Below are 57671 nucleotides of genomic sequence, written 5' to 3'. Positions count from 1 at the left end.
GGATGTTGTCGGGAAACGCGCCATGTATATTCATTTAAGCGGGAAAGGGGTGATTATTCAAAGGTTCACGAAGGAAAACCAGTTTGTAAAATATGTGGCCGGAGGCACGATCACTTTTAAAAAGAGCGTTTGGAAAAAAGTGAAGTTCGCGGACGTTACCTTGGGAGAGGATGTCCGATTTTTACAAAGATGTCGAAGATTTGGGTTCAAGCTATATGCGGGCGACAAATACAATTTCTGTGCGCTCCGGCGCAAAAATTATAACAGCCATACGTGGAAAGTAAGCGACCAAAAATTTCTCGCTCATCCGAACACGAAAGTTGTTGCGTATACGAACGATTACAAATCGATCGTCGATCGTTGATCGCCCCGTAGCAAAACAAGTAAGTGAAAAGCGGTCCGGAACGCGGAAAATGTTCTAGACTGCTTATACATATACGGAAGTATGCACGAGCAACGCATGTTTTCCAAAATCGGGATCCGTGAGAGCTCGCAAGCCAACCTGCGGATGGCGGTTCAAGCCACGTAGGCTGAAGAGCGGCAAAATTCGGGGAACGAAGAAGAACAGGTTGTCGATGTTCTTCTTCGCACGAGGAGCCAACCAGTATTCTGGTTGGCCTTTTATTGCTGCAGCTGTCTTATGAAAATACTACTTCCAGCCCCATTTTTTAAAGATTTGATGAGATTCTTCCGTTCTTAGATAATCAATAAATTGCTGTGCCTCTTTTTTCTGATCGGTGATTTTCGTCAGGGCGATCGGCGTTCCGCGATAGAGCTTTTCTTCTTCGGGCAGTTCGACCAGGTCGGTCACATCCTGGAGCCGGTAATGCCATGATTCGTAGGTAATCCAGGCATCCAGGCTGGAATTCGATTTCCATCGTTCAATGGCTTCGGCACTCGACTGTACAGAAAGGTTAATATTTTGGGAAATGCCGTCGATCAGCCCTTTTCTGCCTGCCAGGTCTTCCCATAGGCCAAGCTGGCCCGCCCCGTTCACGTCGATGATTTTTACTCCCTTTTTCGTTAAATCCTCCAGGCTTTCAATCTTCTTAGGATTTCCTTTCCTCACCAGTATCCCTGCAGCACGCGGGTAAAGCTCCGTACGTGTTTTCGTTTCGATCATTTCAGGGTGGTTAAGGATGAAGTCCTGCAGCATATACTCGGAACCGCCGAAAATAAGATCTGCATCTTGTTTCGCCTGGCCGATCCATTTGCCCTCCGGTCCGGCTGTTACTTCCACCTTGATTCCGGTTTCAGCTGAAAAATGTTCAGCAGCTTCCTTGAACGGTCCAAGTGGTCCGCCCGGTCCGTACGCCCGGATGACATGATCGCTTTGGCTGGAATTTGGTGTCGCCTGGGACGCCGGCTTACTGTCCATTTTGGCATAGACTGACAATCCTGCTGCTGTAATGACAAAGAGCAGTAAAAATAATAGGAACACGGTCTTCTTCATGATTCTTCCTCCATTTCAATACATGATTTTTGCCGGAACTATTAAAGGAAACGAAGGGAGACTGTAAACGGTTTGATGAAAGGCCGGCTCAGTCTACTTTAGATTCTTGGATGATCCTTGACCGGGACGAAAATATCGGCGTTATATTTGCTTTCTTCCTCTCCGAAAGCAAACACTTCAAAGGAAACGAGATTCGGATTCGCCTCCAATCCGTTGTCGCTTATGTACGTGTGGATCAGAGCATAAGGATCGGCATCCTTCGAGTGTGCACGCACGTAACGGCCTGCCGGGACGGTAAAGGCGATCATGCCTTCCGGGATCACGTCCAGTTCCGAAACTTCCATGCAGTAGATATAAGTGAACAAGACATCGTTTGCGAAATGCGGGCAAACATAATGCGTCGAATCGACGATGTTCGAAATCTCGTTTTTCCGTTCCATAAACAAGCGGTTAGCCCCGCCAATGCCCCTCACGTCTTGAAAAGATGACGTCGCCGCGACGCCTACGAACTTTTTCTCATCCAATCGAACGAGTTGAACGGGAGAATTGCTTGTTCTCGCACCCATCTTCATTCGAGCCTCCTTATCGTCTCTTAATATTTTCAAAGATAACGGGATCGCACCGGGCTTATAGCTGCCGGGAATAGGATAGCTTGTGGCGTTAGCGTCCATAGGAATGCCTCCTCGCTCTAGGCTTCTTCTTTCCTCATTGTAGCATGCCGCGACGGCGGCCTTATGTCATTTTTTCTCATCCTACTTGGAATAAAAAATAAAAATAGGCTAGAAGATGTTGACAGTCTGGTTCATGTGTTGTATGGTTAATTACATGAGTAACTAACCGATGTGGTGGTGGGAAAGATGGTGCTTATGATGGACGACAGCCGCCCGATCTTCGTGCAGATTGCCGAGCGTATCGAAGACGATATCATTGAAGGCCGATTGCCGGAGGAGACTCAAGTTCCGTCGACGAATCAATTCGCTTCTTTTTTTCAGATCAATCCGGCGACGGCGGCTAAAGGCGTGAATTTGTTGGTGGACGAAAACATTTTGTACAAAAAGCGGGGGATCGGCATGTTTGTGGCGACAGGAGCGCGCGCCAAGCTGATGGAAAAGCGCAAGGAGCATTTTTACGAGCAGTACGTCGTGGCAATGATCCGCGAAGCCGAGAAGCTCGGCATTACGAAAGAACAACTGACGGACATGATCCGGAGAGGAGACGGGGCGCAATGAAAAACGTCGTCGAAGTGAAAGGGTTGACCAGAGCATACGGCAGCGTCAGAGCGGTGGACAATGTCACCTTCACGCTGCAAGCAGATAAAATCTACGGGTTGCTTGGCCGGAACGGGGCCGGAAAAACGACGATCATGCATATGCTGACGGCGCAGCTGTTTCCAACCAGCGGTGAAATGACCGTATTCGGAGAAGCGCCCTATGAGAACAATCGCGTACTAAGTCAGGTTTGTTTCATTAAGGAAAGCCAGAAATACCCCGACCACTTCCGCGTGGCCGATGTGCTGGCGCTATGCCCGGACATTTTCCCGAATTGGGACCAGGAGTTTGCCGACCTTCTGCTGAACGATTTCCATCTGCCGCTGAAGCGGCGGATGAAGAAGCTGTCGCGCGGCATGCTCTCCTCCGTGGGGGTCATCATCGGTTTGGCCAGCCGAGCGCCTTTGACGATATTCGACGAGCCTTACTTGGGGCTCGATGCGGTTGCCCGAGGCTTGTTTTATGACCGGTTGATCGAGGATTATGCGGAGCATCCGCGGACGGTCGTTCTGTCGACGCACTTGATCGATGAAGTGAGCCGGATTCTGGAGCACGTAATCGTCATCGACAACGGCAAAATCATTCTCGACGAAGAAACCGACGTACTTCGCGGCCGGGCTTATACCGTCGTAGGCCAGGCGGCCAAGGTCGAAGGGTTCGTCGCAGGACTTACGATGATCGACCGCCAGCCTCTCGGCGGGCTGCTTTCGGCTACGGTGATAGGCAACCTGGATGGCAGAACCCGCCAGCAAGCCGAAGAGCTCGGACTGGAGCTCGCCCCGGTGTCGCTGCAGCAGCTGATCGTCCATCTCACGAAACAAAATCAAGATCATAAGGCGGTGGAACATCGATGAATCGAATCGCAACGGTCATGAAAATGCACGCAAGGGATAAATTGACGTGGGTACTCGTTCCTTGGTGCTTCGTATTGTTTGCCAGTTTTTTTGTGAATCTGTTGATAGGTATTCTCGTCAAGACGGAACAAGGCATATACAGCGGGGGACTATCGTCGATATTCGTCTATTTGTTCGTGCTCGGTGTCATGACACTGGCCCAGACGTTCCCGTTTTGCCTCGGCCTCAGCATGCGGAGAACGGATTATTATTTCGGGACTTCGATCATGTTCGTGTTATCCGGCGTGGCGATCGCTACAGTTCTGCTGCTGCTTTCCGTTGTCGAAGGCGATATCCTGAAAGGTTGGGGGGTGAATGTCCATTTCTTCAACTTGCCGTATTTAAGCGCCGGCACCTTGGCGGACCGGTGGTGGGCGTTGTTCGGTACCGCGATGCACCTCGTTTTCTTAGGTTTCTTGATCAGTTCGATTTACCGGCGTTTCGGCCGAATGGGTATGTTCATGCTGTTCCCGCCGGTGATTCTGCTGACGTCCATACTTGGTTTCCTATGCACGTATTTCGGCTGGTGGACGGACATTTTCGCCTGGTTCGCCCGGCATACCGCCGCTCAGCTGGCATCATGGGAGTTCGTAGTCGCTGTCATTTACGCCATACTGTCCTTCCTGATGATTCGCAAAGCAACCTTCTCGTGACCGTGGGTTCAAAGCTTGCCGTCCGACATCAAGTCGGGCGGTTTTTTTCTGATCGGAAAGACATTGATCGAAGCGTTGAAAGGAACAGGCATAAGGAAGCCTGCGCAGTCCCGTGTGGTAACTGCATCCCGGACTAAGGTCCGCGATGCTTGAGCCGATATTGGTGCGGCGTGGAGCCGGTTTTGCGCTTGAAGATGCTGTGGAAAAACTTAGGGTCCTGGTACCCGGACAGCTCGGCGATATAGGGGACTTTAAACGACGTTTCCCGCAGCAGACGACATCCCCGTTCGATCCGGATATTTTGCACATAAGTTAGGAACGTCACGCCGCAATACCGCTGGAACATGCGCTGCACGTGCCCGGTAGTTACGTTCAGCTGTTCTGCGAGCTGTCCGATCGTAAATTGGGATTCGCCGCAGCGCCTATGGACGATGTTCAGCATCTCTTCGAATAGCGGATCCTGCCGCCGCGTGTCCTCGGCACCGAACAGATGGCGGTCGAGCAGGCCGAGCAGCTCCATCAGCTTGCCGCACAGGAGCGTCGAATAGCTGTCCGCCTTGCGGATATATTCCGAGTACAGGCCGGTAAAGAGCAAGTGGAAATCACCGCTTCGGTCGGTAGTTTTCAGCCAAGGAGCGGGAGCGTCGGCCTCCTGTGGCGCCAGGCAATCCAGCAGTCTGCGTGGCATCGGAACCGTCTCGGCCCATTTCATTATCGTATGCGGTTGAAAAATGCAGTTGTAAATGACGATCGGTTCCTTCGATGAAACCGCGGTCGGCCGAAACACGTGCGTCGTCCCGACGGGCAGGACGAAAATATCGCCTTTTTCGGCGGCAATCCGTTCTTCGCCGATATAATGGAACCCGCGGCCCTCCGCGACATAGTTGATTTCCACAAAATCGTGCGAATGCTGCGGCGTATCGAACGACTCCACGATGCGGTTGACGAATATATTCTCGTTATCGTCCAGAAACGATTCGACCTGGAGCATCACGAACGAACCTTTTTTCAATGGAAGCCCTCCTTAACGGACATCAATCCCCTCCTAAAAATACACCGAATGCCCTACTTTTTGCAATCCTTCGTTCGTTATACTCGAAGCATGAATGCTATACAGCGTATAAGGAGGAAGGATGAAGTGAACTTACGCGTTATCGATTTACGCAGTGAATATGTCCGGAACCCGCTTGGCATCGGCCCGATTCGGCCGAGATTGAGCTGGAAGCTGGAAACAGCCGAAGACGAGCGGCACGTGATGCAGGCGGCCTACCAGGTTCAGGTTGCCAAGGAAGATCCTGATTTTAACCGGCTGGTCTGGGATAGCGGGAAGGTCGAGTCCGATCGGTCCGTTCATGTCGAATATGCAGGCGAGCCGCTTGAGGAACGTACCCGGTATTACATCCGTGCACGGATTTGGGATCGCCGGGGAACAGCCTCCGATTGGAGCGTGCCGGCCTTCTGGGAGACCGGCATATTCGCGGAGGACAGCTGGCAGGCGTCCTGGGTGACCTGCGATGCCGAACGGCAAGGCTGGGATCCGGATGCGGGCTATTTGCTGCGCCGTGAATTCCGGATCGATGGCGCCGTGAAGCGAGCCAGAGCGTATGCTACCGCGCTCGGCACATACCGTCTTGAAGTCAATGGCCGCAAAGCGGACGACAACCTGTTCGCTCCGGGCTGGACAAGTTACAACAATCGGTTGCAAGTGCAGACGTACGACATTACCGGGCTGGTCGGCGAAGGCGGCAATACGATCGGCGTCATGCTGGCGAAGGGCTGGCATAATAGCGTGCTCGGCTGGGAGAACAACAACGGCTATTACGGCTCGCCAAGGGCGGCGCTTGTTCAGCTGCACGTGCAGTACGAGGACGGCCGCGAGACGGTGATCGGCTCGGACGGCAGCTGGCAGGCAACGACCGGACCGGTGCGGATGTCGGAAATTTACGACGGGGAAACGTACGACGCGCGACTTGAGATTGCGGACTGGAGTACGCCGGGTTCGAGTAGCGTGGACAGCCGCAAGGCGGAAGCGGGAACCGGGAATGGAGTTGGCCGCGAGGCGGGAGCGGGGAGTGGGAGCGGGGCTGAACGCAAGGCGGAAGCGAGAGCGGAGGCCGAAGGCATCGGCAGCAGCGCGGTAGAGGTTGTCGATGCAGCCGTAGGTTGGGTGCAGGCGTCGGTATATGAGTATCCGAAGTCGATGCTCGTCTGCCAGGAGAACGAGCTGCCGAAGGTGATGCACGAGCTGAAGCCGATCGCCCTGATCGTTACGCCGGCGGGAGAGACGGTGCTCGACTTCGGCCAGAACATGGTCGGCACCGTTCGTTTCACGGTACGCGGCGCGGCCAAGGGCGAAGAGGTCGAGCTGCGCCATTTCGAGGTGCTGGACCGCGACGGCAACGTTTACACCGACAATCTGCGGAAAGCGAAGCAATCGGCACGGTACATATGCCGCGGAGCTGCCGAGGAGACGTATGAGCCGCAATTTACGTTCATGGGCTTCCGTTATGTGCACATCGTCCGCTATCCCGGCGAGCTTAGCCTCGACGACTTCACGGGCAGCGTCATCTACAGCGGTATGGAACCGACCGGCACGTTCGCTTGCTCCGACGAGCTGGTGACGCAGCTGCAGCGCAATATCGTATGGGGCCAGCGCGGCAACTTCCTCGACGTGCCGACCGATTGCCCGCAGCGCGACGAGCGGCTCGGCTGGACCGGCGACGCGCAGGTGTTCATCCGAACCGCCTGCTTCAACATGGGCGTGGCGCCGTTCTTCACGAAATGGCTGCGCGACTTGAAGGCGGACCAATTGCCGAACGGAGGCGTTCCGCCGGTCATTCCGAACATATTCCCGGACGGAGGAGGCGCACATTCCTCTTCGGCTTGGGGCGACGCGGCGGTCATCTGTCCGTGGACGCTGTACCTCTGTTACGGCGACACGCGCATCCTGGAGGAGCAGTTCGACAGCATGAAGGCGTGGATCGACTATATTCGCAGCCAAGGCGAGCAGGAGACGCTGTGGAACACCGGCCATCACTACGGCGATTGGCTTGGCCTTGACGCCAAGGAAGGCAGTTATGTCGGGGCGACGCCGACCGATCTGATCGCCACCGCGTATTTCGCGTATTCGACGGACTTGTTCGCGAAGTCGGCCGAATTGATCGGCAGGGCCGAGGTGGCCGCCGAATACCGCGCCCTGCACGGGCGTATCGTCGAAGCGTTCCGGCGCGAGTTCGTAACGCCGGGCGGCCGTCTCTGTTCGCCGACGCAAACGGCCCACGTGCTGGCGCTCATGTTCGGCCTCGTCGAAGGCGAGACGAAGAAGCGTGTCGCCCGCACGCTCGCGAGGCTGGTCGAGGACAACGGTGTAGCGCTGACGACGGGCTTCGTCGGGACGCCGTATCTGTGTCTCGTGCTGACGGAGAACGGCTACAACGACTTGGCGTACCGGCTTGTGCTGCGCAAGGAATATCCGTCGTGGCTATATTCGATCGGCAAAGGGGCAACGACGATCTGGGAGCATTGGGACGGCATCAAAGAGGACGGAACGTTCTGGAGCCGGGATATGAACTCGTTCAACCATTATGCGTACGGCTCGGTTGGCGAATGGCTGTACCGTGTCGTGGCAGGCATCGATACGAGCGAGGCGGAGCCGGGCTACAAAGGGATCGTCATCCGGCCGCTGCCCGGCCTGAGCGTAGGCATCACCTCCGCCGAGGCGACCTACGCGTCCATGTACGGCACGATCGCTTCGTCCTGGAGTATCGCGGATGGCCGGATGCGGCTCGACGTCACGATTCCGGCGAACACGACGGCAACGATCGTGCTGCCGGCGGCAGACCCGGACAGCGTGACGGAGTCCGGTGCCGCCGCCGCTGCTGCCGCGGGTATTCTCTCCGCGGAAACGGTCGCGGATGGCCTGAGGCTCTATGCGGGATCGGGGCAATACCGGTTCGAGTTCGCCGTATAGCAATGAAACGATCAAAATTAAACCCCTCGGACGAGCAGCCGAGGGGTTTTGCCTTACTTTTATTGCATGCAGTACAGCAAGATTGCCTCCATCCTGCCGATTTATCGCAAATTGTTGCATGGCGTGCAGGAATAGCGGTGAGAACGGGCAGTACATATCGAAATTGTTGTATTGCATACAGGATAACGTAAAGCAGTAGTCGATTCTCTTTTGGGGTCTCGAAGCTGGCAACCCGTATTTCCGTCTGCGCAGCGCCACATCGGATTAATGCAGCGAAAGCATGGCCGCCATGTCTTCTTGCGCGTCGCCGATCAGCTTCAGGCCGAATTTTTCGACGAGGACGTTCAAGACGCCTTCGTTAATGAATTCCGGCGCCTTCGGACCGATCCGGATATCCTGGATGCCTAGGCTGAACAAGCCTAATAGAATAGCGACGGCCTTCTGCTCGAACCATGAGAGCACGATGCTCACCGGCAATTCGCCCACGCTGCAGCCAAAAGCGTCGGCAAGCGCCAGTGCGATTTTGACCGTAGAGCCGGAGTTGTTGCATTGGCCCAAATCGATGTACCGCGGAATGCCGGTGCCGGGGACCGTGCCGTAATCCACTTCGTTAAAGCGGAACTTGCCGCAGGACGTCGTCAGGATGACCGTGTCGCTCGGCAGCGATGTCGCCAACTCGCGGTAATATTCGCCGCCCGAACCCGGGGCGTCGCAGCCGGCGATGACGAAGAAACGTTTGATCAAGCCGTCTTTAACCGCCTGGATAATTTCCGGCGCGAGTCCGATGACCGTTTCGTGGTGATAGCCGGTCGTCAGCACCAGCTCGGAGTCGATATTCGCTTCCGGCAGATCAAGCGCCCGCTTGATCAGCGGGGAGAAGTCGTCGCCGACGATTTTCGTCACGTTCTCAAGGCCGGCTACCTCATAGGAGAAGAAGCGATCCGCATACGTACCCTTGATCGGCATGACGCAATTCGTCGTCGCCAAAATCGCTCCCGGGAACTGCTCGAACAGCCGGCGCTGGTCGTACCAGGCTTTCCCGATGTTTCCTTTGAGATGCGGATATTGCTTCAGCTTCGGATACCCGTGGGCCGGCAGCATTTCGGAGTGGGTATAGATGTTGATGCCTTTGCCTTCCGTCTGCTTCAGCAGTTCTTCCAGTGCATACAGGTTGTGCCCCGTCACGACGATGCATTTGCCTTCGATTTTGTTTTGCGGCACCGTGACCGGCTGCGGAATGCCGAAGTGCGTCGTATGCGCGCGGTCGAGCACGTCCATGATCCGCACCGCGGCATTGCCGACTTTCATGGCCATATACAGGTGTTCTTGCAAGTTGAAATTGGAGTTGGTCAATGTCAGATACAGTGCTTCGTGCGTAATTTTATCTACTTCCGGGTCGGAGTAACCTAGCTGTCTGGCGTGCGTCGCATAAGCGGCAATTCCCTTCAGCGCAAAAATGATCGTATCCTGCAGACTTGCGATCGTTTCGTCTTTTCCGCATACTCCGATCACCTTGCAGCCGCCCTTCGGCGTTTGTTCGCATTGGTAACAAAACATGAGGCATCCTCCATTCGGCGATTCGCTAAGTTCTCTTACAAACCTAGCTTATCAGAAGCGGGAGGAGATGAATGTGACGATACTCACATCGTTTCCGGCAAAATGGTGACAGCCATGGCTCGATATGGGTTCGATATGGGTGGATACTGCGCAGGTGAGTGCCGCAGTGCCAATTTTGCTTGCCGATAGGCCGTTTAGCCGAGCTAGAAATGAGCTGGTTTAACCGACATCCTGCTTGCTTCGGCTGTCCGGAATGGCAAAAGATACGGTTGTCCCTTCACCCGGTTTGCTGCGAATAGACAAGCCTTGGCCGTACATTTGGGTGAGCCGCCGGTTCGTGTTGGCAAGTCCGATTCCGCCCTTTCCGTGCATGGATGGGCTCAACAGTTGAATCATTTGATCTTGGTCCATGCCCTTGCCGTTATCTGCAACTTCAAACAGCGTAAAGCCGTCCTGGCGGGTAATCCGAATGAGAACCGTACCGCCTTCGGGTCGGCAAAGGAGGCCGTGCCTGACCGCATTTTCGACCAGCGGCTGTATCGTAAGCGGAGGGAGAAGCAAGCCGATGTCCGCTTCAACCTCCCACTCGATCGACAACCTGTCCTCGAACCGTTCATGTTCGATATATAAATAGGCTTCGGCGAGCTCCAGCTCGCGGGAAAGCTCGACCAGCTCCCCGGTATTCAAGAAATTGAAGCTGATCCGCAAAAAGGATGCGAACGCATCGCCCAGCTTGCGCATTTTGTCGGTATCGATATCGCTGAGGGCCATAATGGAATTCAGCGTGTTGAACAGAAAATGCGGATGAATTTGCGCCTGAAGGTAGGCGGCCTCCATACGCAAACGTTCGTTAATGGATTGCTTCAGCATGGTTAATGCCTTGATGCGGTACTTTAGCTCCAAGGCGTCAACGGGCTTCGTTACGTAGTCGTTCGCTCCCGACGCGAATCCGGTGTAGATATCGGCAGGTTGGCTGCGCGCGGTCAGCAGCAGAACCGGGAGCTCCGACACGGAATAATGCTCCCTCACTCTTTGCGTCAGCTCGTAGCCGGACATCTGCGGCATCATAACATCGGCAATGATCAGGTCCCATGACTGCGTACCAAGCAACTCCAGCGCTTCGCGGGCTGAACTCGCCGTCGTGATGCGATACGGCTCCGTCGAGAGAATGCCGACGAGTACGTTCAGGTTGACAGGGTCGTCATCCACAGCCAAAATATTCGCCTTTCGGTCATGCCATAGCGGCGGGATCGACGCGGAGGCGGCCGCTTCACGGATCGCCGGGTTCGGAATCATAAGCCCTGCGGCCCAGTCTTCCGTGTCGTCCTTCACCGGGTGAAGTTGAAGCGGGCTTTGCACAGGCGAAGGGCTCGACGATTGCGCTATCGGCAGACTAAAGCTGAATACCGAACCTTTGCCCTCCTCGGACCGAACCGTTATAGCGCCTCCGTGCAGCTCCACAAGCTGCTTGCAAATGCTCAATCCAAGTCCGATTCCTCTTCCGTCGCTTATGCCGTAAGCCCCTTGTTCATAAGGGAGGAACACCGTCGCCTGCGTATCCTCATTCATGCCGACGCCGGTGTCGGCAACATGGATCACGGCCTGCCCGTTCCGCGTTTCGGCAGAAACGGAGATCGTCCCTTCCTCCGTATATTTGAGTGCATTGTGCAGCAAGTTGTACAACACTTGCACGAGTCTTTTCTCATCGGCCATGACGGGCGGCATCGATTCCGCGATACTGCAATACAGCCGGACAGGTTTGCCCTCGGTCATAAATTCGAGCATGCCGATGACGCCGGGAACGACCGCTTGAATCCGCAAAGGCTCCTGCCGAATCACAATCCGATGCTCCTGAAGACGCGCGACGTCGAGAAGATCGCCAAGCATATGCGACATGCGGCGGCTGATCGTGAGCAGCAGCTCCATATCTTTTAGGCTGCTTTTGTTCAGCTTCGTTTTCTCTTTGGTGACAACGGTCTGGGCGATATTCATAATGCCGTGCAGCGGCGTCCGCAGCTCATGCGAAGTATTGGCGAGAAACTGGTCCTTCAGTTTGTCGGCTCTTCGCAGCTGCTCGTTCAGCTTGGCGTTTTCCCTGGAATTACGGATGAACTTCTTAAACCAATAGGCAGAAAAGCCGGTCAGGGCCACGATGATATCGACCGGATAATAAACGGTGGTCACTTCTTTCGCGTACTCCGCGATGCTCCATAACAAGTTGGATATGATACCCGCCGCGGTCACCAGCAAGAAGACGACGTCTTTGTCTGCTTGTTTTTTGAAAATTAACGTTCCGACGATATACACAAACCAGGCAAATGGGATCATATACAAAGCGAGAAAGAACTTCAAATCGATGAATCCGTTTGCCCATGATGCGGGTGCGGCCAGCAGAAATCCCGAAACGGAAACGAGCGCCGCGATGTAGGCAAGCAGCCATGCACGCCGTGGCGGAGCCGAAGATAACTTTTGGAATAGCAGCAGGATAAATAAATTTTGCCACAAGAGGGAAATCAGCCTGATCTTGATCGCCCATGTATAATTGATCGGCAGCCATAACAAGAGGACGTTGTCATGACCGATCAAAACCGCAATGCCAACCGACAGCGTCAACAAGCCCATAATGAATAAAGATCGCTCTTTAGGATTGAAGACGTAAAGGATAATTGCATACAAACCGTGAAGCAGCAAAATAAGAAACGTAACGAGTTGAAAACCGATCGAGTACCAACGTACGTTGTGGATCGCAGCCTGGGAGCCGAAGCGAAGGGAACGCAAAATCCCTCCGTTATACGGTTCGTCGAAGTTGGCGGCACGAATGAGCAGCTCAATCTCCCTCCCTTCCGCAGTGTAGGAAGCTGTGTAAGAAACATTGCTTGGGGTATATTCGGTCGCGTTCGTGGCTAGCTTGCCGATTCCGCTTGACTTCATCCCGTTTATTTCAACTTCCGATGAAGCTTGTATTCCATTGAGCCAAAATTCGACAGGCTGCTTCGGCGGATCGATCAGAATGCGCAGCCGATACGTTCCGTACCCGTATGAGGAGGCGGAGTCGTCATTCAGCGCGCTTCCCCAATCTCCCGGAACTTGAATGCTCCGGATTTGGTTCTCCTTCAATCGTACATCTTGGCTCGAGAGGAATTGATTGGGGTAAAATTGCCATTCCCCGTCCAAAAAGAAAGAGGGGGATTTGTCCAAATCGTATCCGCGCAAGTCGAGAACGCCGCCGGCGGCACGCGGGTGATCCAATGAATAAAACAGATTGGACCACGCCCACCGTAGGCCAAGGAGCAGGCTGAACAATAAAATGAGGATCGTTATATATTTGAGTATGGTCATATTTTTCGTTGGCATCATAAACCATGGAGTTCGACGTCTATAACGTATTTCCTTTAAACATGCTCCATTCGTTTTTTTATTGGTTCCCCTCCGGCCGGGCCCGATTGTTACGGTTTTGTGCCTGGCGTTGACTTGCGCAACTGGATTCGGGTAGCCTAAAAACAATGCATGCTGCCGAGGTGCAGCAGGTTTGAACCGCAACGGAGGCATCACCGATGAAAAATCCATTGAAGCAAGAAGCGGAGTCTTTTATCCGCGCATGTTATGAAGAGCTTGGCAAATCGGCGGAGGAAGCGGAACGCCGTATTCAAGATATAGATGAAGCGATACGCCGGCACGGGACTTACGATCATACGTACGAAGAGCTGGCGCACGGCGCCAAGATGGCTTGGCGCAATTCGAACCGGTGCATCGGCCGGTTGTTCTGGAACCGGCTGCACGTGTTCGACGCGCGTGAAGCGGCAAGCGCCGAGACGGCCGCCGCGGCACTGCTGCGCCATATCGAATTTGCCGTGAACGGCGGCGAAATCCGCCCGGCGATTACGATTTTCAAACCGGCGAATCCTGGGGAGCTGTTCGGGCCGATCCGGATCTGGAACCACCAGCTCATCCGGTACGCCGGTTATGAGCAAGCGGACGGCCGCATCATCGGTGATTCGACGTCCGTCCGGTTCACGCAGGTTTGCGAGGAATTGGGCTGGCGCGGCGCAGGCACGCCGTTTGACGTGCTGCCGCTTGTCGTGCAGGAGGACGAAGGCAAGCCGCAATGGTTCGAGTTGCCGCGCGAAGCCGTCATGGAAGTGCCGATCCGCCATCCGGAGCTGGATTTGTTCGGCGCGGACGAGGTGAAGTGGTACGCCGTTCCGATCATCTCGGACATGAAGCTTGAGATCGGCGGCATCCAATATACGGCGGCGCCGTTTAACGGCTGGTACATGGGAACGGAAATCGGCGCCCGCAACTTGTCCGACGAGGCCCGGTACAACCTGCTGCCTCGGGTCGCCGTAGCGATGGGGCTGGACACAAGCTCGAGCGCTTCCTTATGGAAGGACCGCGCGCTGGTGGAGCTTAATGTGGCCGTGCTTCATTCGTTTCGCGAAGACGGCGTGAGCATCGTCGACCACCATACGGCGGCGCAGCAGTTCGGAGCGTTCCAGAAAAACGAGGAGAAGGAAGGCCGCGGCGTCACGGGGCGTTGGTCCTGGCTCATCCCGCCTCTCTCGCCGGCGACGACCGACATTTTTCATCGTTCCTATGAGGATACGGTCGTGACGCCGAATTATTTGTATCAGGACAAGCCTTATACGTAAATGGCGCGAAGCGTTGGACCGAATCGCCGTCCCTAACGTTCCTACGTCAGGAAGTTATTTCTTTCCATCGGGACGCGAGGTTAGAGAGGTCATTCACAAAAAACTTCATCAGATTAGGACGTCTTCGTACGGCGAGCGGATGGTAGGTGAACCCGATAGGGATCCCTTGATATTCATTCCAGCTCCCTCGTAATGCCTTAACGCTTGCTTCCTCCATCCAAGGAAACAATGCTTCCGCAACGACATTCCCGAATCCAAACAGGAGAAGCGGCTGCTTCTCCTGGAATTGCAGCTGCAGATGCGAAGCGCATGCCTCTCTCGCAACCGGCTTATTATACGCGCGGATAGGTCTGCATTTCAGTAAATAGGTGACGTAGACGGAGCCGATATCTAGGCCTGCTTCCCACATGCCGCGCTGAAGCGTCTCGCGGGTCCCGCACAGGAATGATTGTCCTTGCCGATCTTCTCGAGCTCCAGGGTTATCCAGGAGCAGCATGATCGGGGCGTTCGGATTCCCTTCGCCCCATATTACGCGGGTTCGTTGAAGGGAGAGCTCGCAGCGTTCGCATTGTTGCGCATGCGGCGGCGCAGCTTCCTCGGGCAAGATTAAGAATGGTTCATCAGTACGGTCATCAGTACGGTCATCAGCACGGTCATCAGTATGTGTCATGGGATGCTGCCCCTCCTTCCTATACTTCTCAGCATGCCCGGGAACTCACGAAATATCGCAATAAAAAAGAAAGACAAAAGCCAAGGGAACGAATTCGCCTTGTCTCTTGTCTTAGTTGCATATAACGTTACGCCGGAACAGCCTGCAAATCGTTTCCGGCAATCAGACCCCGACACCTTGAATGACCGCCTCGCGAATCGTCGCGTCGGCGGGCCCGCCATGAGCCAACTCCAGCGCCCATAAGACGGCGCCCGCCGCAGGCGGAGCCTGGAGCAGGATGAAGCGACAGGGCTGGCCGGCAAGCTCCCGGACGTAGGCCTTGTACCGGTCCCGCATGACCGGCGATTCCGCCTTCACCCAGACGGAACCGGCCATGACGATATCGACGGGCTCCTCCGTGCCGAAGTCGAGATTACGCAGGCAGCCGACCGTCGAATAGGCCATTTGCCGTGCGGAGCGGTCCACGATGCCACCGGCGACGACGTCGCCGGCCTCGGCCGCAGCGAGCAGCACGGACACCAGCTCGGTGTAAGGCAGCGACCGCGATACCATGCCTTCGACGACGCGTTCCATGAAATGCTCCTTGTCCGGCGCGCCGAGCAGCGTCATGGCGGGCTCCGTCATCGACGTGCTTGGTCCGAGGCGGTAGAACGCGTCATAGACCGAGCGGAGCAGCATGCGGGTCAAATAGTAGCCGCCGGCTTCGTCGCCGGACAGCTCGCTGCCGACGCCCCCGACTTGGAGCCGGCTGCCGCTTGGCGAGATGCCGCCCGTGCAAGCACCGGAGCCGTTGATGGAGCAGATGCCATACCCTTTGTCGCTGCCCGCCTTGATGCCGAGAAAGGAGTCGTTGTCCATCGCGTAGTTCGTGAAGCCGATGCGCTCGATGACCTGGTTCAAGTTCATTTTCTGGGATGGGATGTCGGCGCCGGCCAGTCCGAAGGCACCGGCGGCAACGTCGCTCATCGCTAGCCCGTTCTGCGACAGCAGCTTTCCGACATTGTCGTTCATGATGCGAAAGGCGCTCTCGTAGCCGTCAGGGAACTGCTCGTGGCTGCAGGTGCCGGCACGGATATGATCGATGCGGCGGCCTTGCAGATCGAACAGGAAATAATCGGTTTTACTGTTGCCTCCGTCGACCCCTATTACGTAATTTCCGGCCATGTCGTTTCAAGCTCCTTTTACAAAACATAAGACATTATAAGTTCGCCATAAAAATCTTGTACTTATTGAAATTGCGGCAGATAAGCCCGGTGAGCTTCCTTCAGTTCCTGGAAGCAGTCATGCGCCGTTTGGTAATCGCCGACAAGCGGGTTCATCATGAGCGCGCGCATCGCCGCTTCTTCGCTTCCTTCCACGGCCGCAGCCACCGTCTCTCGCTCGTATGCTTTCACCATGCGCATGTAGTCGATGATGTGGCGATTGTCGAAATCCGGAATGCGAACCGGCTTCGCCCCATCCTTGCCGATCACGGCGGCTACTTCGATGGCATCCGTATCTTCCATAAAGTCGAGCGCGCCATGGTTCAGCAGGTTGACGACATGGACTTCCTGCTTGTCGTTATAGATCGCGTCAACGAGGCTGATCGCCACCTCGGAGTAGTTGGCTCCACCGCGGGAAGAGAGCAGCTCCGGCTTCGTATGCAGCTCGGCGTTGGAGTAGATGTTCAGCAGCTCCTCTTCGATGTCCATGCACTTCTCGCCTCGCGTTTGCTCGCTTTCCTTCAGCAGCTTCAGCTTCTTGTCTTTGAAGTAGTAGTATTCCAGGTAGGAAGACGGGATGGCGCCTACGAGCTGGACCAGTTCCTTGCTGAAGCCGCTGGACGGAATGTTCTTCATCGCTTCGCTGTTGAGTCCCATCTCCAAAGCGTCCTTCAAATAATCTTTGCCGTCCTGCTCGATCGCCGTAATCCAGCTGAGATGGTTGAGCCCGACGTACGTCATGCTGGCGTTCGGAAGCTCCAGAGTCTCACGAATGCTCTTGTACATATTGAACGGCACGTTGCACAGACCGAGCATTCGAACTTTGGTATGGTTCAGAATCGCTTCCGTGATAATGCCCGCAGGGTTGGAAAAATTGATTAGCCATGCGTTCGGACAGAGTTCTTCCATGCGCCGCGCGATTTGGAGCATGACCGGAATCGTACGCATCGCTTTGAAGAAACCGCCGATGCCGCATGTCTCCTGCCCGATCAGGCCGTACTTGAGCGGAATCCGCTCATCCAGCACGCGCGCGGGCAGCTTGCCTACGCGGATCTGCGCAAGGACGAAGTCCGCATCCCGCAGCGCCTCATCCAAATCCTGCGTTTTTACGATGCGGGCAGGCATGCCGGCCGCCTGAACCATGCGTTCGCACAATCCGCCGACGATACCGAGCTTTCGCTCGTCGATATCCATGAGCGCCAGCTCCTGCAGCGGCAGGACGTCCTTGCGCTTAATAATGCCTTCCATCAGTTCCGGCGTATACGTACTTCCGGCGCCTATAATTGCGATTTTTAATTTTTTGTCCATGTCACTCACCCTTTATGCCGCAATGTATTTAACCAAGAAGAGATCAAGAATGACACCAGTATAGCATACGCTCTTTACTGCTAACAATAAAATTTGCAATAATTACTTCAAAATGATAAAAATATTTTGAAATAAAATTTTATATCATCTGCATTTATCATGCGTCTTCCATGCATCGGGCGGTTGGGGAAGCGGACCAACTCTTGTAATTTGTCCCCAATCCGTATACTATTTAGATGCATAGAAACGAGACGGGTAGGGAGCGGCCATGGCTATAAACGATAATGTGTTGATCAAGATCAGAGAACGGAAGGATAGCCTGACGCCTGTCGAACGGCTGGTAGCGGAATATATACTTTCGAACAAGGAAGAGATCCCGCATCTCTCGATCAAGAGTCTGGCCCAGGCCAGCAAGACGAGCGACGCCTCTGTGCTTCGCTTCTGCAAGACAATGGGGTACAACGGATACCGGAGCTTTATCGTCAGCATCTCCGCTTCGCTCGGTTCCATGGATGAAGTGACGGGAGATCAATATACGGATATTCAGCCGGGCGACGACCTGCAGACGATCATTGCCAACATCGGCCGCAACAACATGAAATCGATCGAGGATTCGCTCAGCGTCATGGATCGTGCGGCCGTATCGAAGGCCGTTCGCGCGCTGCGGGGCAGCAACCGCATCGTATTTTTCGGCATCGGCGCTTCGGGGCTTGTCAGTCAGGACGCCGAACAGAAATTTACGCGCATCAACAAAATGTGCCACGCCTATACGGACGGCCATAGCCAATTGACAGCCGCTACGCTTCTGACGAAGGGGGATGTCGCCATCTTCATCTCCAATTCCGGCGAAACGACGGAAATATTGGATGCGCTGGACATTGCTAAGAAGAACGGAGCGCAAATTATTGCGATTACGAAGTACAGCAAAAGCGAGCTGTCGGATCGCGCGGATATTCTGCTCAGCATTTCGACGCCGGAAGTTTCCATTCGCAGCGGGGCGATGGGATCCCGCATCGCGATGCTGACGGTCATTGATATCCTGTTCGCGGGCGTTGCCAGCGCGGACTATGGACAAGTGAAAAAGTACTTGTCCAAAACCCACAACATCATAGCGAATAAACGTCGAAAATAACAGCCATCGATTTGGCCTGGCGGCTTGTGAGACGATGACGGTCAGTTGCAACGAACTTCGGAAGGGGGCGTGCCTGCGGCACGTCTTTTTTTCGTTGTCTTAGGGGCGTCAATTCCTTTGAGTCTCAGTTTATTGGTTTGTTTCAATCGTCGTTAAACATGCGTTTAGGGAATAACTGTAATTCATGCTGTTATTTTCGACCGTTTGGCCTGTTTTTGAGCGATTAACTGGAAAACCTGCAGTTATTTTCGACCATTTGGCCCGTTATGCGAGCAAACCCTATTTTTACATGCAGGTTTTCCAGTTATTTTTCTCCATGCTTCCAATATGCTCATATTAACTACATGTTTTCCAGTTATATTTCTCCATGCCCCAGTACGAGACCCTTGTTACGAGGTTGCATGCTATCGACGAGTTTGCTTCGTCCGAGACCCACCATGACCGATGATTGCGAAGCCGCGGGAAACGGTGATTTCCTATTGTTTTTTTGCGGATCCTTCGCTGATTTCCGTTGATTTTTCGCCGATTTCCAATTGGATTATCGCAGATTTTTTGATGATTTCCGTTGCTCTGTTGCAGATTTTTCCGCTGATTCCCCGCTGGTTTTTTGCTGAGAACCTACTGGTTTCTCGCTGGCTTCCCATTGGCATATCGCTTATTCCCGCGGGTTTCTTGCTGATTCCCCTATGATTCCCATGTGATTCCTCTATGATTTCCCGCCTGATCATTCAACGACTTGTCCAATATAAAATTCCAGAAATTTATTTCATGATAAAAATTTATTTCAAAAAGTATTGACGAAACTGAAATAAAACATTTAAGATAAAAGTGCTTACAAGACATGAAACGATCGGCCCGGGATGCAAGTTGCAATCGAAGCCCGTGCATGGTCACGTTAGGGGAATTGCTTATGAATGACTACCTCGCAAGCTTAACAACAGAGGGGATTAACCCCGACACCGGAATGATCGACGAATGCACCACAGAGCAGATGCTTGTGCTGCTTAATCAGGAAGACAGCAAGGTTCCTGCTGCGGTAGCCGCTGAAATCCCGCATATTACGCGTGCGGTGGAAGCGCTTCACAATGCACTGTTAAACGGTGGAAGAATGTTCTATATCGGGGCAGGCACATCGGGAAGACTAGGCGTGCTGGATGCATCGGAATGCCCGCCCACCTTCGGAATCGATCCATTGATTGTGCAGGGGCACATCGCCGGCGGCGACATAGCGCTCCGGACCGCGGTGGAGGGGTGCGAGGATGACGGGGAAGAAGGAAGGGCGCTCATTGACCGCATCGGCGTAACGGATAAGGATGTTGTCGTTGGCATTTCCGCAAGCGGCAGCGCGGAATTCGTCATCCAAGGCTTGCGAAGAGCTTCCGAGCTTGGAGCCGTTACGGTCGGCGTCGTTAACAACAAGAACACGAGGCTGGAGTCCGCTTGCGACATTTGCATCGCGCCCGTCGTCGGACCGGAAGTGATTGCCGGATCTACACGGCTCAAAGCGGGTACTGCCCAGAAGCTTGTGCTAAATATGCTGACGACGAGTACAATGGTGAAGCTAAACAAAACCTACAACAATCTGATGGTCGATCTGAAAGCCAGCAACAAGAAGCTGTTCGACCGTTCCTTGCGGATCATCAAAACGGCGACCGGCGTGGATAACGCGACGGCGGAAGAAAAGTTGAAGCAAGCGTCCATGGACTGCAAGCTCGCGATTATGATGATCAAATCGGGGCTGGAAGCCGCCGAGGCCGAGCGTGTGCTGAACGAGTGCTCGGGCAATCTGAAAGAGGCTATACGCGTTTGCGCCAAAGTAACCTAAAGTGTTGCTCTGACCAGATGTGTGTATATAGTATTTAATAAAGGGAGGATCTTGACAGATGAAAAGAAAAACAAGATTTGCCGCAACAATACTGGCTCTAACGTTGTCCCTCGGATTGACCGCCTGCGGGTCGGGCAGCGACAACAAGACCGAGCCGGGCAAGACGAATTCGGACGCTAAAGACACCATTACGGCGCTGCTTCCGCCGGTATCTCCGAAATACCAGGAGAACTTCAAGAAGATGGAAGTGGACTTCAACAAGCTGTACCCGAACCTGACTTTGAAGATTGAACCTGCCAGCTGGGAAGACATGACACAGAAGCTCGATACGCAAGTGAACGCAGGCAGCCCGCCGGATATCGCATTCATTAACTCCGAGGGCATCTCTAAATATGCGCAAATGGGCATGATGCTTGATATTAAAAATGTCGCAACGTCTGAAATGACTTCAGATTTCGACGCAGCTCCGCTGGATTACATGAAGAATGGAGACGGCCTGTACGGCTTCCCGGCTTATATGGAAGTCCACGCGCTCGGCGGCAACAAACAGTTCCTTGAACAAGCCGGCATCGACTGGAAGAAAGTGCAGCAAGAAGGCTGGACGTACGAGCAATTCCGCGAAGCAATCAAGAAGGGCGTAGTCAAAGAAGGCGACAAAACTCGTTACGGCTTCGTGTTCGCGACAGCAGGCGTAGCGTCCAAAGACTATCTGGGCATACTGGCTAAGAGCGGGGGAATGCCTTCGCCATTCACGAAAGATTTGAAATACGCCTATACCGATAAAAACTACCTTGAAGTTTTGAAAGCGATTCGCCAAATGATCGACGACGGCTCCATGCCGAAAGAGCTGAGCTCCGTCGACGCAGGCAAACGCTGGAACATGTTCTTGACCGGCCAAACGATGATTACAGGCAAAGGTCTTGCCGTATTCGAAAACTCCGCGAATCAGAACAACAAAAAAATCGACGCCAATGACGGCAGCGCCGTGAAAGATAGCATTAAAGTGGACTATATCGTGCTTCCTGTTCCTTCCTTCGCAGGCCAACCTGCCGTATCCCATGCGGTTGTTGACGGATATGTCGCGTTCCGCGGCAAAAAGGAACCATCCGAGGAGCATAAAGCCAATATCGTAAAAGCGGCTTACTTCCTGGCGAGCGGCCAAGTAGCGGCTGAGACGAACAACGACCTGTTCGCCGCCCACATTTCGAAGAGCGCCCGCAAAGCAGCGGAAAGCATGAAGACGGACCGTAATCCGGACAACATCGCCGCGGTTGAGAAAATGCTTGAGCATGCTGCGCCTGCACGTCCTGACATTCCGGTAGAGCTTGGCGCGAAAGCGATCAAAATCGAAAACGAAGTCATCATTCCGAAGCTGCAAGCGCTGCTGGCGAATGAGATTTCGCCGGAAGACATGTACGAAGCGGTTAAACAAGCGGCTATCGAAACATTCGGCGAAGACGGGGTTGTCAAAGGGTAAATCTCAGGCTCGGATAGCCGCCTTAACCGGAGGCTATCCGATCTATATTTTTGCAAAGCGGTACAGGAAAGGAGTCCTGCAATATGGCTCAGGTGGCATCAAGAATCAAGAAACGCTTGAACAAGGGAGACGGGGCGTGGGCGTATGCTTTTATCGCCATCGCACTGGTGGTCTTCGCGCTGTTTACAGCTTACCCGGTTGTGAGCGCGTTCATTATCAGCTTTCAGAAATACAGTCCGATGGGCTCCACGTTTATCGGATTCGACAATTACGCGGAAATTTTCCGGAGCAAGCTGTTTGGGAAGGCGATTTGGAATACGGTGGTCTATACGGTGCTGACTGTGCCGGTTGCGTTGATCCTTTCCTTTGCCGTGGCTATTATGATCATGCCGCTAAAGAAATGGGCGCAGACGACGTTCAAGGCGGTTTATTACTTGCCTGCGGTTGCATCCGGCGTGGCTCTGTCCGTCGTATGGCTGTGGATTTACGATCCGCTGCCTTCCGGCATTTTGAACAAGCTGATCGGATTGTTCGGCATCGACAATCAGAACTGGCTCGGCTCCAGCGCCACTTCGATGCTTTCGCTCGTGCTTATGTCCTGGCTGTCCAGCCACGGCACCAGCATTATCATTTACGTCGCAGCCCTGCTCGGCATAGACGACAGTTATTACGAAGCTGCGGAGATTGACGGCGCGAACTTCCTGCAGAAGATGTGGCACATTGTCATTCCCTGCTTGAAGCCGACGACGCTGTTCCTACTCGTTACCGGCGTGATCGGTTCGTTCCAAGTGTTCCAGAATGCGTATCTGATGACGGGCGGCGGCCCGAACAACTCGACGACGATGGTCGGCTTGCTTATTTTCGATACGGCGTTCAAATATTTCGAATACGGCAAAGCCGCTGCGATGTCGCTCGTCCTTGCGCTCATTATCGCGATAATCTCGTTTATTCAGTTCAAGTTTTTCGGCAAAGACGTTGAATATTAAAGTAGAAGGAGAGATGTATCTTGGCCTTATTTAACAACCACTTAGGAAATCGTGCAGCCAAATATACACGGAACACGATCATCGTCGTCCTCCTTCTGCTGTTTGCGCTTGCGACTTTGTTTCCGATTTATTTCATGATCATGTCGTCGTTTGGAGATCCCGTGGAGGCGGGGGCGGTCAGCTATTCGCTTTGGCCGAGCAAGTTTTCGCTTGAGTCGTACAAATTTTTCTTTGAATTCAGCGAGCATTCATACCGCTGGCTGCTTAACTCGCTCATTGTCGCGGGAAGCGTCATGATTTCGAACGTGCTGTTCGCCACGATGGCGGGATATGCATTTTCCAAAATCCAGTTCAGAGGACGCAACGTACTGTTCGCCGTGCTGCTATGCGCCATGATGATTCCTTATCAGGTGACGCAGGTGCCTCTGTACATTCTGATCGTTAATGTATTCGAAATCCAGAACACGTACACAGCGCTGATCGCTCCATCGCTTGTTACGGTGTATAACATATTCCTGGCAAAACAGTTCATGAGCTCCATTCCGAAGGAAATCATGGAGAGCGCCAAGGTGGAAGGGTGCAATCAGTTCCAGATTTTGTTCCGCATCATTATGCCGCTGTCCAAAACGGTTATGGCGGTCATGGCGATTTTGACGTTCATGGAATCGTGGAACACGTTCTTCTGGCCGTTCTTGGTCACCAATACGGCGGATATGCAAACGATTCAAGTCGGCTTGAAAACGTTCCGGTTCGCCAACACGACGTACTTTGCGCCGATGATGGCGGGGGCTACGATTTCCGCCCTGCCGATGTTCATTCTGTTCTTCAGCTTGCAGCGCTACTTCCTGGAAGGCGTTACGGTAGGCGCTGTCAAGGGCTGAGTCAAGCGAATCGGATCTTGGCGAGTCGATTCCGGCGGTGACCAATGCGAGGTCATGTGCGGCTTCCTGATTGTATAGCGCTGCCGGATACTACCCTGGTTAAACTGCCGGGGGGCTTGCCGTAACGGATGGGAGGACATCACATGCTGGCAAAATGGGACGACCGTTATACGGCGGGCACCATCGCGCTTTGGAACGAGTGGGCCGTGAAGGACGGCTACAAGGAAATGACGGAGGAGCGGTTCGCCGCGGTATTCCGGTCCAATCCGTATTTCGACGGCGTCAATACGTTCGTATGGCTGGAGAATGGAAGCGTGCAAGGGTTCGCTTGCGGCTGCACGGGAGACGATCTCCCACTCGGGGACGTTGCGGGTTATATCACCTGCATCGTGCTCCCGGAACATCTTAGGTCGGACGATCGTTATTTCGCCATGCTGGAAGCTCTGGAGAGCAGGTTCAAGGAGAAGGGCAAACGGCAATCGGAGGTACTGTTCTTCAATCCGATGCATCTGCCCTGGTATATCCCGGACACGCCTCGGCATGAGCATAACAATGCCCCGGGCGTTCCGCTGGGAAGCGCGCTTCATGCCTTCCTGCTGCGGCAGGGATATGCCGAGCGCGCCGTAGAAAACGCGATGTATTTGCCGCTCGGCGGCTTCGACTTACCGGAAGATATCCGGCTCAAAGAGGAAAATGCGGCTCTGTCGGGTTATGCCGTGGAGCTGCTGGATACGGCAAGGCACGGCGGACTAAGCGATATGCTGAATGCGCTTGGCAATCCGCTGTGGCAGAAAGAGATTTCGCGATGCGCCGCCGAGGGCGTGCCGGTTGTCATCGCGGCGCAGCACGGCGAGGCCGTCGGCTTCGCCGGTCCCGTCATCCGGGAGGAGAGCGGGAGAGGTTATTTTGCGGGTATCGGCGTCCATCCGGATCATGAAGGCCATGGCTTGGGCACGATTCTGTTCTTTCGCTTATGCGAGGCGTTTCAAAGCATCGGTGCGGATTATATGTCCCTCTATACAGGAAGCACGAATCCGGCGCTTCGCATTTACGAGAAAGCCGGGTTTCACACGGTGAAGCAATTTGCCGTCATGCGAAAGGAGATACAGCGATGAGTGAGCGACAACCGATTACGATTCTGGGCATCGGAGCCCATGTAGGCGACGTCGAGCTGGTGGCCGGCGGCGTGCTGGCCAGCCATTACTTGAAGGGAGACCGCATCGCGACGCTGGCTCTGACGGCGGGCGAACGCGGCGTGCCGGATGGGCAGGACGTGAACGAATACAAGGAGCAGAAAATCCGCGAGGCGCATACGTTCGCGAACATGCTGGGTGGCGAAGCCCGCGTATTCGATATCCCGGACGGCGAAATTCCGGACGATCAAGACATCCGGCTGCGCGTATGCGACGTCATTCGCGAGGTGAAGCCGAACATTATCATCACGCATCATCGCAACAGTATGCACAAGGATCATGCGACGACGCATCGCATCGTGAATGACGCAAGATTCTTCGCCGGCTTGCGCGCGATGGAGCGCGAGCGTCCCGCTCACTTCGCAGCCAAGCTGTATTACGGGGAGAATTGGGAGGATGCGGTCGACTACGTGCCTTACGTATATGTCGACTTCGATCAAGAGGCGTTCGATCTGTGGATCAAGGCATTGTCTACCCATTGGTTCGTAACGGGAAGCAAGTCGTTTAATTATATGGACTATTACAAGTCGCTCGCTCGCGTACGAGGCTTGGAGGCGCGGAAGGAATACGCGGAGACGTTCATGATTCCGCCGGAAACGATGCACCTGCGCCAGTCCGAGCTGTAAGGCCGGGTGACGGACATGATACTTAACGGCATCGATAACATCTCGGAATACGCGCATCTGCTGCGCGGCAAACGGATTGGACTGATCACTTCGCCTACGGGTCTGGCGAGCGACTTCCGTTCCACGATCGATATGCTGCATGAAAAATTCCATCTGGCGGGCATGTTCTCGCCGGAACATGGAGTGAGGGGCGATCAGCCGGCAGGGGCGCTGGTGGACACTTACAACGATCCGGCGACAGGCGCACCGGTGTTCAGCCTGTACCGGAAGGACTCCAAGCGGCTGACGCCGGAAATGCTGGACGCTGTCGATCTTGTCGTCTACGATATACAAGATGTAGGCACCCGCTATTATACGTTTATTTATACAATGCTATATGCGTTGGAGGACTGCGCGAAGGCCGGCAAGCCGTTCGTCGTGCTTGACCGGATGAACCCGCTGGATGGGGTGACGGTAGAGGGCAATATTTTGAAGGACGGCTTTCGCTCCTTCGTCGGCAACTACCCGCTAGCGGTAAGGTACGGGTTAACCGCGGGCGAGGTAGCGATGATGGCGAACAGCGAGATGGGCTGGAACGCGGAGCTTCATGTCGTCCGCTGCAAGGGATGGGAGCGTTCCATGCTGTTCCCGGACACGGGACGCGCTTGGATTCCGCCTTCCATGGGCATTCCAAGATTTCATACGGCGCTGCTGTACCCCGGAACCTGCCTGTTCGAGGGAACGAACCTGTCGGAGGGCAGGGGAACGACGGCTCCGTTCGAGCTGATCGGCGCGCCGTTCGTGAATGGGGAGCGCCTAGCAAGTGAAATGAACGGGAAACGTCTTCCCGGTGTGTTTTTCCGTCCGGCTTATTTTAAGCCTACGGCGTCCAAGCACGAGGGAGAGTTGTGCGGCGGCGTTTATGTTCACGTTCTGGACGAGCGCGCCGTCCGGCCCGTGGAGCTAGGCGTACACTTGTTGTTCGCGGCGAAGAAGCTGTTCGAGCAATTCGAGTTTCTGCCGCCGGTGCGCGAGAACGGGAGGCCGTTCATCGACCTGCTGTGCGGCGACAGCGTCTACCGGGATGAAGCGGCGGACGTTCGCGCCATACTGGAGCGATTCGCCGAGGAAAGCCTCTTGTTTGCCGAGGCGAAACGGCAGTATCATTTGTATTAAGGCATCAAGCTGCCAGCAGCCATCCGACTGTTGGCAGCTTCATTTGTAACGGCAGGGTTGTTGCAGGCGGCAGCATACGTCAATCGGGTAGGCTAGAGTCGTGACGATTCTCTCTAAGCGTGCTTATTGTGATCTTAATTGTCTTATTTCAATAGTCTTATCTATTCTGGCTTATTTCATCTTACGGAGTGATGCATTCATGCGATATGTGGCGGGGCTCGACGGCGGGGGAACAAAAACCGCGGTGACGATCGCGGATTGGAGCGGCAAAGTCGTACACGTCTTCACGGCAGGTCCGCTTAACTATAACGGTCAGGATGAGGCAAGCGTGCGGGCGACGCTGCAAGAAATATGCGACGGTATCGCAAACGTTTGCGGCGATCTGAACGCATGCGAGATCATCTGCATCGGCGCGGCCGGCATCAGCAATCCCGCGGTAAGCGGCCGGCTGAAGGCGGGGCTCGAAGAGAGCGGGTTCCGCGGCGGCCTTGTGCTGGTCGGCGATCACGAGACGGCGTTATGCGGCGCGCATGAAGGCTTGTACGGCATCATTCTGATCGCCGGCACCGGCTCGATCTGTTATGGGCGAAGCGCCGACGGCAGAGTTCATCGCTCGGGCGGCTTCGGCCATCTGATCGATGACGAAGGCAGCGGCTACAGCATCGGCCGCGATTTGTTGTCCGCCGTCGTCCGCGCTGCTGATGGCCGGGAAGCGCCGACGGCGATTACAGAGTTTATCTATCGCCAGCTAGGCGTGACCACCGTGCAGGACATTGTCGGATTCGTTTACGACAAGAGCAGGAACAAGAAGGAGATCGCCGCGCTGGCACCGCTCTTGTCGGAAGCCTGCGAAGCGGGCGATGCGCTGGCGCTCCGCATTGCAGGGAAGCATGCCGCGGCGCTTGCGGAGCTGGCATCCGCCGTTATTGAGCGGCTGGAGATGCAGGAGGGCGCCTTGGCAATGGCCGGCAGCGTGCTGCTGCGGAGCAGGCATGTCCGGGAGGCTTTCCTAAAGGAAATGAAGAGCCGTTATCCGGGTCTGCGATGCGAGGAAGGCAAGCGGGACGCCTCGTACGGCGCGGTATTGCTGGCACTCCAGGCGCTTCACACGATGCCTGCAGGCTGCGGTATCGAGGAAACGGAGGCGGAAGCATGATCCGGTGGATGACAGAGAAGCCTTATGCGATTGCCGTCGGCCTCATGTCGGGAACGTCGCTCGACGGCGTAGACGCCGCCGTTGTGCGGATCGAAGGCAGCGGAATGCAGTCTCGCGTCCAATTGCTGCATTATTATACCCGTCCCTATGACGATGCTTTGCGTGAACGGATCAAGCTGCTTTGCGATCCCGCCCAATCGGATGTCGTTAGCATCTGCGGCATGAACGTATACCTGGCGGAGCTATTCGCGGCTGCTGCGACGGAAGCCGTACGCGAAGCGGGATTGTCGATGGACGATGTCGATTTCATCAGCTCGCACGGCCAGACGGTGTGGCATATGCCGGAAGCTTCGGAGCAGGACGTCTTCCTTGCTCGCTCCACTTTGCAGCTGGGCGACTTGTCCGTGCTCGCCAAACGGACGGGCAAGCTGAGCGTTGGCGATTTCCGCCCGGCCGATCTTGCTGCCGGCGGACAAGGAGCGCCGCTCGTCCCGTACGGCGATCTTATTCTGTTCCGCGATCCGGTCAAGGGCCGCCTGCTGCAAAATATCGGCGGCATCGGCAATTGCACGGCGCTGCCGCCGGGAGCCGCCCCGGAGAACGTGTTCGCCTTCGATACGGGTCCCGGCAATATGGTCATCGACCAGACGGTGCACCGGCTCTCCGGCGGACGGATGAGCTACGACGCCGGAGGGGAGTGGGCGGCGCAGGGGACGCCGGATGAGGGCGTACTGGCGGAGCTGCTCGCGCACCCCTACTTCAAGATGGCGCCGCCCAAGTCGACGGGACGCGAGCTATTCGGCGCTTCTTATACGGCGGCCTTTCTCGAGCGGGCAGCGGCAAGCGGGATGGCCGATGCCGACATTGTCGCCACGGCGACGGCGCTCACGGTCCATTCCATCGCGGATGCGTGCCGCAACCTGGTTATGCCCCGCTGCCGCATCGACGAGGTTATCGTAAGCGGCGGCGGCGCGCATAACCGTACGCTTCTGGCGATGCTCTCGTCGCTGCTCCCTGAGCTGACCGTTACGAATGCGGGCGCTATGGGCGTATCGGACGATGCGAAGGAAGCGGTCATTTTTGCGCTGCTGGGTCATGATTTCTTGCATGGCATCCCCAATAACGTGCCCGCCGCTACGGGTGCCTCGCGCCCGACGGTCATGGGCAAGCTGGCACTGCCTTGATCTGACAGGCGCAGAGATAGCCTGGTGGGCAATCTCAAACAGCCACGCAAATTACCTGAATCGGCTTCGAAGCCAGGCCCCACTTTGTGGGGTTATTTTAATTTCACCGGTAAACGAACGCGCCGATAAAGACGGCGCCAGCCGTTTATCCTTACGATTTCGGCAAGTCGTTCACTTCCAAGGCAACGCGGATACCGGACTCGATCGCGCCTTGGATCCAGCCGTGGGTAAGCGTCGTATGCTCGCCGGCGAAGTGGACTTTTCCTTCCGGGGTCGCGATGTGGGGATAAAGCGCGGATTGCTGTCCCGGCTTGAAGAACGTCACTGCGCCGCATGCAAGTGGATCCAGCGTCCAGCTATAGGAAGCCCCGGTTATGAATTCGCGATACACTTGATCGCCGTGGATGGTCGCCAAATTTCGCAAGGCAAAATAAATGCGCTGTTCCTGCGATAAGCCGTCCCACGGCATCGTGTCGTCCTCCCAAGAATAGCTGGCGAGCATCGCCGCCGGTCCCGCAGTTCCGAAACCGTGGCTCGGGTAATAAGCGGATCGAATCGGCAGATCCGTCATTGTTTTGCCGCCGTTTAGATCTTGTTTTTCCCAAAATCGGCTTCGGAACTTAATTCCGATTTTGGTTGCCCTCATATAGTGAAGCTCGCGGATCGCTCTCCATTTGCCGTGAGAAAACGAATCGCGAGGCTCAACCTCAACCTGCTGCAGGACGGTGAACGGAATGGTCATGATCGCAAGATCCCCGGTCATCGCATAGGTTTCGAACGAATGGGGATCCATATAGTTAAGCGTGACGCAGTCGTTGTGTTGAATAATTTTCGTCACTCGCCGGTTGAATAAGATATGTTGCTGCAATTGCGGAAGAAACGCCTGGGGCAGACGGTCATTGCCGCCCGTGATCTCATAGAAGCGGGTCTCTGGCTTGAATAGCATCGTGTCCCGCAAAATATCCAAAAACGCTTCCTCCATAATGCCTTCCAGAGACAAAAGCACGGACATCATTTCGATCGCGCCTTCGGAAAACGTCGTTTTAGGCCGGTACGGATAAAATTTCAAAAACGTATACACGGAGTATCGATCCAGCTGCTTTTCGACGATCGGCCAGTTGCGTGCCGGATCTTTGTTAATGAAGTCGACGATCGGCTGTACCGCCATGTTGAACAACTGCTCGGCTGTTTTCCCCCGCTCGGACGGAGCTACCGGGTACTGGAGAATGTCGGGGTCGCGCTCATATATTTTCGCGCGCGTTTGAATGCCATTCACATAAATAAAATCTTCGGGCGTGCTGTTTATGAACGGATTCACCGGCAATCCGAATTTGTGAATATATTCGAAAACCAAATCATGCATTTCGGGAATGCGCATTGCGCCTGCCTCGAAATAGGCCCCTTCCGAAAACCGCAACGTGAGCACACGCCCGCCCACCCGATTGCTGCCCTCAATAATTTTAACGTGATGGCCGGCGTCTTGAAGCAAAGAAGCCGCGACCAGGCCCGACATGCCGGCGCCTACGATCAGAATATGCTTGGGGTGTTTTGTTTTGCTAAGTCCGTTTCGAATAACGGATATGTTGCTGCTCGGCGCGGATGGGGTTGGAGCACCGGGCGCGCTTGAAGTGCCTGAAGTGCCTGAAGTGCCTGAAGTGCCTGATATACGGGTGGACATGCTGCTCACGTCATCGACCACTCCTTTTCGTTATTCGTCTATCGCAATTTTATTCGGCGGCTGCAAGATCTATGTGCCCACGAGGCGCAATATTCGTCGAATAGGCATGTTTTATAAGTCGTTTGATCAAGATAAATCGTGGAAAAAGATAATGAGTTAACTCTTGACATACCCACAGGGGGTATAGTATATTGAAATCACAAACCGACGAGGTTATTTTTTAAGGGCAAAAATATACCCCATGGGGGTATCTGAGGTGATAACAATGAGCAAAGCGATGGAGCAACAACAAACGACGCTGCAAATTACCGGCATGACGTGCGCGGCTTGCGCAAACCGCATTGAGAAAGGGCTGAATAAGCTGGAGGGCGTTGCAAATGCGACGGTGAACTTCGCGCTGGAACAAGCGACCGTTACATTCGACGGCTCGAAGGTGGACCTGGCGCAGATGGAAAGCAAAATCCAGTCGCTCGGCTACGATACGGTCAAGCAAAGCGCCGATTTTCAAATTACCGGCATGACATGCGCAGCCTGCGCGACACGGATCGAGAAAGGTCTGAACAAACTGCCGGGCGTCGCCAAAGCAACGGTGAATCTGGCGCTGGAGACGGCTCATGTGGAATATAATCCGGCCAATGTTGGTGTCAGCGATATCGTGAAGAAGGTCGAATCGCTTGGCTACAAGGCTGCGCCGAAACAAGAAAACAAAGACGCCGGCGATCACCGTGCGAAAGAAATCAAGAAGCAAAAACGGAAGCTGCTCATCTCGGCAATCCTGTCGCTACCGCTGTTATGGGCGATGGTCGGCCATTTTTCCTTCACTTCGTTCATCTGGCTGCCGGACTTGTTCATGAATCCTTGGTTCCAGCTCGCACTCGCAACGCCCGTACAGTTCATCATCGGCCGCCAGTTTTACGTCGGCGCCTACAAGGCGCTTCGCAACGGCAGCGCGAACATGGATGTGCTCGTTGCATTAGGCACCTCGGCCGCGTATTTCTACAGCCTTTACTTGACGCTTGAATCGCTCAACAGCCATGGCGGCCATCATCAAGTTGACATGTACTACGAAACAAGCGCCGTATTGATCACGCTGATTCTTCTCGGCAAGCTGTTCGAAGCATTGGCCAAAGGCCGCTCGTCCGAAGCGATCAAAACGTTGATGGGCCTTCAGGCGAAAAACGCGCTTGTCGTCCGCGACGGTCAAGAAATGAGTATTGCGATCGATCAAGTCGTTGTCGGCGATCATATTATCGTGAAGCCCGGCGAAAAAATTCCGGTCGACGGCATCGTATTGGAAGGCACATCATCTGTTGACGAGTCGATGCTGACAGGCGAAAGCATCCCGGTTGAAAAACGCGCAGGCGATCATGCGATCGGCTCGACGATCAACAAAAACGGCGTATTGCGCATTCAAGCGACGAAGGTCGGCAAAGAAACGGCACTCGCGCAAATTATTAAAGTGGTTGAAGAAGCGCAAGGCTCCAAAGCCCCGATTCAGCGGGTGGCGGATCAAATTTCCGGTATTTTCGTACCGATTGTTGTAGGTATCGCGGTTGTTACTTTTCTGGTTTGGTTTTTCTTCGTGAATGCGGGTGACTTCGCCGATGCATTGGAAAAAGCGATTGCCGTATTGGTTATTGCCTGCCCTTGCGCATTGGGACTTGCGACGCCAACCTCGATCATGGCCGGTTCCGGCCGTGCGGCGGAGCTCGGTGTACTGTTCAAAGGCGGCGAACATTTGGAAGCGACGCATCGGATCGATACGATCATCCTGGATAAAACCGGGACGGTGACCAAAGGCAAACCGGAACTGACCGATGTGATTACGCAACCAGGCGTGGACGAAATCCAATTGTTACAATGGGTCGGCGCAGCTGAACGTAACTCGGAGCATCCGCTCGCGGAAGCGATTGTTGCCGGCATCAAGGAAAAAGGCATTGACCTGCCTGTGGCAAAGCAGTTTGAAGCGATACCGGGCTTCGGCATTCGCTCCGTCGTGGAAGGGAAAGAGCTGCTCGTCGGCACACGCAAGCTTATGGCGCAATACAATGTCGCGGCGGAAGCGGCGTTTGCGGAGATGAATGCACTGGAGGAATCGGGCAAAACAGCGATGCTGGTCGCGGTTGACGGCCAATATGCGGGCATGGTTGCCGTTGCCGATACGATTAAAGAGACGTCGAAGGAAGCGGTCGGCAGGCTAAAAGCGCTCGGCATCGAAGTGATCATGATTACCGGCGACAACGAACGGACGGCCAAAGCGATCGCGGCTCAAGCGGGCATCGACCGTGTATTGGCGGAAGTGCTGCCGGAAGGCAAAGCGGCCGAAGTGAAAAAGCTGCAGGATGCCGGCAAAAAAGTCGCCATGGTCGGCGACGGCATCAACGACGCTCCGGCGCTGGCGACCGCGGATATCGGCATGGCGATCGGCACGGGCACCGACGTGGCGATGGAAGCGGCGGACGTTACGCTTATGCGGGGAGATTTGAACAGCATTCCTGATGCGATCTTCATGAGCAAAAAAACGATGGCGAACATCAAGCAAAATTTGTTCTGGGCGCTCGCTTACAACGTAATCGGCATTCCGATCGCCGCATTGGGATTTCTGGCTCCGTGGCTGGCCGGCGCGGCGATGGCGCTAAGCTCCGTATCGGTTGTCCTTAATGCGTTGCGGCTGCAAAGAATGAAACTGTAACGTAACGGGAGGAGGAATCGCTATGGTGAAGGAAATAACCGATGCGACGTTTCAAGAAACGATTCAGCAAGACGGCTTGGTGATCGTGGAGTTCTGGGCACCATGGTGCTCCTACTGCAAATTGTTGGAGCCGATCCTGAAGGAGCTTTCCGAAGAGTTTGCTGGCGAGGTTCATATTGCTACTCTGAATGTCGAGACGAACACGGAAGTTTCCGCCGAACTCAACGTCATGAGCTTGCCGGCGATGTTTTTCTACAAAAACGGCCGGCTGGCAGGAACGGTAACAGGCTTCGTGCCTAAGCCGACCCTAGTCGATGCGATTAATCAACTGAAATGATTGGGCATTAGAGCCTTCGGTCTGCGCAATATGCGGCAGCTCGGAGGCTTTTTTCGGCAATCGATTGAAATGAGGCAGTCAGAAATATCGGATATAATGATTTTCTCAATTCCTTTTTGTGTTGCGATGGCATAAGATAGTGTTCGATCCGAAAGAGAGGATGAACGAGAAATTGAATCATAGAATGGATAATTTGGTTGCGGTACATACTGTATTTCATCAAGAGAAGCTTTTTGAAGCCGTTGCAGAGTGGTATGACATCGGTACGCCTCTTCGCAGTAAATTTGTGTGCAATGGCCTAAACGACACTTATTCGGTAGACACGGACCGCGGGACGTACATATTGCGCATCTATAAGCACGGATGGCGCACGGAGTCGGCCATTCGGTTTGAGCTGGACTTGTTGATGCATCTTCAACACCAGGAAATACCTGTATCGGCTCCGATTGTGCGGCGCGACGGGGAGTGGCTGACCAAGCTGCAAGCTCCGGAAGGTACGCGGTTTGCCGTTCTATTCACGTTTGCCGAAGGCGCCGGCAAGGTGGATCCGAGCACCAGTCGTCTTTATGGGAAGTCGGTTGCGCTTCTTCACCGGGCTGCCGATCGTTTTACGTCTGCGCATGAGCGTTTTTCGTTAGACGCGCAACATTTACTTGAGGAACCGGTCTCCTATATCGTTCCCGCGATTCAGCATCGTGAGGAAGATTTGGCCTTCCTCCAAGAAACGGCGGAGCGCTTGAAATCCCGACTGGCTGCTATGGGGAAGGATGTTCACGAGTGGGGAATTTGCCATGGCGACTTGCACGGGTGGAATGTATTTTACACGGCGGCCGATGATTTGACCCATTTTGATTTTGACTGCTGCGGGGCGGGGTGGCGTGCATATGATCTGGCTGTTTTCCTGTGGTGCCGGATGGAAGGACGAACCCGAGAAGAGGAATTCAAGGACGAGAGCTGGGACGCCTTTCTTGCCGCATACACAGAGGAGCATCCGATGAATGCCGCTGATCTGGAGGCGATACCGATGTTCGTTGCCATACGCCAAATTTGGCTGATGGGCCTGCATCTCAGCTTTCGTTCGGTTTGGGGCGCTTGGCAGGACGACGGTTATTTCGACGGGAAGTTCAAGTTTCTACGCGCTTGGGTACAGGCGCACTCACTATAGTAAAATAGAGCCGCATTCACGCACCGGGGGCAGTCCCCTGGTTAGCTAGCGAGTGCGGCTCTTTTTATATATTGAGGTGGCTGCAAAATGCGGTTAAGGATATTAGAAATTAACCTTGAGCAGCTTTGCTTTTACGATGCCCTTGATGCTGCACCGCTTCGCGATCGCTTTTATGAACCAGCACAAGAATCGCAGGGAGCAGCATGCCGCGAACGAGGAACGTGTCGATCAGCACGCCTGCCGCCATCATGACGCCGAACAGGAACAACTCCTGCAGCGGTTGCGTAATGAGCACGCCGAACGTTGCCGCCAGAATGAGGCCCGCGGACGATATGACTCCGCCCGTCAACGCCACGCCGCGGCTGACCGCCGTCCTCCAAGGGTGGTTCAACGCTTCTTCCCGGATACGGGATACGAGCATGATGTTGTAGTCAACGCCTAATGCGACCAGGAACACGAAGGTGTATACCGGAATGCGGTAACTGATGCCCTCATAACCCAGAATGGAGTGGAAAACAAACCAACCTAATCCGATCGTCGCCGCATAGGACAACAAGATTGTCAGGATCATATAAATCGGCAGCGTGACGGAACGCGTCTGGAATGCCAGCATTACCGTAATAGCCAAAGCGATTAACGAGAATAATATGACCGTATCTTTAGCATTCATGCCGCGAACATCCAATTGCTCCGCTGTTTGACCGGCATAATGCAGCGTTGCGCTAGCCGTATCAAAGCCGCTGTCTTGAAGCATCTGCTTCGCGTCGCCGCGCAGCTTCTGCATGAAATCGAGTGCAGCCGTATCGTACGGATTGTCTTTGAGAACCAATTGCAGCTTGATGGCGTTTTTCTGGTCGGATAGTGCGCCGGACTTTGCCAGTACGGCAGGGTCGGCATCAGCCGTTACGTCCGGCTTCACCGAATCGACATCGGACAGCTTCTTGAAAGAATTCGTCAGAGCGGCAAGCTTCTTCATCAGCTCTGCGTCCGGCGTCACTTCGTTTTTCAAATCCAGAACAACGGTAATTGGAGCAAGCTGTCCTTTCGGAAATTTTTGCTCCAACACTTCGAAGCCTTGGCGCGAAGAGATGTTTTCGGGAAAAGACTTGAGCAAGTTAAACGAAAATTTCATCGTACTGATATTGACCGCGCCTGCGATAAGCGGTATGAGCAGCAGAACGGCCGTAACCCCCGGCTTGCGCGTAACGAACGCACCGATTTTTCCCCACATGCCGGCAGGATTAGGTGAGGTCGCAGCAACCGTCTTCTCTTGCTGTTTCGGTACGAAAGGCCAGAACGCTTTGCGCCCGACGAGGGCGAACAAAGCCGGAATCAACGTTAACCCGGCAATCAGGATGACGACCATCGTCACCGAAAATACGGGTGCAAAATAATGATACGGCTTGAACACGGCCAGGAACAGCAGCAGCACCGCCATAAGCACCGTGCCGCCGCTGAACAGGATCGGCTCGGCGACGTGCAGCATCGCTTTTTGCATCGCTTCGTATTTGCTTTCCGTATGCCTCAGCTCTTCCCGATAACGGGAAAAAATAAACAGGCAATAGTCGGTCAACACGGCAAACAGCAAAATCATCATGATCGAAAGCGCCTGCTTGTCAATTGTTAACCAGCCGGCCTTGGCGCCAAGCCCAAGCAGCTTGTCGACGGCTTCATACACGAAAGCGGCTATGGCAAGCGGAATAATCGCCAGCAGCGGCGAGCGGTAAATGGCGATCAGAATGATCAGGATCAGGACGACAGTAGCGAGCATCAGTACGAAGTCCGCATTTTTGAACAATGAAATCGTATCTGCTGAAATGCCGGCAGGGCCCGTAATATCCAAGGTCACTCCGCTGATGGCCGCGGTATCGAAATGCTCGCGAATTTGCTTCAGCGTATCGAAGGAAGCGCTTGAGTCGATATCCTTCTCAAGTGCGGCGCTCAGCAGCAGCGTTGTATGATCTTCCGAGAACAGCTGCCCCTGCACCGGAGGCGGTAATTGATGAAACGGCAGCGCGTTCGCGACATGCTGCGGCTTATCCGCAGAAACGAGCCATTCGGACAACTTGGCGATCTTCGCCGTCTGCTCCGGCGTTATCGGTTGATCGGCATGAAATACGAGCAGCGCGGTTAAGCCGTCTTCGGAAGGAAAACGCTCGTCCAACAGCTGTTTGGCGACTTCCGCCGGTTTATCGTCGCCGATGCCGCCTTCCCCGGCGCTGATGCTATATTGTTTGGCCCCGGGCGCGACGCCGGCCAGTATGACGACAAGCAGCAGCCAACAAACGAGCGTAATCTTCGCTCCTTTCGGGCTGCTGGCAAATCGGGTTATGGCATGCAGTGGTTTAAACATAGGTTCATTCACCCTCCCATCCTTATTCTCCCGTATTGTAGGAGAGCAATATGAACGGACGATGAACGAGAGATTACAATTGCCCCATCCCTTTAATAGGTCGAATGAGGGCTAAGCTGTAGATTCCGGATCATTCCGGGGTGAACGGCAATTTGAAGCCGATGCAGTGCCATAACGACTGCCCCGGCTACCGCCGTAAGTTCCGGTACCATGACTTGATACTTCTTATTTTTGCCTTCGGCTAATTTGCTCTCCAGAGCCGACTTCATGTAGGGACTTTGTATGACGCTGCCAATCCCCGATACGGCCACAAGTTCCTTTTGAAAACAAGAACCTAGAAGCTCGACGCCTACAATCACTTGATGGATTGCCCTATCGCAAACGAGCTGTGCCAATGAGCTTCCGTTACAGGCCGCCGCCGTAATCAAATGCGCCATTCTTCCGAACATTTTGTCGCGTTCCTTATGGTCTTCAATGAAGCCGCGAACCGCGAGATGCCGCAATTGCTCCAAATTGCCGACAGACCAATAACGAACCATTTCGCGAAGGAGCGGCTCGTCCGACGAGTCGTGGTTGCCTGCAAGCGCTTCGTATACCGCATCGTAGGAAAGGAACCTGGCCGCGCTTGCGGCATAATGATGAAAATCATAATTTCGAATCTGCGTACCGTCTTCCGTTATCGCAAAAATAATGGAACCGGTACCTGAAACAACGACAATGCCGGGCTGTTCCAGGAACGCACCCGCATGGGCGATGACGGCGTCGTTGACGTGCCACTTCGGACAAGCTAAACCTTCAATATCCGTTAAGGCTTCCACCCACTCTAGGTCCTGCTCGGAATCGAACCCTGCGATGCCGGCACATATTCCTTTCACTTGACTCAGGCTGCAGCCGGATTCGGCAATCGCCTGCTGTATCGTTTGGCGAACATTTTTTATGGCGTCATTGTCCTTATTGATGGAGGATGCGCCGCCTTCCACATAAGAAAGGACCGATCCGTTCAGATCGCTGATCATCACCCGGGTATGGGAACCCCCTCCGTCAATGCCCAATACGACCGCTTCGTTTGTCATGAATTACGCTCCTTTGCTCAGTTAGCAATCTTGTAACCATCATAGCGCGCATAGTATGATTTGTTAAAATAAATAGATTCCATAACAGCTATACGGGGAGGGTATAACTATCATCAATTTGGAGCTGTACCGAGTCTTTTATTTTGCCGCGATATCGGGCAGCATCTCCAAGGCGGCTCGGCAATTGCATATTACCCAACCTAGCGCGAGCCAAGCGATCAAGCAGCTGGAGGAAGCGCTGCAATTGAATTTGTTTCACCGAACGCCAAGAGGCGTGGCACTCACGGTGGATGGGAAAACATTATTCACCTATATCGAACAAGCTTATGAGCTTATTACATCGGCAGAGAATCGAATGAGCGAAATCGCAAACCTGAATATCGGCGAAGTCAGAATCGGCGCGAGCAATTCGATCATCCGATACGTCCTTCTTCCATTCCTGAAATATTTTAATAACCGCTATCCCGATATCACCCTAAAGTTAATGACGGGATCAACTTCGCGCTGTTTGCAAAATCTGAAAGAAGGGAAACTCGATTTTTGTCTGGTAAGGCTTCCGAGCGACGACAAACTGCTGAAATCGACCAAAGTGTTTACTGTCCAAGATTGTTTTGTAGCGGGGGAGAAGTATCGGCATCTCGCCGACCGGGACGTTTCCTTAGAGGAGCTTGTTCGGTATCCTCTCATTGTGTTTCCTTCACACATGTCTACAAGGAAGTCGTTGGATCAATTTTTCGAATCCCACAAACTAACGATTCAGCCTGTTTACGAAATCGGGAGCCGGGAAGTTCTCATTGATTTTGCTAAAGCCGGGTTGGGCATATCTTGTTTGGTTAAGGAATTTATTCAAGAAGAACTGGCGGAGGGTTCGCTTGTGGAAATTAAACTTCGCGAGCCTTTGCCCAGGATCGAATTCGGCATTGTTCAATTAAGGGATGTTCCGCTGCCCGGAGCGGCGACGAAGTTGATAGAAACGATATTGGGGAAAGTGGCTCGGGACGGAATCGAACCGCCGACACAAGGATTTTCAGTCCTTTGCTCTACCGACTGAGCTACCGAGCCATATGAAATAACATGCAAAAAAGCTCCTGATCCCGAAAAGGGACGAGGAGCCGTGGTACCACCCTAATTAGAGCATTCTCCTATAGGTTCGATCATATAGAGAATGTTCTCGCTTAATTGCATAACGGAAAAAATCCGGTTCGCCTCTACTTGCCCGTATCCGGGTTTCAAGGGACTGCTCAGGAGTGAACTTCAACCAACCTTATCCCCAGAAACGCTCTCAATCTCCGGCGTTTCCTCCCTGTTAAGGAGTATTGATTTACTTTTCTCCATCTTTGCATTTATCGTGTATTCAATTTTTTCCTATTGTAGATTATAAAATGATTCAAGTCAAAGGGATTGTTTAATTATATGGATTCACTCCCGGAATGTTGTTATCCAAGCGGCTCCCTTATTTGTCGTTAAATCCACCAGATGTTCTTGCAAAACCGGCGGCAATACGCCATGTTGTTTGATGCTTTCCGTGGTAAGCTCGATCCAATAAAACTCGAGGTGATTCTCAAGAGATTTGGGGTTGAAATGAGATTTTAACTGATCGGAACTTGCTGCAAAAAGATGGCTGATTTCATGCTGCATCACCCCATGCTCATCCACCCGATGCGTTTCGGCAACGCCCAGGAAGCGGCCGATCGTGAAGCTGGCGCCAAGCTCCTCATACAGTTCTCTGCGCAACGCCTCTCGTGCTCCTTCGCCACGGTCAACACCCCCGCCAGGTAAAAATGCATGTGCTCCCTTCATGCGAGCAATTAAAATCTTGCCCTCATCAACGATGATGGCTCGAGCGATGTGACGGAATACGATGTCCATATTGACCTCCCATATATTGCTCTAGCTTAAAGGCAGCGTTACGGTCATCGTGGTGCCCTCGCCGGGGACGCTGGAAGCATCGATGCTGCCGCCGTGCAAAGCGACGATTTTGTGGACGATAGCAAGCCCGAGGCCGCTGCCCTCTCGATTGCGGTTGCGAGACTTGTCTTCCTTGTAGAAGCGCTCGAAAATATGCGGCAGCACCTCGGCGGCGATGCCGATGCCGGTATCGCTGATCCGCACCGTGACCGCATCGTCCTTGACGCGCGATTCGACACGGATCGTGCCGCCTGCGGCGGTAAATTTGATTGCGTTGGCGAGCAGATTTTGCCATACCTGATGGAGCAAATCCCGGTCGGCGGTTACGGTTGATTCCGCCAGGTCCAGTTCAACGGCAAGCTGCTTCTCGGTCCATTGCCATTCCATCGCGATCACCGCCCCGCGGAGCTGCTCGTCCAGCCGGTACGTCTCGCGGCGCACCGTGCCGGCCTCGTTGTCCAGCGCGGCCAGCGTCAACAGCTGCTTGCTGAGCGACGACAGCCTGCGGCTCTCCTGGTCGATGATCTGCACGTATCGCGTCCGGTCTTCGGGCGGCGTATCTTCATCCAGCGCGGCTTGCGCGAATCCTTGGATGGAGGTTAGCGGCGACTGGATTTCGTGCGATACGTTCGCGACGAATTCCTGACGCATATCGTCGAGTCGCTTGAGCGAGCCCGCCATCGACGTGAAGTGCCGCGCCATATTGCCGATCTCGTCCTTGCGGCTGACGTCCAGCTTCACGTCGTAATCGCCCCCAACGATCGATTGCGTCGCGGCCGTCAGATCTTTGACCGGTTTGACGATATACCGACTGAGCACGACAATCAGCACCAGGCTGAACAAGAAGGTGAATCCGAACAACACGGCGACGAGCAGCCGCACTTCGCCGATTTGCTGTTCTAGATTCGGGCGGACGAACATGGCGTACGTTTGCCCGTTTACTTTGATCGGCAGGCCAATGGTGTTCTGCACGCTATTTTCAAAATACCCCGCGATCTGCAGCCAGTGGGGTTCCCGCGTCATGCCGCGATAAATATGGCCCTGCAGCACTTGATTGATCTGATCGGGGGCGAACTGCCGGTGCTTGAACGGAGCGCCGTAAAATTGGGTTTCGCCCCGCGCATCGACGACATACAGCTGGAAGCCCATGTCCGCGATGCGGGTCAAGTAGCGGCCAAGCGGCATCTCCGGCATGTCTTCATACAGGGCGCGAATTTCGCCGCCGAGGCGCAATATTTTTTGCTCGTTGAAATCTTGAAGCTTCGTTTGATAGTAATAGTTGGCGACGAACAAAGCGAGAAATCCGCTCACGAGTGCAATAAGCACGAAGGTGACGACGATGCGGATGTATAGGGTCTTCATCTAGCGGACCTCCAGCTTGTAGCCGAGGCCGCGTACGGTGGAGATAGCGAAATCGTCCGTTTTGCCGCCGAACCGCTCGCGCAATCTTTTGATATGGACGTCGATCGTCCGGCTGTCGCCGGCGTAGTCCGCACCCCAGATCAGCTCCAGCAGCTGCTCTCGCGTGAAGATCCGCCCGGGATGGGCCGCAAGCTGCGCCAGCAGCTCGAATTCCTTCAGCGGCAGGACAAGCGCTTCGTCGTTCACCCAGACCTCATAGCTTTTCCGGTCGATAATCGTGCCGTGCAGCTTGATCCGCTCGGACGACACCAGCTGGTAGCGGCGCAGCAGCGCCTTGATCCGGAACAGCAGCTCTTTCGGCTCGAACGGTTTGACGAGGTAGTCGTCCGTGCCGGCGAGGAACCCTTTTTCCATATCGTGCACCTCGCCCTTCGCCGTCAGCATAATGACCGGGATGTCGTAGAAATGGCGAATTTCCTCGCATAGCTCCCAGCCGTTTTTCTCCGGCATCATGACGTCGACGACCGCCAAATGAACTTGCTCCCGTTCGAGCAATTGAGCCGCTTCTTGCCCGTTCTCCGCCTCCAGGACGGAATAACCTTCTTTCTTCAGAAAAAAGCGAAGCAGCTCCCGAATGTGCGGGTCATCGTCCGCGACGAGGATGTGTATTCTCATGGCTTAACACTCCTGCTTTGAAAATGTAGTAGATATTGTTGCCTGCTCTTGATTCACGATTTCATTGTAACAGTACCATTCCCTTCTCACCAAATTCTCATTTTTCTTTCAGCTTAAATTCATTTTGCTATTGTACGATGGTGAAATAACAAGATTCGATAATCGGAGGGATTGTCATGGTAAACCGCAGGCTGCTTTCCTACCCGGCTTTTGCTTTGTTGATGGTTACTTTCCTCATGATGCTTGCCCATGTTTGTATCAAATAGAAGCGTAAGCTTGGGGTGAAAAATGAAAAAAAGCATTCCGCACCTTCTACTCAAGATGTTCTTAGCCGCGGTCGTCTTCGCCAGCGCGGCGTTAATCTTGCTGAGCATAACCCAACGGACAAGCTTGAACGTACGGTCTTCTCCGCTCCGTCCTCTGGACGGGCTGCTGGACCATGCAAGCGAGTTGTTCGCGCTACTAGCTATCAGCTTGATCGGCTGGCGGCTGCTTGGCTCGTCGCTGCGCAAAGCGCAGCCGGTGCTGGCCAAGACGCTGCAGCGGGTATGGCTGTTTTTTCGCAGCCGCCACATGCTGTTCGGTTGGATCGTGGCCGCCGCGGCGACCGGGCATGGGGTCTATTTTTTGCTGCAATGGCCAAGGCACCAGAGTGCCCAGTACAGCGGATTGATCGCTTATGCGGCGATGGGCGCGGTTGTTGGCGTCGGCGTTTATTTTCAAAATCGGGGGAGAGCGAGCCGCAAAGTGCGGATCGTGCATACCGCGCTCGGCATTTTGTTCATAGCCGCCATGCTCGTGCATGCCTGATAACCATATTGAAAGAAAGAGAAACGCAAGACTAGATTTTGCCGTATGTATGATTACGAAAAAAAGTTCGGCAGGATTCGTTGCTGAGAGAAAGGAGGTGAGCACATGGAGATCCCGTTCGACATAGGCTTGCTGCTGTTAACCATCGGTTTGTCCGGCTATTTGCTGAGCGGCTGGCTGGATTCGATATCTTCGAAGGAAATAAGCTTTCGATGCAGCGTGAAGGAGGATGGCAGCCGGCAAGCTCAAAGCGTATCGATTCCGGGGATGTGCGTCCGTTTGCTGTACATCCGGCGTAAGCAACCCAAGCGCTGCAGGCGAAAGCCGAGTGACGACGAAGCACCCACGATCTTGTTATGTAAAAGTCATCTCAACATAACAAGGAGGAATTTTCGATGTATTCTTGGTTTGGACCGATCGCCGAAGTATTGGACCCCGTGCTCACCTTTCTCTATAGCCTCACCCACGATTGGGGCATCGCCGTCATTTGTTTGACCTTGCTCGTTCGCAGCATCCTGATGCTGTTTAATGTGAAAACCGCCCGCCAGCAAGTCCGGCAAGCCCGTATTCGGCCGCAGCTCGCGGAGCTGAGGGACCGTTACAAAGACGATCCGAACCGTTACTTGCAAGAGACGATGAAGCTGAACAAGGAGCATGGCATCAAGCTTTTTTCGCTTGGCATGCTCGCGGCGCCGATTGTCCAAATGCCGATTTTGGCCGGGATGATTTCGCTGTTCAGCAGCCACGGCTCGGCGATGACTTCGGTGCTCGTCCCTTGGGTCGCGACGCTTGCCCATTCCGATCCATGGCATATTGTGCCTCTTGTCTACGCGATTCTATCGTTTGTAGGTTTCCTGATTCCGCTAACGAACGAGTTGGCGGTTGCTCAGTCGATAGTCGGGCGAATCAGCTTGCCGCTCCTGTTCAGCGGATTTTTCTCCATCATGCTGTGGAGTTCCCCGATCGCACTCGGCTTATACTGGACGGCCAACGCGATCGCGGTGCTGCTGGAACGCGGGTTCTATCGGACGCCTGTCGGCAAGGCGCTGCTATATCGAGGAATCCAGCCGAAAGCCGCCGAAAGCGCGGTTTAGCATCATAAGGTCATCTTTAGGTTTTCGGGTAAACAACCCGAAAGCCTTTTTACTTTTCGATGCCCGGCCAGGCCCAACTATAAACTAGATACGATTGCAAAAGATCCGACATATACACCTTCGGAACCGCCGTGCTACATTCATTTTGTAAACGGTACCAAGCCGTTTATACTACTTAATCCGGAGGTGCGGTCAACCCCATGAAGTTAGGAACTGGCAAGATCTATAGAACGATGCTCGCCTTGGCGCTAACGTTCGGCTTATTCGCTCCGAATGCTTTGGCAGCGGGGCAACAAAACGAGGAGCCGGGCTTTGCGAATGCGCAAGCGGATCGTGTTCCGCCATCGAACGATAGCTTGACGAACATTGCGCAGGGCAAACCGTATACGATCGCCCAAGGCTTTCGAGACGAGGACCTGATGGCCTACGAAACCCGAACGGCGGCCGACAACGGGTCGCTCTACGAGTTGACGGACGGCAGAATCGCGTCGACCAAGCAGCATGACGATTATTGCAATTGCGACGTCATGTTCCTGGACAAAAACTGGATCGGCTTCAACCGCCAGGTGAACCGTTCGGTCGTCATCGACCTGGGCGAACCCAAATATGTCGACAGCGTGATCGGCGGCTTCCTGCAGGAACGCACTGCTGCCGTCGAGCTGCCTCGTTACATCCAGTTTGCGCTGTCGAATGACAATGTGAACTGGTTCCGCGCAGGCGAGCAAAAACCGGTCTACTCCGATTCCCAGCAGGCGTCTCGCAAAGAAATCGCCCAGCAAGGGGTCAATGCCGTCGCGCGGTACATCAAAGTGGAGTTTGAAGTGGGCATGTTCACGTTTGCCGATGAGATTCAAGTGCTGGGGCGGGATGCCAAAGCTTCCGACCGCCCGGCGAGCAAGCTTCCGCGGGAGATCGCGCCTGCCCCTGACGAACCTCCTACCGTTAAACAAGCTGGCGGTGTCAAGCATATGTATATTTCTTACTACTACCCGGTTGGCGGTGGAAATGAAATGCTAGGCAAATGGACGAAGGAAGACTACAAATCGGTGATTTCCCATACGAACCCGCAGGGCGAGCGTACGGAGTGGATGTTCGACACGATCTTATTTTCAAACGGCGGCGATATTTATACGGAATACAATACGAAGGACAAATGGCAAACATACTTGGACCAGCTGTTCTCCGACAATCTCCATATTAGCGCGCTGGATCAGGCGACGGCCGAGGCCAAGCAGGCTTTGAGAGACCCGAGCTACAGAACGAAAGTCGTCATTTCGATCCCGTACCCGAATCCGAATCCGAACGGTGTATGGGGGCAGTTAGCCGGGCAAACGGTCGATTTCGACATCAAAAACGGCGAGGCGTCCTCGTTCGAAGCGAGGAAAAAAGCCGTTGAATGGTACATCGACACCGTCGTCAATACGTTCAAATCCAAGCATTACAAAAACCTGGAGCTGGCCGGCTTCTACTGGCAGCATGAAGAAGTAGGCTTCGGGACGATGAACGAGGAAAATCTAGTCAAGCATGTTGCGGCCAAAATTCATAGCGGCGGCATCAAAAAGAAGTTTTATTGGATCCCGTTCTTCCAATCCAACGGTTCGACAATCTGGAAGGAGCTTGGTTTCGATGCGGTGATGATGCAGCCGAACTACTATTTTACAAGCAAATTCGGGCCGAACGTCGAATCAAAAGGGAAAATTGACATCGGTCGCCTGCAGACAACGGTTGCGACAGCAAAACGCTTCGGGATGGGCGTGGAGGTCGAAGGCGATTACCATATGACCTGGAAAGGCTGGGGCACCGATTGGGATGGCCAGCTGTACAACGGGGAGTATGCGAACCGCAAATATTATGCTTATTTGAACGAGTTCAAGAAAGCGGGCCTTGATCAAGTGACTACCGGCTACTATCTCGGAGCGAGGACGGTGCTTCGCGATATTGTTCAGGACGCCGATCCGAAGGTGCGCAGCGCATATGACGAAACAAGCAAATTCATAGACGGCACGTACGAGGTCAAAGTGCTCGACGAGACGGAAATTCCGCTGCCGAAGGGCGATACGTGGGATCAACCGATCGAAATCGACGCTGTCGAAGGCGATGCGTATACGTCTTATATCGAGGTATCCTCGTCCAAATGGATCAAGTTCCCGATCAAAGCCCGCGAGGACTGGATCGTGACGCTTACGCCGCTGAACGGTGCACAATTCTCGATGGAAACAAGGCACTGGGGACCGACGCAAACAAAACATAGCGGCTTCTCCTACAACAAAGCTTCGGAAGTGCAATCCATGCTGGTCAAAAATCCGGGCGGTACCGACACGTTTATTATGCTGCGCGTGTTCCCGGATGGCAGTCCGAGCGGAAAATTCAAAATTTCGCTCGCAAGGCCGGTGGAAGACGGAACGATGATGATGAACGCGATCGATCTGTCGAACGACGATAAAATCGCCGGTACGGCGGTACAGGCCGGGCAAGAGATTTGGTACAAAATTTCCGGCAAAAGCAAATACGCGCTTTCGCTAGTACCGGACAACAACGCCGACTTCGACGTCGCGCTGTATTGGGATGCGAACAGCGGCGCGGCGCAGGCCGTTTCGAAGGAAGGAGCGGGTTTGACGAAAACGATCAACTACACGAACGGTTTCGCGGATCAGTTCCTGTATTACGTCAAGGTAACGGCAAAAACAGCAGGGACGTTTACGTTATACAACGGCATCACGCCTCCGGGACAACAACCGGCACGCGGCACGAGCTATGCCGATGCGATCGCATTGAATGCCGCCGAAGGCTTGGCGTACGAATCCGCCGCAATGAACGAAGGCTTGGCGGTAGACGGAGCGAGATGGTTCAAATTCGCCGTTGCCCCCGGCGAGGAATGGGAAGTTACGCTGACCCCAACCAAAGGTACGGCGGGTGTGGCAGATTCTGAAGTTGCGATGGATATGCGATGGGTGGAAGGTCCTGCGCTAAAGTGGACGTACAGTTATATGTCTCATGATACGGAACCACAAAAGCTGACGGTACTCAATGAAGAGAGTGTTACCCGATTTGCCTACGTCCGGGCAATTGCACAGCAAACGGGCGGGAACTATACGCTTGCTCTGCATAAGCTGACACCGGCTCCTTAAGCCGCATCTTTTTCGCACCTTGCACAATTCCAGCAAGCAATATTGGCGCTGTGTGACAGCAGCCCTCCACAAAAACCCGCCGGCATGCGGAATGCCGGCGGGTTTGCTTTAGATATGGTGGGGGGACCGCGTTACGATGGCGGCCAGCCCAAATATTCGGGGGGGCTTAAGGCGAGGGTAGCTTATTTTGAACCGGAATCGGATTTTTGTAATACTCGATCGCTTGCTCTCTCAAGTAACCGCCGTCATCGTCGCTGTAGACGGCGATTTTGTCGTTCGTATGGACGCTTCCGTCTCCCCAGCCCTTTACGATATTCGTTAACGGCTCCGGATTGTAAATTTCCGTTTCGTCCTGTTTTTTATTGTAGTGCGCGGTGGAATCCGGTTGGCCGTGGCCGAACATCAACCCGACGATGCCGACGTCAACCAGCTCTTGCATATGCCCGAACAAGTACTCCGCTTTGTTGTCCTGCCAGTGCCCCGGCGTATTGTCCATCGTGCGGTATACCTGATTCCCGACGGGGATTTGCCAGATCATCGCTTTTTTGCCCGCTGCCTCTACCGCTCCTTTGACGAATTGCTCCCATCTGTGGAAGTTCGGCAGCGTCAGGTTGGTGCGGTCGAGCCAATCCCCGGTTGCGCCGGAGTCCTGATCGTCGATGTCGTTGAAGATGAAGTCATACGGCTTGATGCCCACAGGAACGTCCCGCGTTCCCGACTTGGCGGCGAATTCGCCGGCGAGCTTGCCGAGTGCATAAACATCAAGCGTCGGGTCGGTGCTTTTGCCGACATCCTGCAGCGTCCCCCAGCTGTTCACGTGAGGCGCCATCAGCACATTCGGCGCGTACATGTCGCGCAGCCGAAGCAGCGCGTAGTTGTAGCCTTGGAACGTATCCGGCAAGCCTTCCAGCTCCGGCATACGGGTGCTGGACACCGCGGCCTTCAGGAAGGAAGGATCGTTGCCTTGCGCCGTACATTGGCCGAAGCAGCGCTTATTGTCGAGCACCGCCTGCTCGGCGTAGCCCGCCAAGTCCGGATCGACGTGCACGACGGCCGTTTTGCCGATGCCTTGCCGATCGTTGTATTTGCCCGTGCCGATCAGTTGCATCAGCAGCTTGAACTCCTCGAAATAAGCGCGCATCGCGTAAGGATCGTTTAAGGTGATGATATCGTCTTTCGTTTCGTCGCAGCCGATGCAGTCGGCCGAAATGCTTTGCAGCATCTGGTAAAACGTGAGAACCGGCGTATAGCCGCGGTCGGTCGCTTTTTTGGCGTAATCGTATGCATAAGCGCCTTCGAATGTGCCCACATTTCCTTGGTCCCAATATCTCCAGCCGTTCTCGTTGTTCACCCCGCCGTTCAAATAGCGGTAGGCGAAATTCCAAGGAGCACCCGTCTGCGGCATCCAGCCGGTAACGCCGTAATCGTCGTTGTTCGTCGCGAACACGCCCAGCTTCATGATTTCCGGCAGCGCAGGCTCCTGCGCCGGCTTCGGCGCCGGCGGATCGATCTGCGAAACGACCTTGAACGAAGCCGCGCCTTCTTCGGACAACAGCTTGCGGCTCATGTCCGGATTATACAGCTCAACGTTGATTTTATAGTCTCCGTCCAATACGTATTGGATGACGTCTTCTTTGGTACGGATCGTTCTTTCATCCATTTTGATCCACTTCGGCAGCGTCCAGTCGATCGACAAGGCTGCCGTTTGATCCGCAGATACCGCTTGATCGCGAAGCGTTTCGGTATGAACCGCTTTGCCGGTCAGCACATCGACGAAGGTTACTTTCATCGATACCCGTGAAGGAACGGTGCTGCCGACTTGGGCATGGACGTTCAGCGTCTCGCCCGCGCTAACCTCCGCTTGTTCCGTCCTGGCTATGGCGGTATATTTCATATCCAGCCCGCCGGTCACCTGGAATTTCGCAGCTTCGGGGTTTACGTAGAACACGCGAACGCCGTCGCTCTTGGCAACCGTAACCTTAAGCGCGTAGGTGCCGTTCACGGCCCCTTCCGGTACCGTCCATGTGACGGAATAGCGGTTCGGCACATCCTTGACGAAGCTTTCGTCCGCAAGCCGCCGCTCCACAACCCGATTGCCCGCGGAATCGAACAGCTCCATCGTCACGACGGCAGGGATCGATTCCGAGCTTGTCAGGACGGTCTCAATCGTTTGCTGCTGCCCCGGTTGTACCGTATCGGAACTGACGGAACCGGTAAGCGAGATATCCGGCACGACTCCCCACGACACTTGGAAGGAGGCGGCATCGTTATTCCAGTCATGCTCCCAAGATTTCTTCCAGCCTGGCGGGAATACGCCGATTTTAACCGAATAGTCCCCCCGTTCCTGCATAACAGGGACATCCCAGGTGAACGGGAATTGCTTCGGTACGCCTGCTTTGAACCATTGATTGTCTAAGACGAATTGCTGTACTTTTTGGCTGCCTTTGTAGATTTCCACATCGACGAGCGCTTGGGCGTCGACGTCGCTGACGACTTCCGCCGTCAACGCCGCAGCATAACCGGCCTCTACCGTAGCGTCGATCGTCGCTGCGGAGCTCCACTTGGCGATCACGCCGTAGTCCGGCTGCTCGGGTTCGACCGGCGGCGTCGTAACGCTGAATTGCGCGGCATTTTCGTGCAGGTGATACGTCATTTTGCGATCCGTGCTATAGACGGCAACATCAACCGAATATTCGCCGGCTTCAACGGCGCCGGGTACGGTCCACTCCGCCGTTAGAGCTTTCGGCTGCCGCATCACGAAATATTCGTTCGCGAATTCTTTGCTGAATACCGTCGTACCTTGGGCGTTCTTCACTTTCAATTGAACGAGGCCGCTAATATTGATGCTGCTTGTCGCGGTGAGCTGAACCGTCGCCTTGTTGCCCGTTTGAACCGGATTTCCGGATACTTGGGCGGAAGACGTGAACTCGACCTGTGGAGCTGTTCCGTCCGTGACGTTGATCGTCCCGGCGCCGGAGTTCCATGTATAGGGGCCTTCCCAGCTATTGCCGAAAATACCGATTTGAATCGGATACGAGCCAGCAGCGGCGCCGGAAGGCATGTCCCAAGACAAAGCGAATTCCTTTGCCGTATCCGCGGTAAACGACTGATGATCCAGCACCTTCTGATATACCGGCTTGCCGGTATACGGATCGGTGATGACGATGTCGACAAGGGCGGAGACGTTTTTGCTCGAGGTGACTTTGGCCGTAAAGTTTGCCGTATCGCCCGCTTTGACAGTGACGACAGCCGGAGACACTTGGGTCGTATATGTCGCGGACTCCGCAGGATTATCGGCTTTGACGGCGAACGTCCCTAGTCCCGTGTTGCGATGGTAAACAACCGTTCCGTCGGCGCTCGTTACCGTCGCCTGCACGGTATAAGTACCCGCCGAAGCGTCAACCGGCACATTCCAGTTCGTGTCGAACGATTTGGCGGTGCCGGATTCGAACGAAATACCGGCGAACGTTTTCTCGTGAACCGCTCGGCCCGCCGGGTCGTGCAGAACCAGCTTGAGCGTTGCGATTGCGGCTTTGTCGCTCTTTAAGGTCGCCGACACGGCGGCATTCCCGCCTACAGTAACCGAAGTAGGTACATTGGCAGAGGAGCTGAATACAGGCAGTTGAGTGCCTCCTCCGCCTCCCGAGGTACCCGTGACCGTGAACGGAGCGAGGCCCCAGTCCCACGAGTACATTTCCGACCAGCCCGCGCCGAATACGCCGAGGCTTACCGTGTAATTGCCGGAAGGAAGGCTTGCGGGTGTAACCCAATGGATAGCGAACGTTTTTGGCGTCCCGCCCGGCAGGTCTTGGTCGGTGAGCAGCGTTTCAAACGCTTTGCTGCCGCCCGGGCCAATCACCTGCAGTTGGAAAATCAGCTTTTTAGCCGAATCGGAAGCGGCCACGATCGTCAAATCGATCGGATCTCCCGGTTTTACCGCGGCGGCGCTCGCATTCACCGTGGATTGGACGGCAGAAGCGGCAAATGCCTGCTGTATTGGAGCGAAAATCGTAAGCTGGCTTGCAACCAGCACAAACGCAAGCAGCACGAACATCAGCTTACGCTTGATATGCTGCAGGTCATGGTTTTGCATGTTCATAAAGCCTCCTTATTGTGGTAAGTCAATGGACCATTGACGATTGTATACCAACAAAGAAAGGGGCCGACAGTGACGTAGTATTTATCTTTTTGGACGACGAGGCCGTTATTTGTCATCGTTTTCGAATCGATTGTCATCGAGCTTGTCATTTTGTTGTAATCAAAAAAAGCGGCCCGAAATTCGGCCGCTCTTCCTGAGGTCAATCATAATGGATGGTCGCTTCGTCGAACGCATACGTGCCGTCCGTCGTTTCCGACACGCCGTATTTGCTCGTCGAGGGGGACGGATAATGCCATTGTCCGCCGGAGTCCTGATACGGATCGACGTACATCGCATGGCTGCTGCTCCGGTTGTTGTTCCACGCCGACCAGCCGCCGTTTTTATCGATGAGCCACGTTTTGTCCCATTTGGCATTATAGAAGTAGGAACCGTCGTTCAAGTAATCGGGGTATGTCGTGTTCGTGGCCAGCGACAGCTCCCGGTTGACATATCCGCTCGCCAGCATGTAATTGGCCCATGAGGTTGTCACGGGGACGATGAGATTGGTTAGAATGGTTCCGTTGTTGTCATAGACGTCAAGCTGCACTTTGTACGTGTTGTTCGCATTTTTAATGAGCAGCGCTTGCAGCTGCAAAATCTGGCTCGGACTTGCGCTGAACGGGGCGCTTTCGCTCCACTGCGACCCCGTCACGACCGATGCATGAGCCCACGAGATGCATTTCCAGCTTCCGCCGATGAAACCGATGCCGATGTCGAGCCCCTGATAGCTCTGAAGGGAAGTATCATACGCGTACATGCCATGAATACTCCCGCCATTTACCTCTGCTCACGCTTCGGTTGAAGTGGGGGTTTCTGATGTCTCAACCTGTATTTTTCAGGATGCTTAACCTCAGTGGAGTTGACACGTTGATGGCCGGGTGACCATCCAACCCCTCTATCCCATTCGCTTCTTGTGCAAAGACGTTTGGGAATACTTTGCGCATAATGTTCGCCGCTCCATTTACATCGGCATTGATTAGACCTTTCGCACTCTGATACAGTCCGCGGCAGATTCGCTTTCCCGAGAAAGAGCCTGTCCACGCTTCGTCATAACGTGGTAAGGGGTCTTGGTCCAAGAAACTCGCTTTCGAGGTGTAAGCTTCTTCGGTCAGGATGACCGCTATCCCCTGTTCTTCCGCTTTATACCGGATCATGCTGATCAGCATCTGATGCGGGATATGACAGAACGACNCTCGCTTTCGAGGTGTAAGCTTCTTCGGTCAGGATGACCGCTATCCCCTGTTCTTCCGCTTTATACCGGATCATGCTGATCAGCATCTGATGCGGGATATGACAGAACGACTGATTGTTTCGCCTTCCCATAACGACTTCTTGCTTCCATCCGTCGTTATGACCGATGACGATGGTGCTCACCTGTTGTTCCACGGCCATTTTGACGATGTGATGACTGGCTTTGTGAAACAAGTCTTTAATCCGGCGATGGCGCCTCAAATGCAATCGTTCCAATCGTTTGGACGTATGCACGCCTTCTCGTGGTTTCTTGCCATGACGAAGAATCCCGGTATAGTGCGCTTTCATCTTGTTATAATACTGATTGATCGCTTTGACAATCTTGCCCTTCACGACCATCGGTTTCGAACCGGTTGTCGTGACGATGGTTGCAAGATTGTCGACGCCCAAATCAATCGCCAGTACATGTTCTTGTGCTGCTTCCCTTTTTTTTCTCGGGCAAGCAAAAACCATTTCGACCACATAATGTCCATGGCTGGGCACTACACGCACCTGCATCAACTGGCCGACGATCCGGCCTAGCTTGCCGATCCCCAGCTGAAGCTTGGTCTTGGGAAGCTTTAGAAATCTTCCTCCTTTGATCACACAGTCCTGATTGGAGAACACGACTCCTTTCGCTTTGCCCTGAGCATATCCCGGAATATGAGGTTTTCCGGTGTACTTCTCCGGATGCTTTCGGTAATCCTTCATGCTGGAGAAGAACGCCTTCCAGTTTTGGAATACGACCTTCATGATGCCTTGACTGCTCTGCGTGGGGAGTGCGCGATAATCCGATTGCTCCATCACTTTGAACAATGCGTCTAGGAAGGGATAAGACACAAAAGGCTGCTCCTGCGAAGGCAGATCAAACGGACGGGAACGATTCTTCTCGCTCCGTCGTTCATTCATCGCATCGATATGCGCTGCCAGCGTGTCCATGACTTGTTGCTGCAACGGCTGTAATCCCTCTTGCTTCTTCCAAGCAGTAAAAACCTGCCGGATATAAAAGTTCGTCGTGTTATACAGGCTTTTGGCGTTCTGACATGCTTCATCCAGGTAAGTAAACAATCGATGGCCGGGTTTGACACACACTTGATAGGTCCTGTACAGTGACTTTGCATCTGGCATGACTTTCACCTCCTCCCCATTCAGAATAGGAATATATGTTCGCTTTTATTATTATATCGCTACAAAAGGAGGAAGGAAAGAACATCTTGCTGGTGTATTCAAGAAGTCGCCGATTCACCTCGCCACTTGCAGAAGTGGGAGTACTCTCGACGGATATTGATAGAAAAACTCCGGGTACGTTTCCGTCTGCGGATTGGCGGCATACCACTGAGGCAAAGTCAAAAATCCGTTAGCTCCGATAAATCCCGTCGTGGATTGACGGACATAGTGGTAGCCTTGCGCCAAAGCGGTTGACGCGAACAAGAGCAGCGCAACGGCGGCGAAGACGGCAGCGACGATTTTTTTCATGGTGCAAATTCCTCCTCCGGTTCGATTGGCCGAAAGCCGTCGGCTGCCGGCACGACATATGTATATGAACCTTCCGTCGGCGTATGTCGGTATGGGAGGAATTTTTGGCGGTGTGCTTGTTTATCGGACAAAATGACAGGCGGATTTTTCCTCCTGCTATTCCATGATCTGTTCCGCGAGTGCGAACACCCAAGCCTTGGAAGGATGGGACGTTCTGATTTCATATTGGACGCGGCAATCGGAATCGTCATCCACCCATAGCAGCTGCTGCCAAGACAAATCCGGATTGGCCAAATAAACGGCTTCTTTGGTCGCAACTTTTGTTTTCTCGACAATATGCTCGTTCAGGTCCGGGACATGGATCCGATTTTTCGTTGTGGTGAGCAGGTGAAGCTCGAACGGGACGCCGTCTTGCGTGTAGATGAGCTGGGCGCCGACAAGCCGGTCGTTCTTGGGCAAATCCCGTACCACGATGTCCAGATTGCGGGTTTCCGCTTCTTGCGCCATCTGCTCGATTTCGTGCGACTCCAGCCCGTCAAAGCCGTACATAACAAAGATTTGTCCCAGTTCGGCGCTCTCCGGGAGTCTGAAGGAATAAGGCTTGGCACGGCGGAGCAGGTCAGCCAGATCGCCGTTCCACGGCACGGCTTCGTAGCAGGTCTGATTGCTCACCGTGCGATCGGGGTTGCCCGCGGCGACGTAGATGGCTTTCCCCATGCCGGGCCGCAACTGCCGGATAATCCGGTCCATCGGGTCCTCGTCATGGAAGGAATCGACCGTTACGAGGGCGAGTCTGTCTCCTTGCGCGTTCGAAAGCTCCAGTTGCTTCATCACCTTCTGCTTCAATGCCTGCGGCGGATGGATTCGTTCGGCTATCGCCTTCAAAGCATCGGCTATTTGTTTGTTATCGTTATACATGGGATTCCCTCCTGTATTGGCGGCGCAGCCGGCTTAACGCTGAATGCAACCTCGATTTGACCGTACCTGGCGGAATTTGCAAAATGTCGGCAATTTCCTCGTGCGTCAATTCGTTCAGATAGTTAAGAATGATGACCTGCTTCTGCTTGTAAGATAGTGCTGCGATCTGGCGGGCCAAGTGCTCGTGCGATACTCTGTCGATTAAGGAATCCGCGAAATCGGGCTCTGCAGCGGGTGTCATTCGCACCTCGACCCCTTCGTTGCGTTGTTGTCTCCATCGCTGTCTGCGATATGCCTGATGCTGCCGGACCGCGATGCCGGTCAGCCAATATTGGAACGAGCGGGCACGATCGAACTTGGCCAAGTTTTTGTACAGCTCGACGTAGATGTTTTGCACGATGTCGTCCAGTTCTTCGGGATGCCGGGATAAAAAGTAGAGCGTGCGGTAGACGGTATGTATCGTTTGATTATAAAGCTCGGAGAAAGCTTCGTTGTTCCCGTCCAGCACTTCATCGACTAAATGATTAATGGGCTGAATGATTGGCGCCATAATGGTTTCACCTCTTTTGCGGCATGATGCTATATATTGGTCGCGGGCGCGGAAATCGTTCGGTGTGTAAGCGAAGAGACTCTCGTGAACTTGCGGGAGTCTCTTGATCTACGGTGAAGCAAAGAAGATTTCCTATTGGTGTGAAGGCACCCCGAGTTCCTTTTTCATCTTCACCATTTCTTGCGTAAACTTATCGACTTCCTCAAATTGCGGAAAATGCGCCGATTGCTCGAACCAAATAAAACGTTTGGATGGAGCGACCAGCTTCTCGAAATAGCTGTAAGCTACCTCGGAAGGCGTCATGTAGTCGTATCGGCCCATGCAAATGTAGACGGGTACCTTCAGCTCGGGCAGCGTTTCGAACAAGTTCGTTTTTTCCGTTTGCGGCAAAATGACTTGCGCGGAGAAGCTGTTGCCGACCGCCATCCGGATGGCGTCCAGCCATGAATATTCGGGCGATAGAAGCATGCCGCCGATCAAATCGCCGTATGAGTCGCTCAACCGCTCGGAGCCGCCGAATTCATGAACCCACTTCCGCTCCAGCGTCGCGTCTTTGCGCGGATTGGCGTAAGGCGGTGCGCCGATCGCTTCCAACTGCTCGATTGCTTCCGGATTGTCGCGCTGTTTGGCCTCGCGCAGTGCGAATTCATAAGACAATCGCTCGCCCTCCGGCGAGTTGGCGACTTGTCCGATGCCGATGTAGGCGTAATAGTCTTCGGGGTATTGCTGAACCGTCCGAATGCCGAGCAGGCTGCCCCAGGAATGGCCGGCGATAAATATTTTCGGCTGATGAAATTTATCCCGCAAATATTGCGTCAGCTCATGCGTATCCGAGATCAGTTTGTCGACCTGCATATCGTCTTCCGACAAATCGAAATGATACGATTTGCCCGAGCCGCGTTGATCCCAGTTGACGACGACGAACTCTTGCTCCAGTTGCTGCTGGTATTTGCGGGCATACGCGATTTGCGGATAACCTGGTCCGCCGTGTAGAAATAGCAGGATCGGATTGTTCTTGTTGTTGCCCCGAATGAGAATCGACTGCTTCACACCGCCAAGCTCGATTTGGTCAAGGGAAGCGACGCTGTCCTGCAGAACGAAGCCTTTATCGTCGGTTATCTGAGGTGTCCAGGATACGAAGAGGAATACCGATAGAATCGATAGAATCATGACGAGAACGAAGATGAGGCGAGTGCGTTTGTACCATGGTTTTTTCATAAAGTATGCTTCGATAAGCCCCTTTCTAGCAATCTACTATAATTATACAAAAATAGCCCGATCTGACCACCCGAACGCCGAATAGACCTTCGATGATGTCCGAAGGTCTGTATTATGGGCGGGTTCCGGCGGGAAATCGCAGAACAGCGCGATGGTTGAATACGACGGTCGAACGCCGATGCCGCCATCTTTCATCGAAGACATCGGCATGAGTGAAGCGAAGCTCTGTCCCATCCAAGCTGGCTACTGGCCGCCTTCGATGAACTCGTCCACGCTGCGCGCCGCCTTGCTCTGGTTGCATTCGTGGCAAGCGCAGACGCAGTTGACCGGCGTCGTATGCCCGCCTTTGGCGCGGGGGAGCAGGTGATCGATCGTATCGCCGTATTCGCCGCAGAAATGGCAGGTATAGTTGTCCCGCGTCAGAATGTAGTGGCGAAATGCCTTATTGGTGTAGAGGCGTAAAATCGTATGGCGGTTCACGACGACGGCAGCGTGTTCCTTGACGAGCGTGACCGCCGTTTCGAGGTCGGTCTCCTGGTGCCAGCGCCGCCCGCGGTCCGTACGGCCGCGCATGCGGACGATGCCCTGCCGCGTCGGCCGCAGCACCGAAGCGTCCGGCCCCTCCACT

Annotated in this window: 44 protein-coding genes, 1 tRNA gene, 3 pseudogenes and 1 other annotated feature (1 of these 49 running past the window's edge); of the genes and pseudogenes, 24 read left to right on the top strand and 24 right to left on the bottom strand. The window is 54.1% G+C overall.

Annotation, left to right across the window (positions count from 1 at the left end; genetic code table 11):
- Positions 1-364: the 3' portion of a glycosyltransferase family 2 protein gene (locus AC0LWM_RS28890; RefSeq protein WP_474678493.1), read on the top strand. 350 nt of this gene lie to the left of the window's left edge; 364 of the gene's 714 nt are visible here — the last part of the coding sequence; the start codon falls outside the window, past its left edge; the stop codon is at positions 362-364.
- A gap of 285 nt (positions 365-649) precedes the next feature.
- On the opposite strand, the gene AC0LWM_RS28885 is transcribed toward AC0LWM_RS28890, so the two are convergent.
- The gene (locus AC0LWM_RS28885) at positions 650-1453 is read right to left on the bottom strand and encodes an extracellular solute-binding protein (RefSeq protein ID WP_474678492.1); all 804 of its coding nucleotides are present in this window, start codon (positions 1451-1453) and stop codon (positions 650-652) included.
- Between the two features lie 98 nt (positions 1454-1551).
- Positions 1552-2124 (bottom strand): GyrI-like domain-containing protein, encoded by a 573-nt coding sequence (locus AC0LWM_RS28880; RefSeq protein WP_474678491.1) that lies wholly within the window; start codon positions 2122-2124, stop codon positions 1552-1554.
- A 186-nt stretch (positions 2125-2310) separates the two neighbouring features.
- Here AC0LWM_RS28880 and AC0LWM_RS28875 point away from each other — a divergent pair, with 186 nt between their 5' ends.
- From AC0LWM_RS28875 to AC0LWM_RS28865, 3 genes are read left to right on the top strand one after another with little or no spacing between them, the layout of a single operon-like run.
- Positions 2311-2682, top strand: coding sequence for a GntR family transcriptional regulator (locus AC0LWM_RS28875; protein WP_474678490.1), 372 nt, complete (start codon positions 2311-2313; stop codon positions 2680-2682).
- Positions 2679-3575 carry an ABC transporter ATP-binding protein gene (locus AC0LWM_RS28870; protein WP_474678489.1) on the top strand — a complete coding sequence of 299 codons (897 nt, stop codon included), beginning with the start codon at positions 2679-2681 and terminating at the stop codon, positions 3573-3575. The genes AC0LWM_RS28875 and AC0LWM_RS28870 overlap by 4 nt, the downstream gene beginning before the upstream one ends.
- Positions 3572-4267: a hypothetical protein gene (locus AC0LWM_RS28865; protein ID WP_474678488.1), complete on the top strand. Its 696-nt coding sequence runs from the start codon at positions 3572-3574 to the stop codon at positions 4265-4267. The genes AC0LWM_RS28870 and AC0LWM_RS28865 overlap by 4 nt, the downstream gene beginning before the upstream one ends.
- Positions 4268-4400: 133 nt before the next feature.
- On the opposite strand, the gene AC0LWM_RS28860 is transcribed toward AC0LWM_RS28865, so the two are convergent.
- A complete protein-coding gene (locus AC0LWM_RS28860) occupies positions 4401-5279 on the bottom strand; it encodes a helix-turn-helix transcriptional regulator (RefSeq protein WP_474678487.1) in 879 nt (292 codons plus the stop codon).
- 126 nt (positions 5280-5405) lie between these two features.
- Here AC0LWM_RS28860 and AC0LWM_RS28855 point away from each other — a divergent pair, with 126 nt between their 5' ends.
- Positions 5406-8237 carry a family 78 glycoside hydrolase catalytic domain gene (locus tag AC0LWM_RS28855; protein ID WP_474678486.1) on the top strand — a complete coding sequence of 944 codons (2832 nt, stop codon included), beginning with the start codon at positions 5406-5408 and terminating at the stop codon, positions 8235-8237.
- A 264-nt stretch (positions 8238-8501) separates the two neighbouring features.
- Here AC0LWM_RS28855 and hcp read toward each other — a convergent pair whose 3' ends face one another.
- Together hcp and AC0LWM_RS28845 are read right to left on the bottom strand one after the other, a co-directional pair.
- A complete protein-coding gene (gene hcp, locus AC0LWM_RS28850; RefSeq protein ID WP_474678485.1) occupies positions 8502-9794 on the bottom strand; it encodes a hydroxylamine reductase in 1293 nt (430 codons plus the stop codon).
- A gap of 219 nt (positions 9795-10013) precedes the next feature.
- Positions 10014-13133 carry a hybrid sensor histidine kinase/response regulator gene (locus tag AC0LWM_RS28845; RefSeq protein WP_474678484.1) on the bottom strand — a complete coding sequence of 1040 codons (3120 nt, stop codon included), beginning with the start codon at positions 13131-13133 and terminating at the stop codon, positions 10014-10016.
- A 215-nt stretch (positions 13134-13348) separates the two neighbouring features.
- Between AC0LWM_RS28845 and AC0LWM_RS28840 the strand changes: the two genes are divergently transcribed.
- The gene (locus tag AC0LWM_RS28840) at positions 13349-14443 is read left to right on the top strand and encodes a nitric oxide synthase oxygenase (protein WP_474678483.1); all 1095 of its coding nucleotides are present in this window, start codon (positions 13349-13351) and stop codon (positions 14441-14443) included.
- Positions 14444-14489: 46 nt separating this feature from the next.
- Here the strand turns inward: AC0LWM_RS28840 and AC0LWM_RS28835 are convergent, their stop codons facing one another.
- From AC0LWM_RS28835 to AC0LWM_RS28825, 3 genes are all read right to left on the bottom strand, one after another.
- On the bottom strand, positions 14490-15113 hold the full coding sequence (locus tag AC0LWM_RS28835; protein WP_474678482.1) for a uracil-DNA glycosylase: 624 nt from the start codon (positions 15111-15113) through the stop codon (positions 14490-14492).
- A 162-nt stretch (positions 15114-15275) separates the two neighbouring features.
- On the bottom strand, positions 15276-16277 hold the full coding sequence (locus AC0LWM_RS28830; RefSeq protein WP_474678481.1) for an N-acetylglucosamine kinase: 1002 nt from the start codon (positions 16275-16277) through the stop codon (positions 15276-15278).
- Between the two features lie 62 nt (positions 16278-16339).
- Complete coding sequence (locus AC0LWM_RS28825) at positions 16340-17623, bottom strand: 6-phospho-beta-glucosidase (RefSeq protein ID WP_474678480.1); 1284 nt, start codon at positions 17621-17623, stop codon at positions 16340-16342.
- A gap of 268 nt (positions 17624-17891) precedes the next feature.
- On the opposite strand from AC0LWM_RS28825, the gene AC0LWM_RS28820 reads away from it, so the two are divergent.
- The 11 genes from AC0LWM_RS28820 (at position 17892) to AC0LWM_RS28770 (ending at position 29238) form a co-directional block, all read left to right on the top strand.
- Complete coding sequence (locus AC0LWM_RS28820) at positions 17892-18755, top strand: MurR/RpiR family transcriptional regulator (protein WP_474678479.1); 864 nt, start codon at positions 17892-17894, stop codon at positions 18753-18755.
- Between the two features lie 444 nt (positions 18756-19199).
- Entirely contained in the window at positions 19200-19445 is a 246-nt protein-coding gene (locus AC0LWM_RS28815) for a hypothetical protein (RefSeq protein ID WP_474678478.1), read from the top strand.
- A gap of 220 nt (positions 19446-19665) precedes the next feature.
- A complete protein-coding gene (gene murQ, locus AC0LWM_RS28810) occupies positions 19666-20580 on the top strand; it encodes an N-acetylmuramic acid 6-phosphate etherase (protein WP_474678477.1) in 915 nt (304 codons plus the stop codon).
- A 58-nt stretch (positions 20581-20638) separates the two neighbouring features.
- Complete coding sequence (locus AC0LWM_RS28805; RefSeq protein WP_474678476.1) at positions 20639-22057, top strand: ABC transporter substrate-binding protein; 1419 nt, start codon at positions 20639-20641, stop codon at positions 22055-22057.
- Between the two features lie 83 nt (positions 22058-22140).
- Positions 22141-23043 carry a carbohydrate ABC transporter permease gene (locus tag AC0LWM_RS28800; RefSeq protein ID WP_474678475.1) on the top strand — a complete coding sequence of 301 codons (903 nt, stop codon included), beginning with the start codon at positions 22141-22143 and terminating at the stop codon, positions 23041-23043.
- Positions 23044-23063: 20 nt separating this feature from the next.
- Positions 23064-23924, top strand: coding sequence for a carbohydrate ABC transporter permease (locus AC0LWM_RS28795; RefSeq protein ID WP_474678474.1), 861 nt, complete (start codon positions 23064-23066; stop codon positions 23922-23924).
- Between the two features lie 143 nt (positions 23925-24067).
- Entirely contained in the window at positions 24068-25039 is a 972-nt protein-coding gene (locus AC0LWM_RS28790) for a GNAT family N-acetyltransferase (protein WP_474678473.1), read from the top strand.
- On the top strand, positions 25036-25743 hold the full coding sequence (locus AC0LWM_RS28785; RefSeq protein ID WP_474678472.1) for a PIG-L deacetylase family protein: 708 nt from the start codon (positions 25036-25038) through the stop codon (positions 25741-25743). Before AC0LWM_RS28790 ends, AC0LWM_RS28785 begins: the two co-directional genes overlap by 4 nt.
- A gap of 15 nt (positions 25744-25758) precedes the next feature.
- Positions 25759-26898, top strand: coding sequence for an exo-beta-N-acetylmuramidase NamZ family protein (locus tag AC0LWM_RS28780; RefSeq protein WP_474678471.1), 1140 nt, complete (start codon positions 25759-25761; stop codon positions 26896-26898).
- Positions 26899-27097: 199 nt separating this feature from the next.
- Positions 27098-28054, top strand: coding sequence for an N-acetylglucosamine kinase (locus AC0LWM_RS28775; protein WP_474678470.1), 957 nt, complete (start codon positions 27098-27100; stop codon positions 28052-28054).
- Positions 28051-29238: an anhydro-N-acetylmuramic acid kinase gene (locus AC0LWM_RS28770; RefSeq protein ID WP_474678469.1), complete on the top strand. Its 1188-nt coding sequence runs from the start codon at positions 28051-28053 to the stop codon at positions 29236-29238. The genes AC0LWM_RS28775 and AC0LWM_RS28770 overlap by 4 nt, the downstream gene beginning before the upstream one ends.
- A gap of 151 nt (positions 29239-29389) precedes the next feature.
- Here the strand turns inward: AC0LWM_RS28770 and AC0LWM_RS28765 are convergent, their stop codons facing one another.
- The gene (locus AC0LWM_RS28765; RefSeq protein WP_474678510.1) at positions 29390-30916 is read right to left on the bottom strand and encodes a flavin monoamine oxidase family protein; all 1527 of its coding nucleotides are present in this window, start codon (positions 30914-30916) and stop codon (positions 29390-29392) included.
- A gap of 277 nt (positions 30917-31193) precedes the next feature.
- Between AC0LWM_RS28765 and AC0LWM_RS28760 the strand changes: the two genes are divergently transcribed.
- The 3 genes from AC0LWM_RS28760 to AC0LWM_RS28750 all read left to right on the top strand — a co-directional run bounded on the left by AC0LWM_RS28760 (position 31194) and on the right by AC0LWM_RS28750 (position 35110).
- On the top strand, positions 31194-33608 hold the full coding sequence (locus AC0LWM_RS28760; RefSeq protein ID WP_474678509.1) for a heavy metal translocating P-type ATPase: 2415 nt from the start codon (positions 31194-31196) through the stop codon (positions 33606-33608).
- Positions 33609-33630: 22 nt separating this feature from the next.
- Positions 33631-33945, top strand: a complete 315-nt coding sequence (locus AC0LWM_RS28755; protein ID WP_474678468.1) for a thioredoxin family protein — start codon at positions 33631-33633, stop codon at positions 33943-33945.
- Between the two features lie 172 nt (positions 33946-34117).
- On the top strand, positions 34118-35110 hold the full coding sequence (locus AC0LWM_RS28750; RefSeq protein ID WP_474678467.1) for a phosphotransferase enzyme family protein: 993 nt from the start codon (positions 34118-34120) through the stop codon (positions 35108-35110).
- A 109-nt stretch (positions 35111-35219) separates the two neighbouring features.
- Here the strand turns inward: AC0LWM_RS28750 and AC0LWM_RS28745 are convergent, their stop codons facing one another.
- A complete protein-coding gene (locus tag AC0LWM_RS28745; RefSeq protein ID WP_474678466.1) occupies positions 35220-37463 on the bottom strand; it encodes an MMPL family transporter in 2244 nt (747 codons plus the stop codon).
- 92 nt (positions 37464-37555) lie between these two features.
- Positions 37556-38536 carry a BadF/BadG/BcrA/BcrD ATPase family protein gene (locus AC0LWM_RS28740; protein WP_474678465.1) on the bottom strand — a complete coding sequence of 327 codons (981 nt, stop codon included), beginning with the start codon at positions 38534-38536 and terminating at the stop codon, positions 37556-37558.
- Positions 38537-38654: 118 nt separating this feature from the next.
- Here AC0LWM_RS28740 and AC0LWM_RS28735 point away from each other — a divergent pair.
- Positions 38655-39506: pseudogene (locus tag AC0LWM_RS28735) on the top strand (LysR family transcriptional regulator); the annotation flags it as partial.
- Positions 39507-39525: 19 nt separating this feature from the next.
- On the opposite strand, the gene AC0LWM_RS28730 reads toward AC0LWM_RS28735, so the two are convergent.
- The 4 genes from AC0LWM_RS28730 to AC0LWM_RS28715 all read right to left on the bottom strand — a co-directional run bounded on the left by AC0LWM_RS28730 (position 39526) and on the right by AC0LWM_RS28715 (position 42481).
- A tRNA-Phe gene (locus AC0LWM_RS28730) sits at positions 39526-39598 on the bottom strand.
- Between the two features lie 35 nt (positions 39599-39633).
- Positions 39634-39883 (bottom strand) — a binding site (T-box leader).
- Positions 39884-39955: 72 nt separating this feature from the next.
- Positions 39956-40405, bottom strand: coding sequence for an NUDIX domain-containing protein (locus AC0LWM_RS28725; protein WP_474678464.1), 450 nt, complete (start codon positions 40403-40405; stop codon positions 39956-39958).
- A 21-nt stretch (positions 40406-40426) separates the two neighbouring features.
- Complete coding sequence (locus AC0LWM_RS28720) at positions 40427-41806, bottom strand: sensor histidine kinase (protein WP_474678463.1); 1380 nt, start codon at positions 41804-41806, stop codon at positions 40427-40429.
- On the bottom strand, positions 41807-42481 hold the full coding sequence (locus AC0LWM_RS28715; protein ID WP_474678462.1) for a response regulator transcription factor: 675 nt from the start codon (positions 42479-42481) through the stop codon (positions 41807-41809).
- 288 nt (positions 42482-42769) lie between these two features.
- On the opposite strand from AC0LWM_RS28715, the gene AC0LWM_RS28710 reads away from it, so the two are divergent.
- From AC0LWM_RS28710 to AC0LWM_RS28700, 3 genes are all read left to right on the top strand, one after another.
- Complete coding sequence (locus AC0LWM_RS28710) at positions 42770-43291, top strand: hypothetical protein (RefSeq protein WP_474678461.1); 522 nt, start codon at positions 42770-42772, stop codon at positions 43289-43291.
- 395 nt (positions 43292-43686) lie between these two features.
- On the top strand, positions 43687-44385 hold the full coding sequence (locus AC0LWM_RS28705; RefSeq protein ID WP_474678460.1) for a YidC/Oxa1 family membrane protein insertase: 699 nt from the start codon (positions 43687-43689) through the stop codon (positions 44383-44385).
- Between the two features lie 200 nt (positions 44386-44585).
- The gene (locus tag AC0LWM_RS28700; protein WP_474678459.1) at positions 44586-47513 is read left to right on the top strand and encodes a DUF4855 domain-containing protein; all 2928 of its coding nucleotides are present in this window, start codon (positions 44586-44588) and stop codon (positions 47511-47513) included.
- A gap of 166 nt (positions 47514-47679) precedes the next feature.
- Here the strand turns inward: AC0LWM_RS28700 and AC0LWM_RS28695 are convergent, their stop codons facing one another.
- The 9 genes and pseudogenes from AC0LWM_RS28695 to AC0LWM_RS28655 form a co-directional block, all read right to left on the bottom strand.
- The gene (locus tag AC0LWM_RS28695) at positions 47680-51606 is read right to left on the bottom strand and encodes a hypothetical protein (protein ID WP_474678458.1); all 3927 of its coding nucleotides are present in this window, start codon (positions 51604-51606) and stop codon (positions 47680-47682) included.
- Between the two features lie 205 nt (positions 51607-51811).
- Entirely contained in the window at positions 51812-52408 is a 597-nt protein-coding gene (locus tag AC0LWM_RS28690) for a hypothetical protein (protein WP_474678457.1), read from the bottom strand.
- Between the two features lie 64 nt (positions 52409-52472).
- Positions 52473-52809 (bottom strand): annotated as a pseudogene (locus tag AC0LWM_RS28685) (zinc ribbon domain-containing protein); the annotation flags it as partial.
- 99 nt (positions 52810-52908) lie between these two features.
- Positions 52909-54009, bottom strand: a pseudogene (locus AC0LWM_RS28680) (RNA-guided endonuclease TnpB family protein); the annotation flags it as partial.
- A gap of 114 nt (positions 54010-54123) precedes the next feature.
- The gene (locus AC0LWM_RS28675; protein ID WP_474678456.1) at positions 54124-54357 is read right to left on the bottom strand and encodes a hypothetical protein; all 234 of its coding nucleotides are present in this window, start codon (positions 54355-54357) and stop codon (positions 54124-54126) included.
- Positions 54358-54513: 156 nt separating this feature from the next.
- Positions 54514-55275 carry a hypothetical protein gene (locus AC0LWM_RS28670; RefSeq protein WP_474678455.1) on the bottom strand — a complete coding sequence of 254 codons (762 nt, stop codon included), beginning with the start codon at positions 55273-55275 and terminating at the stop codon, positions 54514-54516.
- Complete coding sequence (locus tag AC0LWM_RS28665) at positions 55268-55825, bottom strand: sigma-70 family RNA polymerase sigma factor (protein ID WP_474678454.1); 558 nt, start codon at positions 55823-55825, stop codon at positions 55268-55270. Before AC0LWM_RS28665 ends, AC0LWM_RS28670 begins: the two co-directional genes overlap by 8 nt.
- 132 nt (positions 55826-55957) lie before the next feature.
- Entirely contained in the window at positions 55958-57043 is a 1086-nt protein-coding gene (locus AC0LWM_RS28660; RefSeq protein ID WP_474678453.1) for an alpha/beta fold hydrolase, read from the bottom strand.
- Positions 57044-57286: 243 nt separating this feature from the next.
- The coding region (locus tag AC0LWM_RS28655) for an HNH endonuclease (RefSeq protein WP_474678452.1) at positions 57287-57671 on the bottom strand (385 nt) is incomplete at its 5' end.

The organism is Paenibacillus sp. sgz302148, assembly GCF_056120465.1.
This window is presented reverse-complemented; position numbering and strand designations above follow the sequence as displayed.

Bases quoted from the DNA above. Each gene is read 5' to 3' on its own strand.
- AC0LWM_RS28885 (WP_474678492.1), bottom strand. From the start codon at position 1,453: ATGAAGAAGACCGTGTTCCTATTATTTTTACTGCTCTTTGTCATTACA.
- AC0LWM_RS28880 (WP_474678491.1), bottom strand. From the start codon at position 2,124: ATGGACGCTAACGCCACAAGCTATCCTATTCCCGGCAGCTATAAGCCC.
- AC0LWM_RS28875 (WP_474678490.1), top strand. From the start codon at position 2,311: ATGGTGCTTATGATGGACGACAGCCGCCCGATCTTCGTGCAGATTGCC.
- AC0LWM_RS28870 (WP_474678489.1), top strand. From the start codon at position 2,679: ATGAAAAACGTCGTCGAAGTGAAAGGGTTGACCAGAGCATACGGCAGC.
- AC0LWM_RS28865 (WP_474678488.1), top strand. From the start codon at position 3,572: ATGAATCGAATCGCAACGGTCATGAAAATGCACGCAAGGGATAAATTG.
- hcp (WP_474678485.1), bottom strand. From the start codon at position 9,794: ATGTTTTGTTACCAATGCGAACAAACGCCGAAGGGCGGCTGCAAGGTG.
- AC0LWM_RS28845 (WP_474678484.1), bottom strand. From the start codon at position 13,133: ATGACCATACTCAAATATATAACGATCCTCATTTTATTGTTCAGCCTG.
- AC0LWM_RS28840 (WP_474678483.1), top strand. From the start codon at position 13,349: ATGAAAAATCCATTGAAGCAAGAAGCGGAGTCTTTTATCCGCGCATGT.
- AC0LWM_RS28835 (WP_474678482.1), bottom strand. From the start codon at position 15,113: ATGACACATACTGATGACCGTGCTGATGACCGTACTGATGACCGTACT.
- AC0LWM_RS28830 (WP_474678481.1), bottom strand. From the start codon at position 16,277: ATGGCCGGAAATTACGTAATAGGGGTCGACGGAGGCAACAGTAAAACC.
- AC0LWM_RS28825 (WP_474678480.1), bottom strand. From the start codon at position 17,623: ATGGACAAAAAATTAAAAATCGCAATTATAGGCGCCGGAAGTACGTAT.
- AC0LWM_RS28820 (WP_474678479.1), top strand. From the start codon at position 17,892: ATGGCTATAAACGATAATGTGTTGATCAAGATCAGAGAACGGAAGGAT.
- AC0LWM_RS28815 (WP_474678478.1), top strand. From the start codon at position 19,200: ATGATTGCGAAGCCGCGGGAAACGGTGATTTCCTATTGTTTTTTTGCG.
- murQ (WP_474678477.1), top strand. From the start codon at position 19,666: ATGAATGACTACCTCGCAAGCTTAACAACAGAGGGGATTAACCCCGAC.
- AC0LWM_RS28805 (WP_474678476.1), top strand. From the start codon at position 20,639: ATGAAAAGAAAAACAAGATTTGCCGCAACAATACTGGCTCTAACGTTG.
- AC0LWM_RS28800 (WP_474678475.1), top strand. From the start codon at position 22,141: ATGGCTCAGGTGGCATCAAGAATCAAGAAACGCTTGAACAAGGGAGAC.
- AC0LWM_RS28790 (WP_474678473.1), top strand. From the start codon at position 24,068: ATGCTGGCAAAATGGGACGACCGTTATACGGCGGGCACCATCGCGCTT.
- AC0LWM_RS28785 (WP_474678472.1), top strand. From the start codon at position 25,036: ATGAGTGAGCGACAACCGATTACGATTCTGGGCATCGGAGCCCATGTA.
- AC0LWM_RS28780 (WP_474678471.1), top strand. From the start codon at position 25,759: ATGATACTTAACGGCATCGATAACATCTCGGAATACGCGCATCTGCTG.
- AC0LWM_RS28775 (WP_474678470.1), top strand. From the start codon at position 27,098: ATGCGATATGTGGCGGGGCTCGACGGCGGGGGAACAAAAACCGCGGTG.
- AC0LWM_RS28770 (WP_474678469.1), top strand. From the start codon at position 28,051: ATGATCCGGTGGATGACAGAGAAGCCTTATGCGATTGCCGTCGGCCTC.
- AC0LWM_RS28765 (WP_474678510.1), bottom strand. From the start codon at position 30,916: ATGTCCACCCGTATATCAGGCACTTCAGGCACTTCAGGCACTTCAGGC.
- AC0LWM_RS28760 (WP_474678509.1), top strand. From the start codon at position 31,194: ATGGAGCAACAACAAACGACGCTGCAAATTACCGGCATGACGTGCGCG.
- AC0LWM_RS28755 (WP_474678468.1), top strand. From the start codon at position 33,631: ATGGTGAAGGAAATAACCGATGCGACGTTTCAAGAAACGATTCAGCAA.
- AC0LWM_RS28745 (WP_474678466.1), bottom strand. From the start codon at position 37,463: ATGTTTAAACCACTGCATGCCATAACCCGATTTGCCAGCAGCCCGAAA.
- AC0LWM_RS28740 (WP_474678465.1), bottom strand. From the start codon at position 38,536: ATGACAAACGAAGCGGTCGTATTGGGCATTGACGGAGGGGGTTCCCAT.
- AC0LWM_RS28725 (WP_474678464.1), bottom strand. From the start codon at position 40,405: ATGGACATCGTATTCCGTCACATCGCTCGAGCCATCATCGTTGATGAG.
- AC0LWM_RS28720 (WP_474678463.1), bottom strand. From the start codon at position 41,806: ATGAAGACCCTATACATCCGCATCGTCGTCACCTTCGTGCTTATTGCA.
- AC0LWM_RS28715 (WP_474678462.1), bottom strand. From the start codon at position 42,481: ATGAGAATACACATCCTCGTCGCGGACGATGACCCGCACATTCGGGAG.
- AC0LWM_RS28710 (WP_474678461.1), top strand. From the start codon at position 42,770: ATGAAAAAAAGCATTCCGCACCTTCTACTCAAGATGTTCTTAGCCGCG.
- AC0LWM_RS28705 (WP_474678460.1), top strand. From the start codon at position 43,687: ATGTATTCTTGGTTTGGACCGATCGCCGAAGTATTGGACCCCGTGCTC.
- AC0LWM_RS28700 (WP_474678459.1), top strand. From the start codon at position 44,586: ATGAAGTTAGGAACTGGCAAGATCTATAGAACGATGCTCGCCTTGGCG.
- AC0LWM_RS28695 (WP_474678458.1), bottom strand. From the start codon at position 51,606: ATGCAAAACCATGACCTGCAGCATATCAAGCGTAAGCTGATGTTCGTG.
- AC0LWM_RS28690 (WP_474678457.1), bottom strand. From the start codon at position 52,408: ATGTACGCGTATGATACTTCCCTTCAGAGCTATCAGGGGCTCGACATC.
- AC0LWM_RS28675 (WP_474678456.1), bottom strand. From the start codon at position 54,357: ATGAAAAAAATCGTCGCTGCCGTCTTCGCCGCCGTTGCGCTGCTCTTG.
- AC0LWM_RS28670 (WP_474678455.1), bottom strand. From the start codon at position 55,275: ATGTATAACGATAACAAACAAATAGCCGATGCTTTGAAGGCGATAGCC.
- AC0LWM_RS28665 (WP_474678454.1), bottom strand. From the start codon at position 55,825: ATGGCGCCAATCATTCAGCCCATTAATCATTTAGTCGATGAAGTGCTG.
- AC0LWM_RS28660 (WP_474678453.1), bottom strand. From the start codon at position 57,043: ATGAAAAAACCATGGTACAAACGCACTCGCCTCATCTTCGTTCTCGTC.